This is a genomic window from Marinobacter goseongensis, from assembly GCF_023156235.1.
Lineage (GTDB): Bacteria > Pseudomonadota > Gammaproteobacteria > Pseudomonadales > Oleiphilaceae > Marinobacter > Marinobacter goseongensis.
Genome location: NZ_JAKZAI010000010.1, coordinates 1 through 54,675 on the forward strand (window position 1 = coordinate 1; position 54,675 = coordinate 54,675).

General features: G+C 57.1%; 60 protein-coding genes, 5 tRNA genes and 1 pseudogene (1 of these 66 only partly in view). 62 read left to right on the forward strand and 4 right to left on the reverse strand.

From position 1 onward, the window contains the following. Window positions 1-263 precede the first annotated feature (263 nt). The 53 genes from MLC70_RS10400 (at window position 264) to rplQ (ending at window position 40,057) form a co-directional block, all read left to right on the forward strand. Window positions 264-1,463 (forward strand): hypothetical protein, encoded by a 1,200-nt coding sequence (locus tag MLC70_RS10400; protein WP_248183635.1) that lies wholly within the window; start codon window positions 264-266, stop codon window positions 1,461-1,463. Beyond that, on the forward strand, window positions 1,463-2,545 hold the full coding sequence (locus MLC70_RS10405) for a hypothetical protein (protein ID WP_248183636.1): 1,083 nt from the start codon (window positions 1,463-1,465) through the stop codon (window positions 2,543-2,545). The genes MLC70_RS10400 and MLC70_RS10405 overlap by 1 nt, the downstream gene beginning before the upstream one ends. Then, window positions 2,542-3,093, forward strand: coding sequence for a DUF6160 family protein (locus MLC70_RS10410; protein WP_345799551.1), 552 nt, complete (start codon window positions 2,542-2,544; stop codon window positions 3,091-3,093). Before MLC70_RS10405 ends, MLC70_RS10410 begins: the two co-directional genes overlap by 4 nt. A 9-nt stretch (window positions 3,094-3,102) precedes the next feature. Beyond that, window positions 3,103-5,499, forward strand: a complete 2,397-nt coding sequence (locus MLC70_RS10415) for a DUF6160 family protein (RefSeq protein ID WP_248183638.1) — start codon at window positions 3,103-3,105, stop codon at window positions 5,497-5,499. Between the two features lie 120 nt (window positions 5,500-5,619). After that, window positions 5,620-6,588: a biotin--[acetyl-CoA-carboxylase] ligase gene (locus MLC70_RS10420; RefSeq protein ID WP_248183640.1), complete on the forward strand. Its 969-nt coding sequence runs from the start codon at window positions 5,620-5,622 to the stop codon at window positions 6,586-6,588. Continuing rightward, the gene (locus MLC70_RS10425; RefSeq protein WP_248183641.1) at window positions 6,585-7,319 is read left to right on the forward strand and encodes a type III pantothenate kinase; all 735 of its coding nucleotides are present in this window, start codon (window positions 6,585-6,587) and stop codon (window positions 7,317-7,319) included. Before MLC70_RS10420 ends, MLC70_RS10425 begins: the two co-directional genes overlap by 4 nt. Further along, window positions 7,316-8,023: a hypothetical protein gene (locus tag MLC70_RS10430; protein ID WP_248183642.1), complete on the forward strand. Its 708-nt coding sequence runs from the start codon at window positions 7,316-7,318 to the stop codon at window positions 8,021-8,023. The genes MLC70_RS10425 and MLC70_RS10430 overlap by 4 nt, the downstream gene beginning before the upstream one ends. 31 nt (window positions 8,024-8,054) lie before the next feature. Further along, window positions 8,055-8,130, forward strand: a tRNA-Thr gene (locus MLC70_RS10435). A 38-nt stretch (window positions 8,131-8,168) separates the two neighbouring features. Further along, window positions 8,169-8,253: transfer RNA gene (locus MLC70_RS10440), tRNA-Tyr, on the forward strand. Between the two features lie 10 nt (window positions 8,254-8,263). Beyond that, window positions 8,264-8,338 (forward strand) — tRNA-Gly (locus tag MLC70_RS10445). Window positions 8,339-8,354: 16 nt separating this feature from the next. Then, window positions 8,355-8,430, forward strand: a tRNA-Thr gene (locus MLC70_RS10450). 51 nt (window positions 8,431-8,481) lie between these two features. Next, entirely contained in the window at window positions 8,482-9,678 is a 1,197-nt protein-coding gene (gene tuf, locus MLC70_RS10455) for an elongation factor Tu (RefSeq protein ID WP_248183643.1), read from the forward strand. 42 nt (window positions 9,679-9,720) lie between these two features. Beyond that, a tRNA-Trp gene (locus MLC70_RS10460) sits at window positions 9,721-9,796 on the forward strand. Window positions 9,797-9,829: 33 nt separating this feature from the next. After that, the gene (gene secE, locus MLC70_RS10465) at window positions 9,830-10,198 is read left to right on the forward strand and encodes a preprotein translocase subunit SecE (protein ID WP_248183645.1); all 369 of its coding nucleotides are present in this window, start codon (window positions 9,830-9,832) and stop codon (window positions 10,196-10,198) included. Between the two features lie 12 nt (window positions 10,199-10,210). Next, entirely contained in the window at window positions 10,211-10,744 is a 534-nt protein-coding gene (gene nusG, locus MLC70_RS10470; RefSeq protein ID WP_248183646.1) for a transcription termination/antitermination protein NusG, read from the forward strand. Between the two features lie 118 nt (window positions 10,745-10,862). Further along, window positions 10,863-11,294, forward strand: coding sequence for a 50S ribosomal protein L11 (gene rplK / locus MLC70_RS10475; protein WP_012139849.1), 432 nt, complete (start codon window positions 10,863-10,865; stop codon window positions 11,292-11,294). Between the two features lies 1 nt (window position 11,295). Continuing rightward, a complete protein-coding gene (gene rplA / locus MLC70_RS10480; protein WP_248183647.1) occupies window positions 11,296-11,994 on the forward strand; it encodes a 50S ribosomal protein L1 in 699 nt (232 codons plus the stop codon). A gap of 211 nt (window positions 11,995-12,205) precedes the next feature. Next, a complete protein-coding gene (gene rplJ / locus MLC70_RS10485; RefSeq protein WP_248183648.1) occupies window positions 12,206-12,736 on the forward strand; it encodes a 50S ribosomal protein L10 in 531 nt (176 codons plus the stop codon). A gap of 40 nt (window positions 12,737-12,776) precedes the next feature. After that, complete coding sequence (gene rplL, locus MLC70_RS10490; RefSeq protein ID WP_213478402.1) at window positions 12,777-13,151, forward strand: 50S ribosomal protein L7/L12; 375 nt, start codon at window positions 12,777-12,779, stop codon at window positions 13,149-13,151. Window positions 13,152-13,393: 242 nt separating this feature from the next. Further along, window positions 13,394-17,470 carry a DNA-directed RNA polymerase subunit beta gene (gene rpoB, locus MLC70_RS10495; protein WP_248183649.1) on the forward strand — a complete coding sequence of 1,359 codons (4,077 nt, stop codon included), beginning with the start codon at window positions 13,394-13,396 and terminating at the stop codon, window positions 17,468-17,470. Between the two features lie 79 nt (window positions 17,471-17,549). Next, a complete protein-coding gene (rpoC, locus tag MLC70_RS10500; protein WP_248183651.1) occupies window positions 17,550-21,764 on the forward strand; it encodes a DNA-directed RNA polymerase subunit beta' in 4,215 nt (1,404 codons plus the stop codon). Window positions 21,765-21,930: 166 nt separating this feature from the next. Beyond that, the gene (rpsL, locus tag MLC70_RS10505) at window positions 21,931-22,305 is read left to right on the forward strand and encodes a 30S ribosomal protein S12 (protein ID WP_012139854.1); all 375 of its coding nucleotides are present in this window, start codon (window positions 21,931-21,933) and stop codon (window positions 22,303-22,305) included. A 113-nt stretch (window positions 22,306-22,418) separates the two neighbouring features. After that, the gene (gene rpsG / locus MLC70_RS10510) at window positions 22,419-22,889 is read left to right on the forward strand and encodes a 30S ribosomal protein S7 (RefSeq protein ID WP_048497735.1); all 471 of its coding nucleotides are present in this window, start codon (window positions 22,419-22,421) and stop codon (window positions 22,887-22,889) included. A gap of 18 nt (window positions 22,890-22,907) precedes the next feature. After that, window positions 22,908-25,013: an elongation factor G gene (fusA, locus tag MLC70_RS10515; RefSeq protein WP_248183652.1), complete on the forward strand. Its 2,106-nt coding sequence runs from the start codon at window positions 22,908-22,910 to the stop codon at window positions 25,011-25,013. Window positions 25,014-25,048: 35 nt separating this feature from the next. Continuing rightward, on the forward strand, window positions 25,049-26,245 hold the full coding sequence (tuf, locus tag MLC70_RS10520; RefSeq protein ID WP_248183643.1) for an elongation factor Tu: 1,197 nt from the start codon (window positions 25,049-25,051) through the stop codon (window positions 26,243-26,245). Between the two features lie 188 nt (window positions 26,246-26,433). Then, window positions 26,434-26,745 carry a 30S ribosomal protein S10 gene (gene rpsJ, locus MLC70_RS10525; protein ID WP_041341420.1) on the forward strand — a complete coding sequence of 104 codons (312 nt, stop codon included), beginning with the start codon at window positions 26,434-26,436 and terminating at the stop codon, window positions 26,743-26,745. A gap of 76 nt (window positions 26,746-26,821) precedes the next feature. Beyond that, complete coding sequence (rplC, locus tag MLC70_RS10530) at window positions 26,822-27,460, forward strand: 50S ribosomal protein L3 (RefSeq protein WP_248183653.1); 639 nt, start codon at window positions 26,822-26,824, stop codon at window positions 27,458-27,460. A gap of 11 nt (window positions 27,461-27,471) precedes the next feature. Continuing rightward, window positions 27,472-28,077 carry a 50S ribosomal protein L4 gene (gene rplD, locus MLC70_RS10535; protein WP_248183654.1) on the forward strand — a complete coding sequence of 202 codons (606 nt, stop codon included), beginning with the start codon at window positions 27,472-27,474 and terminating at the stop codon, window positions 28,075-28,077. After that, window positions 28,074-28,367 (forward strand): 50S ribosomal protein L23, encoded by a 294-nt coding sequence (gene rplW / locus MLC70_RS10540; RefSeq protein WP_248183655.1) that lies wholly within the window; start codon window positions 28,074-28,076, stop codon window positions 28,365-28,367. Before rplD ends, rplW begins: the two co-directional genes overlap by 4 nt. Window positions 28,368-28,384: 17 nt before the next feature. Continuing rightward, window positions 28,385-29,212, forward strand: a complete 828-nt coding sequence (rplB, locus tag MLC70_RS10545) for a 50S ribosomal protein L2 (RefSeq protein ID WP_213478390.1) — start codon at window positions 28,385-28,387, stop codon at window positions 29,210-29,212. Window positions 29,213-29,235: 23 nt separating this feature from the next. Continuing rightward, window positions 29,236-29,511, forward strand: coding sequence for a 30S ribosomal protein S19 (gene rpsS, locus MLC70_RS10550; protein ID WP_012139770.1), 276 nt, complete (start codon window positions 29,236-29,238; stop codon window positions 29,509-29,511). Between the two features lie 17 nt (window positions 29,512-29,528). Further along, complete coding sequence (gene rplV, locus MLC70_RS10555; RefSeq protein WP_008940674.1) at window positions 29,529-29,861, forward strand: 50S ribosomal protein L22; 333 nt, start codon at window positions 29,529-29,531, stop codon at window positions 29,859-29,861. A gap of 11 nt (window positions 29,862-29,872) precedes the next feature. Then, window positions 29,873-30,556 (forward strand): 30S ribosomal protein S3, encoded by a 684-nt coding sequence (rpsC, locus tag MLC70_RS10560; protein WP_048497743.1) that lies wholly within the window; start codon window positions 29,873-29,875, stop codon window positions 30,554-30,556. Between the two features lie 12 nt (window positions 30,557-30,568). Further along, window positions 30,569-30,982: a 50S ribosomal protein L16 gene (gene rplP / locus MLC70_RS10565; protein WP_048497744.1), complete on the forward strand. Its 414-nt coding sequence runs from the start codon at window positions 30,569-30,571 to the stop codon at window positions 30,980-30,982. Then, entirely contained in the window at window positions 30,982-31,173 is a 192-nt protein-coding gene (gene rpmC, locus MLC70_RS10570; RefSeq protein WP_248183822.1) for a 50S ribosomal protein L29, read from the forward strand. Before rplP ends, rpmC begins: the two co-directional genes overlap by 1 nt. Window position 31,174: 1 nt before the next feature. Beyond that, entirely contained in the window at window positions 31,175-31,441 is a 267-nt protein-coding gene (gene rpsQ / locus MLC70_RS10575) for a 30S ribosomal protein S17 (RefSeq protein ID WP_008174879.1), read from the forward strand. Window positions 31,442-31,459: 18 nt separating this feature from the next. Further along, a complete protein-coding gene (gene rplN / locus MLC70_RS10580; RefSeq protein WP_007154005.1) occupies window positions 31,460-31,828 on the forward strand; it encodes a 50S ribosomal protein L14 in 369 nt (122 codons plus the stop codon). A gap of 16 nt (window positions 31,829-31,844) precedes the next feature. Further along, window positions 31,845-32,165 carry a 50S ribosomal protein L24 gene (gene rplX, locus MLC70_RS10585; RefSeq protein ID WP_248183656.1) on the forward strand — a complete coding sequence of 107 codons (321 nt, stop codon included), beginning with the start codon at window positions 31,845-31,847 and terminating at the stop codon, window positions 32,163-32,165. A 15-nt stretch (window positions 32,166-32,180) separates the two neighbouring features. Continuing rightward, window positions 32,181-32,720: a 50S ribosomal protein L5 gene (gene rplE / locus MLC70_RS10590; RefSeq protein ID WP_012139778.1), complete on the forward strand. Its 540-nt coding sequence runs from the start codon at window positions 32,181-32,183 to the stop codon at window positions 32,718-32,720. A 12-nt stretch (window positions 32,721-32,732) separates the two neighbouring features. Continuing rightward, window positions 32,733-33,038 carry a 30S ribosomal protein S14 gene (gene rpsN, locus MLC70_RS10595; RefSeq protein ID WP_099615764.1) on the forward strand — a complete coding sequence of 102 codons (306 nt, stop codon included), beginning with the start codon at window positions 32,733-32,735 and terminating at the stop codon, window positions 33,036-33,038. Between the two features lie 88 nt (window positions 33,039-33,126). Beyond that, window positions 33,127-33,519 (forward strand): 30S ribosomal protein S8, encoded by a 393-nt coding sequence (gene rpsH, locus MLC70_RS10600; protein WP_248183657.1) that lies wholly within the window; start codon window positions 33,127-33,129, stop codon window positions 33,517-33,519. Window positions 33,520-33,528: 9 nt separating this feature from the next. Then, window positions 33,529-34,062 (forward strand): 50S ribosomal protein L6, encoded by a 534-nt coding sequence (rplF, locus tag MLC70_RS10605; RefSeq protein WP_248183659.1) that lies wholly within the window; start codon window positions 33,529-33,531, stop codon window positions 34,060-34,062. A 9-nt stretch (window positions 34,063-34,071) separates the two neighbouring features. Continuing rightward, a complete protein-coding gene (gene rplR, locus MLC70_RS10610) occupies window positions 34,072-34,419 on the forward strand; it encodes a 50S ribosomal protein L18 (RefSeq protein ID WP_213478382.1) in 348 nt (115 codons plus the stop codon). Window positions 34,420-34,431: 12 nt separating this feature from the next. Next, window positions 34,432-34,932 (forward strand): 30S ribosomal protein S5, encoded by a 501-nt coding sequence (rpsE, locus tag MLC70_RS10615; RefSeq protein ID WP_008174892.1) that lies wholly within the window; start codon window positions 34,432-34,434, stop codon window positions 34,930-34,932. 4 nt (window positions 34,933-34,936) lie between these two features. After that, entirely contained in the window at window positions 34,937-35,125 is a 189-nt protein-coding gene (rpmD, locus tag MLC70_RS10620; protein WP_012139786.1) for a 50S ribosomal protein L30, read from the forward strand. 1 nt (window position 35,126) lies between these two features. Then, complete coding sequence (gene rplO / locus MLC70_RS10625; protein WP_248183661.1) at window positions 35,127-35,561, forward strand: 50S ribosomal protein L15; 435 nt, start codon at window positions 35,127-35,129, stop codon at window positions 35,559-35,561. A 17-nt stretch (window positions 35,562-35,578) separates the two neighbouring features. Continuing rightward, window positions 35,579-36,901: a preprotein translocase subunit SecY gene (gene secY, locus MLC70_RS10630; RefSeq protein WP_248183662.1), complete on the forward strand. Its 1,323-nt coding sequence runs from the start codon at window positions 35,579-35,581 to the stop codon at window positions 36,899-36,901. A gap of 30 nt (window positions 36,902-36,931) precedes the next feature. Beyond that, on the forward strand, window positions 36,932-37,045 hold the full coding sequence (rpmJ, locus tag MLC70_RS10635) for a 50S ribosomal protein L36 (RefSeq protein WP_008174902.1): 114 nt from the start codon (window positions 36,932-36,934) through the stop codon (window positions 37,043-37,045). A 141-nt stretch (window positions 37,046-37,186) separates the two neighbouring features. Then, the gene (gene rpsM, locus MLC70_RS10640; RefSeq protein WP_048497755.1) at window positions 37,187-37,543 is read left to right on the forward strand and encodes a 30S ribosomal protein S13; all 357 of its coding nucleotides are present in this window, start codon (window positions 37,187-37,189) and stop codon (window positions 37,541-37,543) included. A gap of 13 nt (window positions 37,544-37,556) precedes the next feature. Further along, window positions 37,557-37,946 (forward strand): 30S ribosomal protein S11, encoded by a 390-nt coding sequence (gene rpsK, locus MLC70_RS10645; RefSeq protein WP_004580767.1) that lies wholly within the window; start codon window positions 37,557-37,559, stop codon window positions 37,944-37,946. A gap of 18 nt (window positions 37,947-37,964) precedes the next feature. Beyond that, complete coding sequence (rpsD, locus tag MLC70_RS10650) at window positions 37,965-38,585, forward strand: 30S ribosomal protein S4 (RefSeq protein WP_248183663.1); 621 nt, start codon at window positions 37,965-37,967, stop codon at window positions 38,583-38,585. A gap of 35 nt (window positions 38,586-38,620) precedes the next feature. Beyond that, a complete protein-coding gene (locus MLC70_RS10655) occupies window positions 38,621-39,625 on the forward strand; it encodes a DNA-directed RNA polymerase subunit alpha (protein ID WP_213478377.1) in 1,005 nt (334 codons plus the stop codon). Between the two features lie 33 nt (window positions 39,626-39,658). Next, window positions 39,659-40,057, forward strand: a complete 399-nt coding sequence (rplQ, locus tag MLC70_RS10660; protein ID WP_248183664.1) for a 50S ribosomal protein L17 — start codon at window positions 39,659-39,661, stop codon at window positions 40,055-40,057. 60 nt (window positions 40,058-40,117) lie between these two features. On the opposite strand, the gene uvrA is transcribed toward rplQ, so the two are convergent. Continuing rightward, window positions 40,118-42,940: an excinuclease ABC subunit UvrA gene (gene uvrA / locus MLC70_RS10665; RefSeq protein ID WP_248183665.1), complete on the reverse strand. Its 2,823-nt coding sequence runs from the start codon at window positions 42,938-42,940 to the stop codon at window positions 40,118-40,120. A 179-nt stretch (window positions 42,941-43,119) separates the two neighbouring features. Between uvrA and MLC70_RS10670 the strand changes: the two genes are divergently transcribed. Then, window positions 43,120-44,490 carry an MFS transporter gene (locus MLC70_RS10670; RefSeq protein ID WP_248183666.1) on the forward strand — a complete coding sequence of 457 codons (1,371 nt, stop codon included), beginning with the start codon at window positions 43,120-43,122 and terminating at the stop codon, window positions 44,488-44,490. 58 nt (window positions 44,491-44,548) lie between these two features. Then, window positions 44,549-45,079, forward strand: a complete 531-nt coding sequence (gene ssb / locus MLC70_RS10675; protein ID WP_282448424.1) for a single-stranded DNA-binding protein — start codon at window positions 44,549-44,551, stop codon at window positions 45,077-45,079. A gap of 80 nt (window positions 45,080-45,159) precedes the next feature. On the opposite strand, the pseudogene MLC70_RS10680 reads toward ssb, so the two are convergent. After that, window positions 45,160-45,477: pseudogene (locus MLC70_RS10680) on the reverse strand (helix-turn-helix domain-containing protein); the annotation flags it as partial. Window positions 45,478-45,517: 40 nt separating this feature from the next. Here MLC70_RS10680 and MLC70_RS10685 point away from each other — a divergent pair. Further along, window positions 45,518-47,197, forward strand: coding sequence for a DUF6701 domain-containing protein (locus MLC70_RS10685; RefSeq protein WP_248183668.1), 1,680 nt, complete (start codon window positions 45,518-45,520; stop codon window positions 47,195-47,197). A gap of 41 nt (window positions 47,198-47,238) precedes the next feature. Here the strand turns inward: MLC70_RS10685 and MLC70_RS10690 are convergent, their stop codons facing one another. Beyond that, the gene (locus MLC70_RS10690; RefSeq protein WP_248183670.1) at window positions 47,239-47,685 is read right to left on the reverse strand and encodes a plastocyanin/azurin family copper-binding protein; all 447 of its coding nucleotides are present in this window, start codon (window positions 47,683-47,685) and stop codon (window positions 47,239-47,241) included. Between the two features lie 179 nt (window positions 47,686-47,864). On the opposite strand from MLC70_RS10690, the gene MLC70_RS10695 reads away from it, so the two are divergent. From MLC70_RS10695 to MLC70_RS10720, 6 genes are all read left to right on the forward strand, one after another. Continuing rightward, window positions 47,865-48,611: a MotA/TolQ/ExbB proton channel family protein gene (locus tag MLC70_RS10695; RefSeq protein ID WP_248183672.1), complete on the forward strand. Its 747-nt coding sequence runs from the start codon at window positions 47,865-47,867 to the stop codon at window positions 48,609-48,611. After that, window positions 48,601-48,999 (forward strand): ExbD/TolR family protein, encoded by a 399-nt coding sequence (locus MLC70_RS10700; RefSeq protein ID WP_248183674.1) that lies wholly within the window; start codon window positions 48,601-48,603, stop codon window positions 48,997-48,999. The genes MLC70_RS10695 and MLC70_RS10700 overlap by 11 nt, the downstream gene beginning before the upstream one ends. Then, window positions 48,996-49,418 (forward strand): ExbD/TolR family protein, encoded by a 423-nt coding sequence (locus MLC70_RS10705; protein ID WP_248183676.1) that lies wholly within the window; start codon window positions 48,996-48,998, stop codon window positions 49,416-49,418. The genes MLC70_RS10700 and MLC70_RS10705 overlap by 4 nt, the downstream gene beginning before the upstream one ends. Beyond that, window positions 49,418-50,194 carry an energy transducer TonB gene (locus MLC70_RS10710; protein WP_248183826.1) on the forward strand — a complete coding sequence of 259 codons (777 nt, stop codon included), beginning with the start codon at window positions 49,418-49,420 and terminating at the stop codon, window positions 50,192-50,194. Before MLC70_RS10705 ends, MLC70_RS10710 begins: the two co-directional genes overlap by 1 nt. A 138-nt stretch (window positions 50,195-50,332) precedes the next feature. After that, window positions 50,333-52,453 (forward strand): TonB-dependent receptor family protein, encoded by a 2,121-nt coding sequence (locus MLC70_RS10715; RefSeq protein ID WP_248183678.1) that lies wholly within the window; start codon window positions 50,333-50,335, stop codon window positions 52,451-52,453. Window positions 52,454-52,637: 184 nt separating this feature from the next. Continuing rightward, entirely contained in the window at window positions 52,638-53,279 is a 642-nt protein-coding gene (locus MLC70_RS10720; protein ID WP_248183827.1) for a response regulator transcription factor, read from the forward strand. A 28-nt stretch (window positions 53,280-53,307) separates the two neighbouring features. Here the strand turns inward: MLC70_RS10720 and ntrC are convergent, their stop codons facing one another. Further along, window positions 53,308-54,675, reverse strand: the 3' portion of a protein-coding gene (gene ntrC, locus MLC70_RS10725; protein WP_248183680.1) for a nitrogen regulation protein NR(I). Its footprint extends 60 nt past the window's final position; 1,368 of the gene's 1,428 nt are visible here — the last part of the coding sequence; the start codon falls outside the window, past its right edge; the stop codon is at window positions 53,308-53,310.

Consider the following 54,675-nt stretch of genomic DNA (forward strand, 5'->3'; position numbering starts at 1 on the left):
TCGCCCATGTGAGAGTAGGTCATCGTCAGGCTCTTAATACCCAAACCCCAGCATCCTTGATGCTGGGGTTTTTTATTGCCTCAAAGAAATGCACCGAACGTTGTCATTCTATGACGCCGCGCACAGTGACATTGTGTAAACAAAGATAAACTTCTGTACACAAACTGGCCAAAACACGATAAGAGCCAGACTCAGAGACGCTCATCAGTCATCTTTTAATCCGCCGCACAAGATCAACAATGCGGCCGTCGTGAGATGTGGCTATGAGTCAAAAAATGTCATCGTTTGTGCTCCTGTCGGTACTGGCCTCGGGAGTATGTGCTGAGTTGCGCCCCATTTCGGAAGAAGCTATGTCCGAAGTGACCGGTCAGGCTTTTCTTTCCGTTGACCGGGATTATCATCCCGACCCCGCCAATACAACGTCGTACACCCGCATCAACCTGGGTATGGAGATCGACGTTCAGACCAATGTTGATGTGCTCGAGCTCGGTCGTTATGAGCGTGAAGGCGAGCGACCCGGTTCTTCGGACGTATTGATCGAAGACTTCGCCCTTGGCTACATCAATAATCAGGCGTACTTCGATAAAAACCCCAAGGCTGCCCGTCAGGTCAAGTCCGATGGTAGTCTCTACGATGAGGGGGAAATCGTGCCTTTCCAGATCATCGACCCATTTTTTGAGTTCGCTTTTGACGAGGTCACCAACGAAGTAGTCGGTGTCCGGCTCGGGTTTGGTGAAGCCATGGGTGTGTTGTCGGGCAGTATTCAGAGCCTTACCGGCAACGTGAATATCGACATTATCGATACCGGTCAGGGGCTACGGGAAGCGGAAAACAGCACCGGTGGTTTTTTCGACCAACTGGTTCAGCTGTTGACGCCTGTATTGGCCGGTGGCAGTCCGCTGATCACCAAGGCGCAACTGGTCCAGGGCCCCGATGCACCAAACGCCGGAGAGCTTGATCCGATAAGAGCGGAATTCGTGGGCGTGCCCAACGGGGAATCGTTCGTTCTGGAAGATGTCAACGGCGCCGTTGCGGGGATCATCGATTTCATTTCACCCACGCTCAGTTCCGAGCTGTACACCACCAATTGCTCCGGGTTCCTTTTCGGTTCCTGCGATGTGGTGGTGGTTGCCCGGGATTGCGAGGTGCTGGGTATTGAAGCCTGCTTTTCCCTGGACCAGTACAGCAGTTTCCCGGTGGGTGAGCTGGAAAGCGACGGCAGCGGGGGGCGTCGTATTGTTGCTCCGAAGACCGGCGCTTTCATTTCGTTTCAGACCAAAGACCTTGAATGGCTGACCGATGTGAAGAACACCAGCGCGACACCGGAGGATTTTATCCGCGCAACCTCCGGCGCGTTTTTCAATATCCCCAATGGCGCCGTCGAGGTCAACCTGGCGGAGGCGCTGAACGGCACGGTCCGTTACCGCACCGAGTACATCGACCGTGGTAAGGGGCTGTTCTGATGGCCGCCTTCGAGACAGTGAAGACGTTTGGTGGCCCAGGTCCGTTGGCCGTGGCCTTCGTGTCGGCGTTGATGTGTTCATCCCTTGCCCATACGGAGCTCCGGGGTCTGAGTGAGGCTGAGCTGTCTGATATCGAGGGGGCGGGCATTGGTGTCGTGCTGGAGGACTTCAAATTTTCCCACGGCACGGATCAGCCGGGGCCTGATGGAGAGCAGGCGCGGATCTTCCGGATCGGTGGCATCAAGAGCACGGATGGCCGCGACGTGGATATTACGGTCAACCACCTCTATATCTCTGGCAGTGGCAGCGACTACGGTCAGAATCTCAGTCCGGTGAACCTTGGTCGGCTGATCAACCCCTACCGCATCGATGTGGTGGACGGTAATGCCATCGGCGTGCCGGACAAGGCCGTTCTCGAATTCGCGGCTCCGGCGTTGGTGAATCCGGGGCAGGGTTATGACTGCCTGAGCTCCAGCGCGGTGACCGGTTCAGGTACCTGTGCCAGCCGGCCAAAAAGCGACGACTTCGTAGGTGAACGCCCGGACATTGGCCTGCAAATGAACCTTGCCGTGGGCGACGACCGCTCTGCAAACATCAATATCCACGCTGCCAGCGCCGTGATTGACGGCAGCTATCTGCGGCTGTGGGGCGATAACGAACGGCGCCAGATGGTCGGCCAGTTCAGGCTGAATTTCTACTCGCCGGAAGTGTCGATCAATGCCTGCGAGTTGGATGGCAGTGAGTGTGGTTCCCGTATTCTGCTCCGGGATTTTATTCTGGAGCTGGCCATCGGTAACGAACTCCAGCCGGTGTTCTTTGATGTAGACGGTACCGGTAATTTCGTCATTGAGGTGGCGTCAATCCGTCGGCCAGGGTTCGGAGAGATCGGAACTGACGGGCAGCGGGCGAGCAGTAATCCTGAAGCCTGGGATTTCTATGAGGATTACTACACCAATCCCGAGTACCGCAGCAATCTGTTCATCGGCAACTTCAGTGTCGGCGATCGGGATTTCGGCTCTGCGCGGGTGGAAGGCATGTTGATACAGCACCTGGAAATTCGGACGAGGGACCTGGCGCCATGATTGCCAAGAGGCTTTCTCAGCAGATCCTGGCGGCCTGTGGCGTTGTGCTGGTGTCCGCAGCCAGCGCCGAGATGACCCGTCTGGACGACCAGAGTCTGTCGGCTGTGTCGGGCCAGGGGGGTATCTACCTGTCCGGTGACATCAGTATTAACGAACTGGGTGGTCCCTTGGACAACAGCTATTTCGGTCGCTGTGAGGAGGCTAACAAAAAATGCGGCGCCCGCTTCGCCTATCAGCTTAAAGAAAACGGTGGCTGGATGGTACTCGACGACATCCGCGGAAATTTTGCCTTCGAAGGGCTGACATTGCGGGTCCGAATCATCGATTCCGGTTTCGGAGGCGATGGCGAATTGTTTGATCGGGATGTGCTGGAGCTGGGCCTACCGGACGTGGTCCGTTTCAACGATGTCCGCTTCAAGATCGCGGCCAGCAGTACGCCTCGCCCTACCGATCCGGGGTTTCAGCAAACCGACATCTTTTCGGTGCAGATGCGGGGCGACGTGATCATGGAAGGCAACTTGCTCGTGTTCCCCGAAGGCAATCCGTAGGAGATCAAAATGACTGACCGTTACCGGATCACCGGAGGCCTGGCGCTGGCTGGGTGGGCAGTGCTGCAGGCTGCGCCTGTCGTCGCCGATATGCAGCGCCTGGATGACAGCGTCTTGTCTGATATCAGTGGCCAGAGCGGTCTTACCCTGGAAATGGATCTGCAGATGACAGCGGACCGCTTGTCCTATTTCGACGACGGCGAAGGTATTCACCTTGAGGGGTTTCGGGTGGGTTCGGCAACCGATCCGGACGGCCAGGCTTTTCATCTGGTCAAGGTCGACATCCGTGACGATGCCGCACTGAATCTGGGTTATCTGGTGGAGGACCGGAGAATCGAGTTTGGTGACATTCGCCTTGCCGGTGCGCCGGGCCTCAGCATGGGCGGTTTGTTCTTCGATCACACACTGGCCGGCAGTCTGACCATCCGCCCCGGAGGCGCAATGGGTGGTGTCGGCTATACCTTTGATTCCGCGTATACCATGACCGGTGGCCGCCTCGGGTACCGCACCAATGGCAACGAAGTGTTTCTGGACGACATCACGCTCGATGTCGAGGCGTTGGGGGTCACCCTGGACGTGGTCGGCAGCGCGCTCGAGCTGGATGCGCCCCGGGTGACCGGTTCCTTTGCTGTGGGCGCTATTCGCTACAGCAACAATCCGCTCAACCACGGTAACAGCCGGGATGTCACCACCGGCGCGGAGCTGCCCAGCTACGGCGGCCTCAGTGGCGCATTCGATCTCAGCAGCCGCACCTCGCTCCGTAGTGGCGGGCGGCAGGGGCAGGGCTTGCGGATCGATCATGAGGCCACCATCAACAGTGCGCACTTCCTGTATGTGGATGACGGCAACGCGCTGGCGCTGCGGGATATCACCGGACACTACCGGATCGAGGATCTTCGTCTGGACGTTACCGACGACTGGCACGGCCGGTCCGCGCTCGGTCTCACGCTTGGTTCGGCCGACGGCGAGTTCAATATTGGTGCCGTGGAGCTGGGGGCCAGCGGGCGCAGCCTGGGTGCTGTCAATGTGAGTTTCCTTCTGGAGGACCAGGTGTTCAACGGGCGCAACTACACCAACGCCATCTACCTGCAGGGTGGTGGCCACCCTGACGCCGGTGAGCAAGGCCTGCGTCTGGCCACCGAATGGAGTTTGCGTCTTGCGGATCTCAGTTATGCCGAAGATGGCAACAGGGTGATCTTCAGTGGTTTGCAATCCTGGGGCCGGGGTGACGTGACGATCAATGTCACCAAGGACGAGGTGCGGAACGGCACGCGCTTTTTCGATGGCCTGCGTATCGGATTTGAGGGCATTGAAGCGGGATACCGGATCAACGGGCTCCGGGTCGGTGACGACGATGCGCCACTGCAGGGTGGCACCGAGTTGTTGCTGGCGCTGGGGTTTTACCCGGCGTATGACTTTACCCTGAATGGCCATGTCACTCTCGGGGCCGGAGGCGCCAGCGGTGACGGTATTACCATCAATTCCGATATCCGGATCCGTAACGGACGCGCGGCGTTGATTGCCGGCCCGTATGATGACGGTGCTGGCGAAATGCCCCAGAAGGGGGTATGGCTGACCGACCTGAGCTTTGACGCCCATATCCGGGATATGACCGTTGACGTGACGGAAGAGGGGCTGGCCATGGTCACAGCGGAAAGCTGGAGCACGATGGATGTGGGTAATCTTCGATTGGGGGACAAGCTCTCCGGTGCAAGCTTCGGCCGGTTCATTGCCCAGAAGTATGAGGCGGGGAGCAGTATGACGATCATGCCCGGAGGTGCCGGTGATGTGTGCGCCGGCGGCACCGGGGCAACTGCAGATGCCTGCAGCGCATCCGGTGGTATCTGGGAGCGCCGTGGCGAAGAAGGTGTGACCATCAAACTGAAGCAGATCCTCGCCCGCGCCGCGGATGAAAACCGGAAAAATTCCTTTGCCTGGGAAACCAACCGGCAGCTGGGTAGTGACGGGCGGCCGGTCAACGGAACCGGAACCCGGCTCGAGCTGAATGACATCTACACCAGTGACGGCGGTGACTTCGATAATGACGGGGTGGACGACAACACGTTCGGGATTCGTACCGATCTGTCAGTGGATGTGTACCAGACCAGAGTCGTTAAAAAGACGGATGGCCCCGATTCTCTCGGGGTGTCCGGCGCGCGGGGTGATGAGAAAATTATGGATGCCTCAGCCGCGGCCGGGTACCGTTACGAATCGGCACCCTCAGACGCCGATCTGGAAAACCGGCCACTGGGCTTTGCCGTTCGTGCGCAGAGCCGGTTCAAGGAGTTGTCCATCAACAACATTGACCTTGTGCACCCGGTTGGCGGCGCGCAAACAGTCGTTTATGGCGTCAAGATGCAGAATTTCGATATCAAGGCCAACCTGACTGCGACGCCTATCCCCTGAGCTCGCGTCAGGCCCTTCAGGTCGGCAGGGTGGTCCCGCTCGTGGCTGCCCCGCTTTGTCTTTTCTGTTCTCCTGTTGTTTAATCCCGCTCTGGTTCTTTCAACATTCAGGCGTTATCCCATGAAATCCCGAGCTCTGATAGGTCTATTGGCGGATGGCAAGGTGCATTCCGGGGAATCCCTTGCCTCCAGTCTCTGTATCAGTCGCACCGCGATCTGGAAGCAGGTCAAACGGGCGATCGAGGAGGGCTATGATATCGACACCATCCGGGGGAAGGGCTATCGGCTGACCACCCCTGTGGATCTGCTCGATCGTGAAGCGATCCTCAAAGAGATGCCCGAGTCGACACGGCGCCGTGTACAGCTGGATGTTCTCGATGAGGTGGATTCCACCAACGCCGAAGTCGTCCGGCTTCGCCCGGGCTCCGGCTCGGCCATCATTCCGGTCTGTATTGCGGATTTCCAGACGGCGGGCCGCGGACGTCGGGGGCGTGCCTGGCAAAGTCCGAGGGGCGAGAATCTCTATCTGAGCCTCGGTCTGACCTTCCGTGGTGGCTTTTCCATGCTGGATGGTCTGAGCCTGGTGCTCGGGGTAGCGGTCGCAGAGGCGCTGGAGGCCGCCGGAGTAGCGCAGGTGGGGCTCAAGTGGCCCAACGATCTGTTTCTTGGGCGCGGCAAAATCGCGGGCATACTCGTTGAGTTGCAGGGTGAGCTGGAGGAAGGGGTCGTTCAGGTTGTCGCCGGCATCGGTCTCAACGTGCACATGCGGCAGGCGGGAGCGGTAGATCAGGCGTGGGACAGTCTTTCAATTGCCGCGCCAGAGGGGCGGTGGTCCCGTAACGACCTCTCGTCCCGTCTCATCGCTTCCTTGATTTCGGCCGCCGATCAGTTTGCCGCGGAGGGCTTCGGAACTTTCCGCACACGGTGGCAGGCGCGGGATATCTTTGCCGATCAGTGGTTGTCGGCAAGTCAGGGCAACCTCTCCGGCCTGGGGCGGGGCATCGATGAGTCCGGAAATTACCTGCTGCAGACCGATCAGACGGTGGTACCGGTTCGTGCCGGAGAAATCAGCCTGCGGGTAGCCTCGTGAGGTTGCTGGTGGATGCCGGGAATACCCGGGTGAAATGGCAGTTGCGCAACGGCGACGCGATCGTGCGCCAGGGTGTCGGTGAATTAGGCCCGGCATTGTTTGATGATCTTGCCAGCCTGGATTCATCAATCAGCGGTGTTGCCGTATCCACGGTAGTGTCCGAGCAAAAGCGCAGTGAGCTGGCGCAAGTGCTGGCCCGTCATCTTGCGGTGCCGCCACAGTTCTACTGGGCTGAGGCCGAGCGTGACGGACTGGTTAACGCGTACGCCACTCCGGGCCGAATGGGAGCCGACCGTTGGCATGGCATGTACGGTGCCTGGAAAGACCTGGCCAGCGGTTTCGCTGTCATCGACGCCGGTAGTGCCGTCACCGTCGATTACGTCAACGACCGCGGCCAGCATCTGGGCGGCTATATCCTGCCGGGTCGCGGAATGATGCTGCGCAGCCTCAAGAACGACGCCGCCAGAATCGGCTTCGAGGACCATGAGGTCAGCGCCGGCGATCCCGGTGCGTCCACCACCGAGTGTGTACATCACGGCTTGTTTTGGCTGTGGCAGGCCATGGCCTCCCGGATTCACCGGGACTGCGACACCAACGGCATCAACACCATTCTGGTCACCGGCGGCGATGCGGCCGGCATTCAGGCCGCTGGCTTGCAGGGAGATCTGGCCGGGGATCTGGTGCTAGCGGGGCTTGCTGCCATTGATGCTGAGGAGCAGGCCGCCTCATGAAGTGGTTTGCGTTTCTGTTGGTGCTGGTCAACGTTGCCGTGTGGTATTCCGCGACATCGCCGGTCCCGGCCGGGGCTCCGCCGGTCCCCCTCGGCGAGGGAACCCTGCCGCGGGTATCGACACTGAAAACGGTCGGCGAGCCTGAACAGGCCGCCGTACCGGCGGACGCTGACCCATCGACGGAGCCGGTGGCGCTGGGCGCGCCGCCAGTGCCTGACATGTACTGTGCGCGAATTGGCTGGTTCGACAGCGAGGAGGATGCACGCGCAGCGGGTCAGGCATTGAGTCTTGACGGAAGCGACCCGGTCGTTGAGCGTCAGGAGCGGGAGCTGGCACCCCTGCACTGGGTGTTGATCCCGCCCCAGTCCCCGGAACTGGCCCGGGCGGAGTTCCGTGCGATCCAGCGGCGGGGCATTGATTCCTACCTGGTCACCGAAGGGGAGAACCGTTTCGCCATCTCCCTGGGCTTGTTCGAGTCCAGAACCTCCGCAATTTCCGTGCTGGAGGAAAAAAAGCGTCAGAATCTCAATGCAATACTGGCCATCTTCCCCCGAAATCAGATAAGCTACGCCCTCGTTTTTGAAGCCGGTCCACTTCAGGGTTCTGAGGCGGTCCGGGCGGCAGAATCGGATTATCAGAGGAATTTCGATCTAGTCGAAATCGGGCGCTGTGAAGGTGTTGCAACGCCAGATAAAAATCCGTAGTATACCGCCCTCGCTGACGAGGCGAATGTGAGCTGGCGTAGCTCAGTTGGTAGAGCAGCTGACTTGTAATCAGCAGGTCGGGGGTTCGATTCCGTCCGCCAGCTCCACTTAAGTTTTGCCGGATTCGCGTAAGCGGGTTCGACTCGGAGGGGTTCCCGAGTGGCCAAAGGGATCAGACTGTAAATCTGACGGCATCGCCTTCGCAGGTTCGAATCCTGCCCCCTCCACCACTAATTGCTCGCGGGCATCGTATAGTGGCTATTACCTCAGCCTTCCAAGCTGATGACGCGGGTTCGATTCCCGCTGCCCGCTCCAATTTGGTTTTTGAAATGCTCATGTAGCTCAGTCGGTAGAGCACATCCTTGGTAAGGATGAGGTCACCGGTTCAATTCCGGTCATGAGCTCCACTATTTGTCCGGTCAACGTTACGATCCAGGTTGATTAGGGAGATTGGTCGAATGTCTAAGTCTAAGTTTGAACGTAGTAAGCCGCACTTGAACGTGGGCACCATCGGTCACGTAGACCATGGTAAAACCACTCTGACCGCAGCCCTGACCCGTGTATGTCACGAAGTATGGGGCACCGGCGAGAGCCGTGCGTTCGACCAGATCGATAACGCACCGGAAGAGCGTGCGCGTGGTATCACCATCGCGACCTCTCACGTTGAGTACGATTCACCGACTCGCCACTACGCCCACGTAGACTGCCCGGGCCACGCTGACTATGTGAAGAACATGATCACTGGTGCGGCGCAGATGGACGGCGCGATTCTGGTGTGTTCCGCAGCTGACGGCCCCATGCCGCAGACTCGTGAGCACATCCTGCTGTCCCGTCAGGTAGGCGTTCCTTTCATCGTTGTGTTCCTGAACAAAGCGGACATGGTAGACGATGAAGAGCTGCTGGAGCTGGTTGAGATGGAAGTTCGTGATCTGCTGAGCCAGTACGACTTCCCGGGTGACGACACTCCGATCATCACCGGTTCTGCGCTGATGGCGCTGGAAGGCAAAGACGACAACGAAATGGGTACTACCGCTGTGAAGAAGCTGGTAGAAGCCCTGGACGACTACATCCCTGAGCCGGAGCGAGCTATCGATCAGCCGTTCCTGATGCCGATCGAGGACGTATTCTCCATCTCGGGTCGTGGTACTGTTGTGACCGGTCGTGTTGAGCGTGGTGTTGTAAAGGTTGGTGAAGAGATCGAGATTGTTGGTATCAAGGATACCGTCAAAACGACCTGCACCGGCGTTGAGATGTTCCGCAAGCTGCTGGACGAAGGTCGTGCCGGTGAGAACGTAGGTGTTCTGCTGCGTGGTACCAAGCGTGACGACGTTGAGCGTGGTCAGGTTTTGTGCAAGCCGGGAACCATCAAGCCGCACACCAAGTTCGAGTGTGAAGTGTACGTACTGTCCAAAGAAGAAGGCGGCCGTCATACTCCGTTCTTCAAGGGCTATCGTCCGCAGTTCTACTTCCGTACCACCGACGTAACCGGTTCTTGCGAACTGCCGGAAGGTGTGGAAATGGTAATGCCGGGTGACAACGTCAAGATGAGTGTTACCCTGATCGCTCCGATCGCCATGGAAGATGGTCTGCGCTTCGCGATTCGCGAAGGTGGCCGTACCGTTGGTGCCGGCGTGGTCTCCAAGATCATCGAGTAACCTTCGGGTTACTCTTTGTGTTGCGCTGAGTTGTTTCGGTGCAGGCCAGTAGCTCAATTGGCAGAGCAGCGGTCTCCAAAACCGCAGGTTGGGGGTTCGATTCCCTCCTGGCCTGCCATTTTTTAACATCCGGATACATAAGCTGATTCCTATGGAGTCAAAAGCCGTTCAGTCGACCAGCCGTTTCGATACTGTGAAGTGGCTGGTTGTTTTCGTTCTGATTGCCATCGGTGTGGTGGGAAATCAGTATTTTAATGCCGAGTCACTGCTGTATCGTGTTCTGGCTCTCGTGGCTCTTGCGTTGGTGGCGGCTTTCGTTGCGCTGCAGACTGACCGTGGCCGTCGCTTTGCGGCGCTGCTCAAGGAAGCACGTGTTGAGATCCGGAAGGTCGTATGGCCCACCAGGCCCGAGCTGATTCAGACCACCGTTATTGTGGTGGTGTTTGTATTGGTCGTGGCGCTGATGTTGTGGGGAATGGATTCGCTGATCAGCTTGCTGGTCGCCGGATTTATCGGTTAACAGGAGTGGGCAATGGCTAAGCGCTGGTACGTCGTTCATGCGTATTCTGGCTTCGAAAAGCACGTAATGCGCACTCTGAAAGAGCGCATTGCTCTTGAGGGCATGGAAGACAGCTTCGGTGAGATTCTGGTTCCGACCGAAGAAGTTGTCGAAATGCGTGATGGCAAAAAGCGTAAGAGCGAGCGCAAGTTCTATCCCGGTTATGTGCTTGTTCAGATGGATCTGGAGGACGCTACCTGGCACCTGGTGAAGAATACGCCCAGGGTGCTTGGTTTTATTGGCGGCACCAAGGACAAGCCTGCGCCGATCACTGAGCGTGAGGCCGAGGCCATTCTGCGCCGCGTTGAGAGCGGTGCGGACAAGCCCAAGCCCAAGACGTTGTTCGAGCCGGGTGAAGTGGTTCGTGTCGTTGAAGGCCCGTTTGCGGACTTCAACGGTGTGGTAGAAGAGGTCGACTACGACAAGAGTCGGGTCAAGGTTGCGGTTCTGATTTTCGGTCGTTCAACTCCGGTAGAGCTGGAGTTTGGACAGGTCGAGAAAGACTAGGTCGCAAACCGAGAGCTGAGAGCTCGCGCGCTTAGGCGACGCGGGCTTTTTGTGTCTGCTTTTGGCAGTTGTAAAAACCGGGGAGCCGAAAGGCGCTTGAACCCACAGGAGATTTATCATGGCAAAGAAGATCGAAGCGTACATCAAGCTTCAGGTTGCTGCCGGTAAGGCCAACCCGAGCCCCCCCGTTGGTCCTGCACTGGGTCAGCGCGGCGTAAATATCATGGAATTCTGCAAGGCGTTCAACGCCCAGACCCAGGACATGGAGCCGGGGCTGCCGATTCCTACGGTCATCACTGTTTACAGTGATCGCAGCTTCACCTTTATCACCAAGACTCCGCCTGCACCGGTTCTGCTGAAGAAGGCAGCTGGCATCAAGAGCGGTTCCGGTCGTCCGAACACCGATAAAGTCGGTACCGTGACCCGTGAGCAGCTCGAAGAGATTGCCAAAACCAAAGAGCCGGATCTCACTGCAGCCGATATGGATGCAGCGGTTCGTACCATTGCAGGAACAGCCCGCAGTATGGGCCTGAATGTGGAGGGCCTGTAAGATGGCAAAGCTGAGCAAGCGTCAGAAGCTTATTCGTGAAAAAGTTGATGCCACCCGTGCCTACTCTGTAGACGAAGCGGTTGCCCTGCTGGTCGAGTTGGGCCAGAGCGTCAAGTTCCAAGAATCCGTAGACGTTGCCGTCAACCTGGGCGTGGATGCACGTAAATCCGACCAGGTTGTTCGTAGCAGCACCGTACTTCCCCACGGCACTGGCAAGACCGTGCGTGTGGCGGTATTCACCCAGGGCGCTAACGCCGAGAAAGCGACTGCCGCCGGCGCTGACATCGTCGGTATGGATGACCTGGCTGACGAAGTGAAAAAAGGCAACATGGATTTTGACGTGGTCATCGCCACGCCGGACGCCATGCGTGTTGTTGGTCAGCTGGGCCAGATTCTCGGTCCCCGCGGCCTGATGCCGAACCCGAAAGTCGGTACCGTGACCCCGGACGTTGAGACTGCGGTCAAGAACGCCAAGGCGGGTCAGGTTCGGTACCGTACTGACAAGAACGGCATCATCCACGCGCCGCTGGGTAATGTTGAATTCTCTGCCGAGAACATCAAGGAAAACCTTGAAGCGCTCGTGGCAGATCTGAAAAAGGCCAAGCCGTCATCGGCGAAAGGTGTGTATCTCAAAAAGATCACCGTTTCGTCAACGATGGGTCCTGGTCTGACTATCGATCAGAGCGGTCTGAACATCTGATCCTCTGAGCGGTAGTTACTTTGTAGTCTGGGCGGAAGCCAAGGCTGTCAAAGACCGCAGGCCCCTGAGGTCATCTGGCCGAAAGGGTTAAAGCAACGCCTGCGCAGACGGTGTGAAGACGTTCTCTCTGAACCCAAACACCGTTAAGGCGCCCGCAAGGGCAATGATGGGTTTGCCGGGAATACCCCCGGCGAAATCGAGGAGAAATCCAGTGGCAATTAGACTCGAAGACAAGAAAGCGATCGTCGCTGAAGTCAACGAGACTGCCGGTGGTGCTCTGTCTGTGGTTCTGGCTGACTACCGTGGTGTGACCTCTGGTGACATGACGGCTCTTCGTGCCAAGGCTCGTGCCGAAAACGTGCGTCTGAAGGTTGTTCGTAACAACCTGGCAAAGATCGCGATTCGTGGCACCGAGTTCGAGTGCATTGATGAAGTTCTGGTTGGCCCGACCATTCTGGCATTCTCAATGGAAGATCCGGGAGCGGCTGCGCGCCTGCTGAAGGATTTTGCCAAAGAGAAAGAGGCATTTGAGATCAAAGGCCTGGCCGTCGGCGGTGAGCTGATGGGTGCAGACCAGATTGATCGCCTTGCCAAGCTGCCAACGCGTCACGAAGCGTTGACAATGCTGGCTGCTGTAACACAGGCACCGATCACCAAGCTGGCACGTACACTGAACGAAGTTCCTTCGAAAGTGACTCGTGCTGTAGCGGCAGTTCGCGACCAGAAGCAAGAAGCTGCTTGATTCTGTTGAACACCATTTTTTATATTTTTGGGAGAAAGTCATGGCTCTGTCTAACGAAGACATTTTGAACGCAATTGCAGAAATGAGCGTAATGGACGTTGTTGCGCTGGTTGAAGCAATGGAAGAGAAGTTCGGCGTATCTGCGGCTGCCGCCGTTGCCGCTGCTCCTGCAGCTGCTGCTGCCGGTGAAGCTGCTGAAGAGCAGACCGAATTCGACGTTGTTCTTACCGGTCCTGGTGAGAAGAAAGTAAACGTTATCAAGGCCGTTCGTGAACTGACTGGCCTGGGTCTGAAAGAAGCGAAAGAAATGGTTGACGGTGCTCCTTCTACCATCAAGGAAGCTGCGAGCAAAGCTGACGCTGAAGAAGCCAAGAAGAAGCTTGAGGAAGCAGGCGCTTCTGTTGAGCTTAAGTAAGAGTCGGCTGTTGATCGAAACCGTGCGCTGAGCACGGGTAGGCTGGTGGCTTTATGCCACCGGCCTTTTTCTGTTGTATATGCTATAGAGTCTGGTGTGCAATTACAGGTTGATGTCAGTTTCTATAACCTACAGCCAGAGTCTTGTTCAAGACGGCGCAGTATGCCGAGCAATTCGGCCCCGAAGCAGAACAATGGTTGCTTCTTGATACCAGGTATCAGGTCTAAAGCTGGGGAATGCAGATGACTTACTCCTACACTGAGAAAAAGCGGATTCGCAAAGATTTTAGTAAATTGCCTTCCGTGATGGACGTCCCCTATTTGCTGTCTATTCAGCTGGATTCGTTCCGGGACTTCCTCCAAATGGAAGCCGCACCTGAAGATCGCCGGGAAACCGGTCTTCACGCAGCATTCAAATCCGTATTCCCGATTGTCAGTTACTCTGGCAACGCCGCGCTCGAATACGTGAGTTACCGTATCGGTGAGCCGGTATTTGATGTCAAGGAATGCCAGCTTAGGGGCGTAACCTACGCAGCACCGCTGCGCGTTAAAGTCCGCCTTATCATTTACGATAAGGAATCGTCCAACAAGGCGATCAAGGACATCAAAGAGCAGGAAGTCTACATGGGCGAAATGCCCCTGATGACGGAGAACGGTACCTTTGTTATTAACGGTACCGAGCGAGTAATCGTCTCCCAGCTCCACCGTTCACCTGGTGTGTTCTTCGACCACGACAAGGGCAAGACCCACTCATCCGGCAAGCTGCTGTATTCGGCTCGGGTGATTCCTTACCGTGGCTCCTGGCTGGATTTCGAGTTCGATCCGAAGGACAGCGTGTTCGTTCGTATCGACCGTCGTCGGAAACTGCCAGCGTCCATTCTTTTGCGCGCGCTGGGATACACCTCCGAGCAGATGCTGGAGATGTTTTTCGAGACCAGTAAGTTCGCGGTTGGCGCCGAAGTGTGCAAGCTGGAGCTGGTTCCCAGCCGGCTGCGTGGTGACATCGCTACTTTCGATATCAAGGACGGCAAAGGCGAGCTGATCGTTGAAGAAGGCCGCCGGATCACTGCTCGTCACATCAAGCAGCTCGAAAAAGCCAAGATCAACGAACTGGAAGTGCCGACCGAATACCTGTACGGCCGCGTTCTGGCCCGGGACATGATCGACACCAAGTCCGGGGAAGTGCTGGTCGAGGCCAACAGTGAGCTGACGGAAGAGATCGTCACCAAGATCCTGGATTCCGGTGTTACCGAGATTGAAACTCTGTACACCAACGATCTGGACTGCGGACCGTTCATGTCCGACACCCTGCGCATTGATCCCACCCGCACTCCGCTGGAGGCGCTGGTGGAAATCTATCGCATGATGCGCCCGGGTGAGCCGCCAACGAAAGAATCTGCGGAGAACCTGTTCAACAACCTGTTCTTCTCCGAGGAGCGTTACGATCTGTCTGCGGTCGGTCGCATGAAGCTGAACCGTCGTCTGCGTCGCGAAGAAAGCACCGGCGAAGGTACGCTGACCCATGACGACATTATCGACGTCCTCAAAACGCTGATCGATATCCGTAATGGTCAGGGTCAGGTCGACGACATCGATAACCTGGGTAACCGTCGTGTCCGCTGTGTCGGCGAGATGGCAGAAAACCAGTTCCGTGTTGGACTGGTTCGGGTTGAGCGTGCTGTTCGTGAGCGTCTGAGTCTGGCCGAGAGCGAAGGCCTGATGCCGCAGGATCTGATCAACGCCAAGCCGGTTGCGGCGGCGGTGAAGGAATTCTTCGGTTCCAGCCAGCTGTCCCAGTTTATGGACCAGAACAACCCGCTGTCCGAGGTCACTCACAAGCGCCGCATTTCGGCTCTTGGGCCTGGCGGTCTGACCCGTGAGCGTGCCGGCTTCGAAGTCCGTGACGTGCACCCGACCCACTATGGCCGTGTATGCCCGATCGAGACGCCGGAAGGCCCGAACATTGGTTTGATCAACTCGCTGGCGACCTATGCCCGGTCCAATTCCTACGGCTTCCTTGAGAGCCCGTACCGGAAGGTGATCGACGGTCTGGTCACTGACGACGTGGTCTACCTGTCGGCGATTGAGGAAAGCAATTACATTATCGCCCAGGCCAGCGCGGCCATGGACGATAACAAGCGTCTGACTGACGAGCTGGTAACGGTTCGCCATCAGAACGAGTTTACGGTGACGCCGCCAGAAAACGTTAACTTTATGGACGTGTCGCCGCGCCAGGTTGTTTCGGTTGCGGCATCGCTGATTCCGTTCCTTGAGCACGACGACGCCAACCGCGCCCTGATGGGTTCGAACATGCAGCGTCAGGCGGTGCCTACCCTGCGATCACAGGTGCCGTTGGTCGGTACCGGTGTTGAGCGGACCGTGGCCCAGGACTCCGGCGTCTGTGTGACTGCTCGTCGTGGTGGTGTGATTGAAAGTGTCGATGCGGCCAGGGTGGTTGTGCGTGTTAATGACGCGGAAACCGAGGCCGGTGATGCTGGTGTGGATATCTACAACCTCACCAAGTACACCCGGTCGAACCAGAACACCTGTATCAACCAGCGTTCAATTGTGCGCCAGGGTGATACGGTCGCCCGTGGTGACGTTCTGGCTGACGGTCCGTCGGTGGATCTCGGTGAGCTGGCCCTTGGCCAGAACATGCGTATCGCCTTCATGCCGTGGAACGGTTACAACTTTGAGGACTCCATTCTCATCTCCGAGAAAGTGGTTCAGGAAGATCGCCTGACCACCATCCACATTCAGGAACTGACCTGTGTGGCTCGGGACACCAAGCTCGGCAGCGAAGAAATCACCGCAGATATTCCGAACGTTGGTGAGAGTGCGCTGTCCAAGCTGGATGAGTCCGGTATTGTCTACATCGGTGCCGAAGTGGGCCCCGGCGACATTCTGGTGGGCAAGGTAACGCCGAAAGGCGAAACCCAGCTGACACCGGAAGAGAAGCTGCTGCGTGCGATCTTCGGTGAAAAAGCGTCGGATGTGAAAGACACATCCTCCCGCGTGCCGACCGGCACCCGCGGAACGGTCATTGACGTACAAGTCTTTACCCGTGACGGTATCGAGAAGGATCAGCGCGCCCAGGCCATCGAGAAAGAGCAGCTGGATCAGTACCGTAAGGACCTCAAAGACGAGTACCGTATCGTCGAAGGTGCCACCTATGAGCGTCTGACCAATGCCCTGAACGGGCAGGAGGTGATCAGCGGTCCGGGACTGAAGAAAGGCGCCAAGCTGGACGAAAGCTATCTGGCCGAGCTGCCGAAGGCTGACTGGTTCAAGCTTCGCATGAAAGACGAAAGCCTGAACGAGCTGCTTGAGAAATCCGAGCAGGGTCTTGAAGATCGCAAGAAAGAGCACGAAGCGCGCTTTGATGACAAGAAAGGCAAGCTTCAGCAGGGCGATGACCTGGCTCCGGGCGTTCTCAAGATCGTCAAGGTTTACCTCGCGATCAAGCGTCGTATCCAGCCGGGTGACAAGATGGCCGGTCGTCATGGTAACAAGGGTGTTATCTCGGCGGTCATGCCGATTGAGGATATGCCTTACGACGACAACGGTACCACCGTGGATATCGTGCTGAACCCGCTGGGTGTTCCGTCGCGGATGAACGTTGGCCAGGTACTGGAGACCCATCTGGGTGCTGCAGCCAAGGGTCTGGGTGAGCGGATCAGCCAGATGCTGGATGAGCAGCGTAAGGTCGCTGAGTTGCGCAAGCTGCTGGACGAGATCTACAACCACTCTGACGAAGTCACCAAGGTGGATCTGGACTCGTTTACCGATAAGGAAATCCTGGATCTGGCTGGCAATCTTCGCTCCGGCGTACCCATGGCAACGCCGGTATTCGACGGTGCCAAGGAAGCCGAGGTGAAGCGCATGCTTGAGCTGGCTGGCCTGAACACCACGGGGCAGACCAAGTTGTACGATGGCCGCACCGGCGATGCATTTGATCGTCCGGTCACCGTTGGCTATATGTACATTCTCAAGCTGAACCACCTGATCGACGACAAGATGCACGCTCGTTCCACCGGTTCGTACAGCCTGGTTACCCAGCAGCCGCTGGGTGGTAAGGCGCAGTTCGGTGGTCAGCGCTTCGGTGAGATGGAAGTGTGGGCTCTGGAAGCCTACGGTGCGGCGTATACGCTGCAGGAAATGCTTACCGTCAAGTCTGATGATGTAAACGGTCGGACCAAGATGTACAAGAACATTGTCGATGGCGATCATCGCATGGAGCCGGGCATGCCCGAATCCTTCAACGTTCTTGTCAAGGAAATCCGCTCGCTGGGTATCGACATCGAGCTGGAATCCGACTGAGCCGAATTGTTTTTGGCAGCGTGAGCGGGTCGCCCTACGGGCGCCCGCCCGAGAATAACGCCATCCGGAGCTTTTACTGATGAAAGATTTGCTGAATCTTCTCAAGAGCCAGAATCAAAGCAAGGAATTTGATGCCATCCGTATCGGGCTGGCATCTCCCGACATGATTCGGTCATGGTCTTTTGGCGAAGTCAAAAAGCCTGAGACTATCAACTACCGTACCTTCAAGCCTGAGCGCGACGGTCTGTTCTGCGCCAAGATTTTTGGCCCGATCAAGGATTACGAATGCCTGTGCGGCAAGTACAAGCGCCTGAAGCATCGCGGTGTAATCTGTGAAAAGTGCGGCGTCGAAGTCGCGCTGGCCAGCGTGCGCCGTGAGCGCATGGGCCACATTGAACTGGCGAGCCCGGTGGCGCACATCTGGTTCCTCAAGTCGCTGCCGTCCCGTATCGGTCTGATGCTCGACATGACACTGCGCGATATCGAGCGGGTGTTGTATTTTGAGTCGTTCATTGTGATCGACCCGGGCATGACCACCCTCGAAAAGGGTCAGTTGCTGAACGACGAACAGTACTATGAGGCTCTGGAAGAGTTCGGTGACGAGTTCGACGCCCGCATGGGTGCCGAAGCGGTCAAAGAGCTTCTTGAAGGCATCGATCTGCAGGCCGAAGTGGATTCGCTGCGTGAAGAAATTCCGCAGACCAACTCGGAAACCAAGATCAAGAAATTCAGCAAGCGTCTGAAGATTCTTGAGGCTTTCCTGTACTCCGGCAACAAGCCGGGCGACATGGTGATGACCGTACTGCCGGTTCTGCCGCCAGATCTGCGTCCGCTGGTTCCGCTGGACGGTGGTCGCTTTGCCACCTCGGATCTGAACGATCTGTACCGTCGGGTGATCAACCGCAACAACCGTCTCAAGCGCCTGCTGGAGCTGAATGCCCCGGACATCATCGTGCGCAACGAGAAGCGCATGCTGCAGGAAGCTGTCGACGCGCTGCTGGACAACGGCCGTCGCGGTCGTGCCATCACCGGTACCAACAAGCGCCCGCTGAAGTCCCTGGCTGACATGATCAAGGGTAAGCAGGGTCGATTCCGTCAGAACCTGCTGGGTAAGCGGGTAGACTACTCCGGCCGTTCGGTCATCGTGGTCGGGCCTTACCTGCGCCTGCATCAGTGCGGTCTGCCCAAGAAGATGGCGCTGGAGCTGTTCAAGCCGTTTATTTTCTCCAAGCTGGAGCATCGCGGTCTGGCGACCACGATCAAGGCGGCCAAGAAGATGGTCGAGCGCGAGGAAGGCGTGGTCTGGGATATCCTGGACGAAGTCATTCGTGAGCACCCGATCATGCTGAACCGGGCGCCGACGCTGCACCGTCTCGGTATTCAGGCCTTCGAGCCGGTACTGATCGAAGGCAAGGCCATCCAGCTGCACCCGCTGGTGTGTGCGGCGTACAACGCCGACTTTGACGGTGACCAGATGGCGGTCCACGTGCCGCTGACCCTGGAAGCCCAGCTCGAAGCCCGTGCTTTGATGATGTCCACCAACAACGTGCTGTCGCCCGCCAACGGCGAGCCAATCATCGTGCCGTCCCAGGACGTGGTCCTGGGTCTGTACTACATGACCCGTGAGCGCAAGAGCGCCCTCGGTGAAGGCATGGTGTTTGCGGATGTCAAAGAGGCGCATCGTGCTTATGGCGCCGGCAAGGTGGATCTTCAGGCCATCGTCAAGGTGCGCGTGAAGGAAGTAACCATCCACGAGAGTGGCGAGCGCACCGAGGCGTACAAGATTGTCGACACCACGGTTGGCCGCGCGCTGCTGTTTGATATCGTGCCGGACGGTCTGTCGTTTGACCTGGTCAACAAGCCGATGGTCAAGAAGGCGATCTCCAACCTGATCAACACCTGCTACCGTGATGCCGGTCTGAAAGACACCGTGATCTTTGCGGATCAGCTGATGTACATGGGGTATCACTACGCCACGGTTTCCGGCATCTCTATCGGTTTCAACGATTTCGAGATCCCGCCGGAGAAGTACGAGCTGGTGGATGCTGCCTCGGACGAAGTGAAGGATATCGAAACCCAGTATGCGTCCGGTCTGCTGACTCAGGGCGAGAAGTACAACAAGGTTATCGACATCTGGTCCCGTGCCAACGACAAGGTCTCCAAAGCCATGATGGAGCGCCTGTCAAAAGAGCAGGTGATTGGTCCTGATGGCAAGCCGGTCAAGGGTGAGGACGGCGAATACGAGATGCAGGAGTCGTTCAACTCCGTGTACATGATGGCTGATTCCGGCGCCCGGGGTTCCGCGGCCCAGATTCGTCAGCTCGCCGGTATGCGTGGCCTGATGGCCAAGCCGGATGGCTCCATCATTGAAACGCCGATTACTGCGAACTTCCGTGAGGGTCTGAACGTACTCCAGTACTTCATCTCCACCCACGGTGCTCGTAAAGGTCTGGCGGATACCGCACTGAAGACCGCGAACTCCGGTTACCTGACCCGTCGTTTGGTTGACGTGTCCCAGGATCTGGTCGTGACCGAGGAAGACTGTGGTACCGACGAAGGCCTGCTGATGACGCCGCACATCGAAGGCGGCGACGTGGTTGTGCCGCTGGGCGATCGCGTGCTGGGTCGTGTAACGGCGCGTGCCGCCTTTACCCCGACCGACAAAGACAACGCCGTTGTTGAGTCCGGCACGTTGCTCGACGAGAAGACGGTCGAAACACTGGAGCGTGCCGGTGTCGATGAAGTCTGGGTGCGCTCCGCGATCACCTGTGAGACCCGCCACGGCATCTGTTCCAAGTGTTACGGCCGGGATCTGGCCCGTGGCCACCGAGTCAACGTGGGTGAGGCCGTCGGGGTTATCGCGGCCCAGTCCATCGGCGAGCCGGGTACCCAGCTCACCATGCGTACCTTCCACATTGGTGGTGCTGCCAGCCGGGCCTCTGCGGTGGACAACATTCAGGTCAAGCACGGTGGTACTGTCCGCCTGCACAACCTGAAGTCCATCGAGAAGACCGACGGTTCCCTGGTGGTCATCTCCCGCTCCTCTGCACTGGCTGTTGCCGATGATCAGGGTCGTGAGCGCGAGTGGTACAAGCTGCCATACGGTGCGGTGCTGTCCGTCAAGCACGGTGACGCGGTGGAAGCGGGTGTCGTGGTTGCCAAGTGGGATCCCCACACGCACCCGATCATCGCCGAAGCCAGTGGTACCGCGAAGTTCGTCAACATGGATCAGGGCATCACCGTCCGCACCCAGACTGACGAGCTGACCGGCCTGTCCACGATGGAAGTGATCGACTCCAAAGAGCGGCCGGCGGCCGGCAAGGACATCCGTCCTGCCATTCAGCTGTTGGACGCGAAGGGCGACGATGTCGAGCTGCCTGCTGGCGGCACAGCGATCTTCTTCCTGCCGGCTAACGCCCTGGTCACCATGGCAAACGGTGCAAACGTCGAGCTGGGTGATGTGGTTGCGCGTATTCCGCAGGAAAGCTCGAAGACCCGCGACATCACCGGTGGTCTGCCCCGTGTTGCCGACCTGTTCGAGGCGCGTCGTCCGAAAGAGTCGTCCATCCTGGCGGAGATCAGCGGCACGGTCTCCTTCGGTAAGGAAACCAAAGGCAAGAAGCGTCTGGTGATTACACCGAAAGATGCGGACGCCTATGAGGTTCTGATCCCGAAGCATCGCCAGATGAACGTGTTCGAAGGCGAAACGGTTGAGAAGGGTGAGGTGATTTCCGACGGTCCGTCCAACCCGCACGACATTCTGCGTCTGCTGGGCGTGGTCGAGCTGGCCAAGTACATCACCAACGAAATCCAGGACGTTTACCGTCTGCAGGGCGTTGTCATCAACGATAAACACATCGAAGTTATCGTTCGTCAGATGCTGCGTAAAGTGGAAATCAGCGATCCGGGTGATACCACGCTGCTGTCCGGTGACCAGGTAGAGATTACCCAGGTTCTGGAAGAAAACGAGAAGGCCAACACCGCAGACAAGGAGCCGGCACGGTTCGAGCGCCTGTTGTTGGGTATTACCAAGGCGTCCCTGGCAACCGAGTCGTTCATTTCGGCGGCATCGTTCCAGGAAACCACCCGGGTACTCACCGAAGGTGCCGTTACTGGCAAGCGCGATTACCTGCGGGGCCTGAAAGAAAACGTTGTGGTTGGTCGACTGATTCCTGCGGGTACCGGTCTGGCTTATCACAGCGCGCGTCGCCGCAAGCGTGACCTGGAAGAGCAGGGCGTGACTGCAGCCGATGTGGAAGAAGCTCTGAGCGCCGAACTCAACCGCGAAAGCTGAGTTGGGTGAGCACCACCCGCCGGTAGTTACCTATGCCGCGGGTGGTCAAAAAGAGATCAGTCATCTTGACTGTGCAGGGGCGCAGGCTTAAACTTGCGTCCCTTAAATTTTGCCCCCAGCTTCTGGGGGCAAGTTTCATTGATATGGTTTTTTGGAGTTTGCTTACATGGCAACGATTAATCAGTTGGTGCGTAAGCCTCGTAAGCGCAAGGTAGCCAAGAGCGATGTTCCTGCTCTCCAGGCTTGTCCTCAGCGCCGTGGTGTGTGCACTCGTGTATACACTACAACGCCGAAGAAGCCGAACTCAGCACTGCGTAAAGTGTGCCGTGTTCGTCTGACCAACGGCTTCGAGGTTTCCTCATACATTGGTGGTGAAGGTCACAACCTTCAGGAGCACAGTGTTGTGCTGATCCGTGGCGGTCGAGTAAAAGACCTTCCGGGTGTGCGCTATCACACTGTTCGCGGAACACTGGACACCCAGGGTGTACAGAACCGTAAGCAGGGCCGCTCCAAGTACGGTGCAAAACGACCCAAGTCCTGATGTCCCGAGCGGGTGTCTTTTATCGTTGCTTGTCAGAACGGTAAGAGTAAGGCTGAGTAGCTGATGCTATCTCAGGGGTTCCTGAAGACCTTTAATTAGATAAGGGCTTATCGATGCCTAGAAGAAGAGTTGCAGCAAAGCGGGAAATTATCCCGGATCCTAAATTCGGCAGTGCACGTCTTGCCAAGTTCATCAACCACGTGATGGAAAGCGGCAAGAAGTCAGTTGCAGAGCGCATTGTTTACGGCGCCCTGGACATCGTTGCCGAGAAATCGAAGGAAGAGCCGATCGACATGTTCGAGAAGGCCCTGGAGAACATCCAGCCGATGGTCGAGGTTAAATCCCGTCGTGTGGGTGGTGCTACTTACCAGGTACCTGTAGAAGTACGGCCTTCCCGTCAGAACGCGCTGGCGATGCGCTGGCTCGTAGAATATTCACGGAAGCGCGGTGAGAAGTCCATGGCTCAGCGTCTGGCAGGTGAGATTCTTGACGCCGCTGACAGCAAAGGCTCCGCTGTTAAGAAGCGTGAAGACGTACACCGCATGGCAGAAGCCAACAAGGCGTTCTCTCACTTCCGTTTCTAATCAGCCGAGGTTTATACAGTGGCACGCAAGACTCCTATCAAGCGTTACAGAAACATTGGTATTTGTGCGCACGTTGATGCGGGCAAAACCACAACCACCGAGCGGGTGCGGTTTTACACAGGTATCTCGCACAAGATCGGTGAGGTTCATGATGGTGCAGCTACCATGGACTGGATGGAGCAGGAGCAGGAGCGTGGTATTACCATCACCTCTGCTGCGACGACCTGTTTCTGGCAGGGCATGGACAAGCAGTATCCGGAGCACCGGATCAACATCATCGACACCCCGGGGCACGTTGACTTCACCATCGAAGTAGAGCGTTCACTGCGTGTTCTCGACGGCGCAGTTGTGGTGTTCTGTGGTTCCTCCGGTGTTGAGCCGCAGTCCGAGACGGTATGGCGTCAGGCCAACAAGTACGAAGTTCCCCGCATGGTGTTCGTCAACAAGATGGACCGTGCCGGTGCAAACTTCCTGCGGGTTGTTGACCAGATCAAGAACCGTCTGGGTGCGAACGCCGTTCCGATTCAGTTGCCGATCGGCGCTGAAGAGAACTTTGCCGGCATCATCGACCTGATTCGTAACAAGGCGATCTACTGGAACGAAGCCGATTCCGGTGCAACCTACGATGAAAAAGACGTGCCCGCGGAAATGGCTGATGAAGTCGCCATGTACCGTGAGCAGATGATGGAAGCGGCCGCCGAGGCCAATGAAGAGTTGATGGAGCGCTACCTCGACGAGGGCGAGCTGTCCAACGACGACATCAAGAAAGGGCTGCGTATGCGCACCCTCGCCAACGAAATCGTTGTGGCTACCTGTGGCTCTGCATTCAAGAACAAAGGTGTGCAGGCGGTTCTGGACTCGGTTATCGAATTCCTGCCGGCCCCGGACGAAGTCAAGGCCATTCGTGGTGAGATTGACGAAGACGGCACCGAAGAGACCCGTCAGGCTGACGACGATGCGCCGTTTTCTGCCCTGGCGTTCAAGATCGCGACTGACCCTTTCGTTGGTACTCTGACGTTCTTCCGGGTCTATTCCGGTAAGCTTGAGTCCGGCAACGCAGTATACAACTCGGTCAAGGGCAAGAAAGAGCGCGTCGGTCGTATGGTGCAGATGCACTCCAAGGATCGTCAGGAAATCAAGGAAGTGCTCGCCGGTGACATCGCTGCGGCGATCGGCCTCAAGAGCGTGACCACCGGTGATACCCTGTGTGACGAGAACCACAAGATCATTCTCGAGCGCATGGAATTCCCGGAGCCGGTTATCTCTGTCGCGGTAGAGCCGAAGTCCAAGGCGGACCAGGAAAAGATGGGTGTAGCCCTCGGCAAGCTGGCCCAGGAAGATCCTTCGTTCCGTGTTCGCACTGACGAAGAGTCCGGCCAGACCATCATCTCCGGGATGGGCGAGCTTCACCTTGATATCATCGTTGACCGCATGCGTCGCGAGTTCAAAGTTGAGGCCAACATCGGTAAGCCGCAGGTTGCTTACCGCGAGTGCATCCGCAAGCCGGTTGACGTGGAAGGCAAGTTTGTTCGCCAGTCTGGCGGTCGTGGTCAGTACGGTCACGTCAAGATCAAGCTTGAGCCGCTGCCGCTGGATGACGAAGATGGCGAAAACTTTATCTTTGTGAACGAGATTGTTGGTGGTGTGGTTCCGAAGGAATACATCCCGGCGGTTCAGCAGGGTATTTCCGAGCAGATGCAGAACGGCTGTCTGGCCGGTTATCCGCTGCTGCGCATCAAGGCAACCCTGTACGACGGCTCGTATCACGATGTTGACTCCAACGAGATGGCTTTCAAAATCGCCGGTTCCATGGCGATGAAGAAAGGTGCTCTGGAAGCCAATCCTGCGCTTCTCGAGCCGATCATGAGAGTTGAAGTCGTTAGCCCTGAGGATTACATGGGTGACGTCGTCGGTGATTTGAACCGTCGTCGCGGCCTGATTCAGGGAATGGATGAAGGCCCCGCGGGCAAAGTCATCCGTGCAGAAGTTCCGTTGTCGGAAATGTTCGGTTACGCCACCGACCTGCGTTCAGCAACTCAGGGTCGTGCGTCTTATGCGATGGAGTTCTCCCGTTACATGGAAGCTCCCTCGAACATTGCCGAAGCGATCATTAAAAAGGGTTGATCCCCAGGACTTAAGAAACAGGAAGAGGTGTAACCGTGTCTAAATCAAAATTTGAGCGTAGTAAGCCGCACTTGAACGTGGGCACCATCGGTCACGTAGACCATGGTAAAACCACTCTGACCGCAGCCCTGACCCGTGTATGTCACGAAGTATGGGGCACCGGCGAGAGCCGTGCGTTCGACCAGATCGATAACGCACCGGAAGAGCGTGCGCGTGGTATCACCATCGCGACCTCTCACGTTGAGTACGATTCACCGACTCGCCACTACGCCCACGTAGACTGCCCGGGCCACGCTGACTATGTGAAGAACATGATCACTGGTGCGGCGCAGATGGACGGCGCGATTCTGGTGTGTTCCGCAGCTGACGGCCCCATGCCGCAGACTCGTGAGCACATCCTGCTGTCCCGTCAGGTAGGCGTTCCTTTCATCGTTGTGTTCCTGAACAAAGCGGACATGGTAGACGATGAAGAGCTGCTGGAGCTGGTTGAGATGGAAGTTCGTGATCTGCTGAGCCAGTACGACTTCCCGGGTGACGACACTCCGATCATCACCGGTTCTGCGCTGATGGCGCTGGAAGGCAAAGACGACAACGAAATGGGTACTACCGCTGTGAAGAAGCTGGTAGAAGCCCTGGACGACTACATCCCTGAGCCGGAGCGAGCTATCGATCAGCCGTTCCTGATGCCGATCGAGGACGTATTCTCCATCTCGGGTCGTGGTACTGTTGTGACCGGTCGTGTTGAGCGTGGTGTTGTAAAGGTTGGTGAAGAGATCGAGATTGTTGGTATCAAGGATACCGTCAAAACGACCTGCACCGGCGTTGAGATGTTCCGCAAGCTGCTGGACGAAGGTCGTGCCGGTGAGAACGTAGGTGTTCTGCTGCGTGGTACCAAGCGTGACGACGTTGAGCGTGGTCAGGTTTTGTGCAAGCCGGGAACCATCAAGCCGCACACCAAGTTCGAGTGTGAAGTGTACGTACTGTCCAAAGAAGAAGGCGGCCGTCATACTCCGTTCTTCAAGGGCTATCGTCCGCAGTTCTACTTCCGTACCACCGACGTAACCGGTTCTTGCGAACTGCCGGAAGGTGTGGAAATGGTAATGCCGGGTGACAACGTCAAGATGAGTGTTACCCTGATCGCTCCGATCGCCATGGAAGATGGTCTGCGCTTCGCGATTCGCGAAGGTGGCCGTACCGTTGGTGCCGGCGTGGTCTCCAAGATCATCGAGTAAGTCGCTCGATTGGTCCAGGAAAAAGGGGCTGAAACTTCAGCCCCTTTTTCTGTTAAAGCCGCATATGTTACCCGACCGGGTCAATCTGCATGGCAGTTGACACGGTTGGGTATTATGCATACAATGCGGCTCCTTTTTTTGAAGGTCGGCTAGTCAAGTAGCTGCTACGAGTGGAGTTTGGGTGCATCATGCAAAGCCAAAAAATTCGAATCCGGTTGAAGGCGTTTGATTATCGTCTGATCGACCAGTCCACGCAGGAGATCGTCGATACCGCTAAGCGGACCGGCGCTCAAGTTCGTGGGCCTATCCCTCTGCCGACGCGGAAGGAAAAGTACACCATTCTGGTTTCCCCGCACGTCAATAAAGACGCGCGTGATCAGTATGAAATTCGTACTCATAAGCGTTTGCTCGACATTGTTGAGCCGACGGAAAAGACAGTAGATGCTTTGATGAAGTTGGACCTGGCAGCAGGTGTAGACGTTCAGATCAGCCTCGGTTAATACCGCCCGGTATTAATCTGTGTAACTGTCATAAGGCCATAGAGGGTGAGAGCCCCGTACACTTAAGAGGTGAAACATGGCAATTGGTGTTGTCGGTCGTAAGGCCGGTATGACCCGTATTTTTACGGAAGATGGGCAGGCGCTGCCCGTGACGGTAATCGAGGTTGAGCCCAACCGCATTACCCAACTTAAATCTCTTGAAAGCGATGGCTATCGTGCGGTTCAGGTAACCGTCGGTGCTCGTCGTTCCTCTCGTGTGACCAAGAGCGAAGCGGGCCACTATGCCAAAGCCGGTGTTGAAGCCGGGCGTGGTATGTGGGAATTCCGTCTGGCTGACGGCGAAGGTGAAGACCTCGTAGCCGGCGGCGAGATCACTGCTTCTGTCTTCGAAGACGGTCAGATTGTAGATGCCACTGGTCAGTCCAAGGGTAAAGGTTTCCAGGGCGGTGTTAAGCGCTGGAACTTCTCCATGCAGGACGCCACTCACGGTAACTCACTGTCGCATCGTGCTCCGGGTTCCATCGGTCAGAACCAGACTCCGGGTAAGGTGTTCAAGGGCAAGAAGATGGCGGGCCAAATGGGTAATGCGCAGGTCACTGTGCAGAACCTGAAGATTGTCCGTGTCGACGCCGAGCGCAACCTTCTGCTGGTAAGTGGTGCCGTCCCCGGCGCGACCGGCGGTAACGTTGTCATCAAGCCTGCAGTTAAAGCCTGAGGAGCGGTTCGATGGAATTGACTATTACAGGTAGCGGTAAAGGAATTTCTGTTTCCGATGCCGCATTTGCCAAAGATTTTAACGAGTCGCTGGTTCACCAGGTGGTTACTGCTTATATGGCAGCCGGCCGTCAGGGTACCAAGGCTCAGAAGACGCGTTCAGAAGTCAGTGGCGGTGGTAAGAAGCCGTGGCGTCAGAAGGGCACCGGTCGTGCCCGTGCCGGTACCATCCGTAGCCCGATCTGGCGCTCCGGTGGTGTGACCTTTGCTGCGAAGCCCCGTGATTTCGAGCAGAAGGTCAACCGTAAAATGTACCGCGCAGCGATGCGCTCCATTTTTTCCGAGCTGGTTCGCCAAGAGCGTCTGGTTGTGGTTGACGACATCAACGTCGACACACCCAAGACCAAGGCTTTTACTGCCAAGCTGAAGGATCTGGGCGTGAATAACGCACTGATTCTGTCTGACAGTGTTGAGCAGAACCTGCATCTGGCCTCCCGCAACATTCCGCACGTTGATGTGCGTGACGTTGCCGGTCTGGATCCGGTGAGCCTGGTAGCCTACGAGAAGGTCGTGGTGACTGTTCCCGCTCTGAAGAAGATCGAGGAGATGCTGGGATGAATCAGGAACGCATTTACAAGGTTCTTCTGGGACCGCACGTATCTGAAAAAGCTTCTCTGGTGGCCGAGCACGGCCAGGTAGTTTTCCGGGTTGCCCCGGACGCCACCAAGCCCGAGATCAAGAAAGCCGTTGAGCAACTGTTCAACGTCACCGTCGAAGGTGTTCAGGTTCTGAACCGTAAGGGTAAGCTCAAGCGTACCGTTCGCGGCTTCGGCAAGCGTACTGACATTCGTAAGGCTTATGTGAAGCTTGCGGAAGGTCAGGACATTGATTTTCTGGATGTGGAATAAGGTAAAGGGGTCGTAAAATGCCGATCGTCAAAACCAAGCCAACATCTGCCGGACGCCGTCACGTTGTAAAGCTTTACAACCCGGATCTGCACAAAGGGCGCCCATACGAGCCGTTGGTAGAAACAAAGAGTAAGTCTGGTGGCCGTAATAATGTGGGCCGCATTACTACTCGTCACATTGGTGGTGGCCACAAGCAGCACTACCGTGTTATCGATTTCAAACGGACCAAAGATGGTATCCCGGCGACTATTGAGCGCCTGGAATACGATCCTAACCGCTCTGCGCATATTGCGCTCCTGAAGTATGCCGATGGCGAGCGTCGTTACATCATCGCTCCCAAGGGTATGCAGATCGGAGATCCTGTGCGTTCCGGTATCGACGCGCCGATCAAGGTGGGTTCTACACTTCCGCTCCGGAACATTCCGGTCGGTTCTGTGATCCACTGCGTCGAACTCAAGCCTGGCAAAGGTGCTCAGCTGGCTCGCTCCGCGGGCGCATCCGTACAGCTGGTAGCGCGTGAAGGTGCATATGCCACCATCCGCCTGCGCTCAGGTGAAATGCGAAAGGTGCTTGTGGACTGCCGCGCGACGTTGGGTGAAGTATCCAACAGCGAGCACAGCCTCAAGCAGCTTGGTAAAGCGGGTGCATCACGTTGGCGCGGTAAACGTCCAACAGTACGTGGTGTTGCTATGAACCCAGTTGACCACCCACATGGTGGTGGTGAAGGGCGTACCTCTGGCGGGCGTCACCCGGTTACTCCGTGGGGTGTTCCGACCAAAGGGCATAAGACTCGTAAGAACAAGCGTACTGACAAGATGATAGTACGTCGTCGTTCAGCCAAGTAAACGACTACATAGAGGTAATTGCTGTGCCACGTTCTTTAAAGAAAGGTCCTTTTATAGACCTGCATCTGTTGAAGAAGGTCGAGGCAGCTCTGGAAGCGAACGACAAGCGTCCGATCAAGACCTGGTCCCGTCGTTCAACGATCTTCCCGGAGTTCGTAGGCTTGACCATTGCAGTCCACAACGGCAAGCAGCACGTGCCGGTTTATGTCACCGAAGATATGGTCGGGCATAAACTGGGTGAGTTCGCGGCAACGCGTACTTATCGTGGTCATGCGGCCGACAAGAAAGCTAAACGCTGATTGTGAGGGGAATAGAAATGGAAGTAGCGGCTAAGTACAAGGGCGCTCGCCTCTCAGCTCAGAAAGCGCGTCTTGTCGCTGACCAAGTACGCGGCAAAGCTGTTGAGGATGCCCTGAATATTCTGACTTTCAGCCCAAAAAAGGCAGCGGTTGTGATCAAGAAAGCTCTTGAGTCCGCCATTGCCAATGCTGAGCACAACGAAGGCCTGGACGTAGATGATCTGCGGGTTTCCACCGTTATGGTGGATGAAGGCCCGACGCTCAAGCGAATCAAAGCTCGAGCCAAGGGGCGCGCTGACCGGATTTTCAAGCGCACCTGCCATATCACCGTCAAGGTCGCCGACAAGTAGGAGATGCTCAGATGGGTCATAAAGTAAATCCAACCGGCATGCGCCTGGGTGTGATTAAAGAGCACAACTCAGTCTGGTATGCCGATAAAAAGGAATACGCAAAGAACCTGCTGAATGACATTCAGGTTCGCGAATTTCTCGACAAGCGTCTGGTTAAGGCGTCTGTCAGCAAGATTGTGATCGAGCGCCCTGCTCAGAACGCCCGTATCACGATCCATACAGCCCGTCCCGGTATCGTTATCGGTAAGAAGGGTGAAGATGTTGACCGTCTGCGTCGTGAAGTCAGCGACATGATGGGTGTGCCTGTGCACATCAACATCGAAGAAGTCCGCAAACCGGACCTGGATGCCCGCCTGGTAGCGCAAAACGTTGCCGGTCAGCTGGAGCGTCGTGTGATGTTCCGTCGTGCCATGAAGCGCGCGGTACAGAACGCCATGCGTCAAGGCGCCAAGGGTATCAAGATTCAGGTAGGCGGACGTCTCGGGGGTGCTGAAATCGCGCGTTCCGAGTGGTATCGCGAAGGTCGTGTACCTCTGCACACTCTGCGTGCAGATATTGATTACGCAACCTACGAAGCGCATACCACTTACGGCGTTATCGGCGTCAAGGTATGGATCTTCAAAGGTGAGATTCTTGGTGGTATGGAACAGGTCCGTGCTGACAAGAAAGCCTCTGGGAAGAAAGGTTCTAAGTAAAGGGGCACTCTTATGCTGCAACCAAAACGCACCAAATTTCGCAAGGTAATGAAAGGCCGTAACACCGGTCTTGCTCACCGCGCTAACAAGGTGAGCTTCGGTGAATACGGATTGAAGGCGACCAGCCGTGGGCGTATAACTGCGCGCCAGATTGAGGCAGCGCGTCGTACCATGACTCGCCGCATCAAGCGGGGCGGTAAGATCTGGATCCGGGTGTTCCCGGACAAGCCGATCACTGGTAAGCCGCTCGAAGTACGAATGGGTAAAGGTAAAGGTTCTGTCGAGTACTGGGTGGCTGAAATTCAGCCTGGCCGTATGCTCTATGAGATGGAAGGTGTTGCCGAAGATGTGGCACGCGAAGCCTTCACTCTCGCTGCAGCCAAGCTGCCGGTACAGACCACCTTTGTTACGAGGACGGTGATGTGATGAATGCAACAGAGCTGCGTGAAAAATCCGTCGAGGAGCTGAATGGCGAGTTGATCGATCTCCTGAAGGAGCAGTTCAACCTGCGCATGCGCAAGGCGACAGGTCAGCTGAATCAGTCTCACCTTCTCGGCAATGTGAAGCGCGACATCGCTCGCGTGAAAACAGTATTGAATGAAAAGGCAGGACAGTGACATGACCGAAGCTACCCAAACTGCCAGAACTCTGAGCGGCAAGGTCGTGAGCAACAAGATGGAGAAATCCATCGTTGTCCTGGTTGAGCGCCAGGTGAAGCACCCTCTGTACGGTAAGTACATGAAGCGCTCAACCAAGATTCATGCTCACGATGAGAGCAACCAGTGCAACATCGGTGACACCGTAACGATCCAGGAAACCCGTCCGGTCTCGAAGACCAAGAGCTGGGCCCTGGTGGAAGTTACCGAACGTGCATCCAAGGTGTAATTCGCCCGGAGAACAACCATGATTCAGACTCAAACAATGCTTGAAGTCGCGGATAACAGCGGTGCGCGTCAGGTGATGTGCATCAAGGTCCTGGGCGGTTCACACCGGCGTTATGCGAGCGTTGGGGATATCATCAAGGTGACCGTCAAGGAAGCCATCCCCCGCGGCAAGGTGAAGAAAGGCCAGGTCCTGAAGGCTGTTGTAGTACGTACCCGCAAGGGTGTGCGTCGTCCGGACGGGTCGCTGATCCGTTTTGACGGTAACGCGGCGGTACTTCTGAACAATCAGGACGCTCCCATTGGTACCCGTATCTTCGGACCGGTTACCCGTGAACTGCGTAACGAGAAGTTCATGAAGATTATCTCACTGGCACCCGAAGTACTTTAAGGACCAGAGGCCGGTTATGAAAAAGATCAAACGAGATGACGAAGTAATCGTCACCACGGGGAAAGATAAAGGCAAACGTGGTAAAGTTCTGAAAGTTCAGGACGATGGCCGAGTGATTGTTTCTGGCATCAACATGATGAAGAAGCACACCAAGCCGAACCCGATGCTGGGCACCCCAGGTGGCATCGTCGAGAAAGAAGCACCTATCCAGGCTTCCAACGTGGCTATTTTTAATCCGCAGACCGGCAAAGCCGATCGCGTAGGCTTCCTGACAAAGGAAGACGGCGCCAAGACGCGGATCTTTAAGTCCACGAAAGAAGCTGTCGATAACCAGTAAGCGGTGGTGGTTACGATGCTTAACATGAAAGAGCAGTACAGTAAGGAAGTGGTACCCGCCCTGCAGAAGGAGTTCGGCTACAAGAACATCATGCAGGTGCCGCGTATCGAAAAGATCACCCTGAACATGGGTGTCGGCGAAGCGGTTGGTGACAAGAAGCTGATTGAAAACGCAGTGGCGGATCTAGAGCGCCTGGCGGGTCAAAAAGTGGTTGTCACCAAGGCACGTAAATCCGTTGCGGGTTTCAAGATCCGTGAAGGTTGGCCTATCGGCTGTAAGGTTACTCTGCGCGGCGAGCGTATGTGGGACTTCTTTGATCGTCTGGTTCACATCGCGGTTCCCCGCGTTCGTGACTTCCGCGGTCTGAACCCCAAGTCGTTCGACGGTCGTGGTAACTACAGCATGGGTGTGCGTGAGCAGATCATTTTTCCGGAGATTGAGTACGACAAGGTCGACAAGATCCGTGGTCTGGACATCACCATTACCACCACTGCCGGTACCGACGACGAAGGTCGCGAACTGTTGAAAGCCTTCGGCTTTCCGTTCAAGAAATAAGGAACGAGTGTAATGGCTAAGGTTTCCATGAAGAACCGTGAGCTGAAGCGCGAGCAAACCGTTGCGAAATTCGCAGCGAAGCGTGCTGAGCTCAAGGCGATTATCAAGAACCCGAATACCAGCGATGAAGAGCGTTGGGACGCACAGATGAAGCTGCAACAGCTTCCTCGCGATGCTTCTCCTTCGCGTCTTCGTAATCGTTGCCAGGTGACTGGTCGTCCTCACGGCGTTCTGCGCAAGTTCGAGCTTTCACGGATCAAACTCCGTGAATACGGCATGCGCGGTGACGTACCGGGTCTGACCAAGGCAAGCTGGTAAGACAGGCATCCTGACTTCGGTCAGGTGCCCGTTGGTAAGCGGTGCGGCGCGCCGCTGCACAACTAAAAAGATCAGGAGCCTCATACCAATGAGTATGCAAGATACGCTTGCGGATATGTTTACGCGTATTCGTAATGCACAGATGGCACAAAAGGCCGACGTGGCCATGCCGTCTTCAAAGATGAAAATCTCCGTGGCCCAGGTCCTCAAGGACGAAGGTTACGTTGCAGATTTTTCCGTTTCAGCTGACGCGAAGCCCGAGCTGACGATTACTCTGAAGTATTTCGGCGGTAAGCCGGTTATCGAAGAGATCAAGCGGGTCAGTCGTCCGAGTCTGCGCCAGTACAAAGGCGCTGGGGAACTGCCGAAAGTATCCGGTGGTCTGGGAGTCGCGATTGTCTCAACGTCCAAGGGCGTTATGACAGACCGCGCCGCACGTGCTGCTGGCGTGGGTGGCGAAGTCATCTGCACCGTATTCTAGGAGAATCACATGTCCAGGGTTGCCAATAATCCTGTCGTGCTGCCTTCCGGTGTTGAGGTCAAGCTGAACGGACAGGAAATTAATGTGAAGGGCTCCAAGGGAGCGCTTCAAATCACCATTCACCAGGCGGTTGAAGTAAAGCAGGAAGAAGGTGTTCTTCGCTTTGCGGCCCGCGATGGTGCCAAACAGTCCCGCGCTCTTGCTGGTACTACCCGTGCACTGGTCAACAACATGGTTGCCGGTGTCTCGACAGGTTGGGAGCGTAAGCTCGCCCTGACGGGCGTAGGTTACCGTGCTCAGGCGCAAGGTAAGAAGCTCAACCTGACACTGGGTTTTTCTCACCCGGTCGAGTACGAGCTGCCCGAGGGGATTACCGCTGAAACTCCGTCCAATACGGAAGTTGTGATTCGCGGAATCGACAAGCAACAGGTTGGCCAGGTCGCTGCGGAAATCCGCGCATTCCGTCCGCCAGAGCCTTACAAAGGCAAAGGTGTTCGTTATGCGGATGAGCAGGTCAGACGCAAAGAAGCCAAGAAGAAATAAGGCGGGACTATGAGCGCGAATAACGAAAGATTGCGTCGCGCACGCAAAGTGCGCATGAAGATCCGTGAGCTGGGTACCAATCGTCTGTGTGTTCATCGCACACCGCGTCACATGTACGCCCAGGTTACGACTGCAGATGGCAGCAAAGTAATTGCCACTGCCTCCACGTTGGATAAGGAGCTGCGCCAGGGTGCAACCGGTAACGTGGACGCTGCCAAGAAGGTGGGTCAGTTGATTGCTGAGCGCGCCAAGGCGGCAGGTGTAGAGAGCGTTGCTTTTGACCGCTCCGGTTACCGTTATCACGGTCGCGTGCAGGCTCTGGCCGACGCCGCCCGTGAAGCTGGCTTGCAATTCTAAGAGGTGGAGAAGATGAGCGTTAACGAACAGAAGGCGCCTGAGCTCCAGGAGAAGCTGGTTCAGGTCAATCGCGTCGCTAAAGTTGTTAAAGGTGGCCGTATTTTCGCCTTCACCGCACTGACTGTAGTGGGTGATGGCAAAGGTCGCGTTGGTTTTGGTCGTGGCAAGGCGCGTGAAGTGCCGGTTGCGATCCAGAAGGCTATGGAAGCCGCGCGCAAGAACATGGTAGAGGTTCCGCTCGACGGCACGACTCTGCAATACCCGGTCAAGGCTCAGCATGGCGGCTCCAAGGTCTACATGCAGCCTGCTTCTGAAGGTACTGGTATCATCGCCGGCGGTGCGATGCGTGCAGTACTGGAAGTTGCCGGTGTGCAGAACGTACTGTCCAAGTGTTACGGGTCTACCAACCCGGTGAACGTGGTACGTTCCACCATCAAGGGTCTCCAGGCGACACAAGCGCCTGAGGATATTGCAGCCAAGCGCGGTAAAACCGTGGAAGAGATTCTGGGTTGAAGTCATGGCGAACGCAAAAACGATCAAAGTAACACTGACCCGCAGCCCAATCGGCTGTCAGCCCAAGCACAAGCTGTGCGTCAAGGGCCTGGGTCTCCGTAAAATCGGTCACACCGTGGAAGTGGAGGACACTCCGTCCATTCGCGGGATGATCAACCGGGTAGATTACCTGGTTCGGGTTGAGGAGAACTAAGATGCGTCTGAACGAACTTAGTCCAGAGCCCGGTTCACGTCCGGCCGCAAGGCGCGTAGGTCGTGGTATCGGTAGCGGTTTCGGTAAAACCGGTGGTCGCGGTCACAAGGGTCTGAAAGCCCGTTCAGGTGGCAGTGTAGCTCCTGGTTTCGAGGGCGGTCAGCAGCCGCTGGCCCGTCGTCTGCCGAAGTTTGGCTTCACGTCGCGTCAGCAGCGTTATGTTGCTGAGATCCGCCTGAACGAACTGGCAAAAGTTGAAGGCGACGTGGTCGATCTCGACGCCCTCAAGAAAGCCGACATCGTTCGGGATGAAATTCGCGAAGCCAAGGTGATTCTGTCCGGCGAACTGAGCCGTGCAGTGACCGTTAAAGGGCTGCGAGTGACCAAAGGCGCACGCGAGGCGATTACTGCCGCGGGTGGAAAAGTCGAAGACTAAGGCGAGTCGAGGACTAAATGGCCAAGACAGCATCATTGCCTGCGGGCGCGGGTAAAGGACTGGCAGAGCTGCGTTCGCGGCTCTGGTTTGTCTTCCTGGCATTGCTGGTGTACCGGATCGGTGCCCACATTCCGGTGCCGGGTATCAACCCAGACCGCCTGGCAGCATTGTTTGATCAGAATCAGGGCACGATCCTGAGTCTGTTCAACATGTTCTCCGGTGGTGCGCTTGAGCGCATGAGTATCTTTGCACTCGGTATCATGCCGTACATCTCTGCCTCGATCATCATGCAGCTCATGACAGCGGTCAGTCCGCATCTTGAGCAGCTGAAGAAAGAGGGTGAGGCTGGCCGTCGCAAGATCAGTCAGTACACGCGGTACGGTACGGTTGTCCTGGCTCTGGTTCAGGGCTTTGGTATTTCGGTCGGGTTGGCTTCGCAAGGCGTCACCTTCAACGACAGCTTCAGCTTCCACTTCGTGGCCGTTGTGTCTTTCGTGAGTGGTGCCGTGTTCATGATGTGGCTGGGTGAGCAGATCACCGAGCGCGGTGTCGGTAACGGTATTTCCCTGCTGATTTTTGCAGGGATCGTTGCCGGGCTGCCCGGCGCCATCGGCCAGACACTGGAGCAGGCACGGAACGGCGAGATGAGTCTGCTGGTCGTTCTCGGGATTGGTGTTCTGGCAATTGCTGTGGTGGGCTTCGTGGTCTTCATGGAGCGTGGCCAGCGTAGGCTGACCATCAACTACGCCAAGCGTCAGCAGGGCCGCCGGGTGTTTGCCCAGCAGTCCAGCCACCTGCCACTGAAGGTCAACATGGCCGGGGTTATTCCGCCGATCTTCGCATCGTCCATTCTGTTGTTCCCGGCTTCGCTCGGGCAGTGGTTTGGGCAAGGCGAGGGCATGGAATGGCTCAGCGATGTGTCCCAGGCGTTGGCGCCCAGTCAGCCTCTGTACATTATTCTGTTTGCGGCAGCAGTCGTGTTTTTCTGCTTCTTCTATACAGCACTGATGTACAACCCGAAAGAAGTTGCGGATAACCTCAAGCGCTCTGGAGCGTTTATTCCGGGCATCCGTCCAGGTGATCAGACTGCCAAGTATATTGATGGCGTACTGACCCGGCTGACGTTGTTCGGTGCAATGTACATTGCAGCAGTTTCCCTGTTCCCTCAGTTCCTGATGGTGGCCGGGAATGTTCCGTTCTATCTGGGCGGTACGTCTCTGCTGATTGTTGTAGTCGTGGTGATGGATTTCATGGCACAGGTGCAGTCACACCTGATGTCGCATCAGTATGAATCACTGATGAAGAAGTCCAATCTCAAGGGCTATGGTCGGAACGGTTAATCCCGTTCCCCTTGAAAACTGGAGTCGACAATGAAAGTACGCGCTTCGGTAAAGAAAATTTGCCGTAACTGCAAAGTAATTCGTCGCAATGGCTCAGTACGAGTCATTTGCTCGGAGCCTCGTCACAAGCAGCGTCAGGGTTAATCCTTACGGATTCAGCTCTGGCATTGTAGAGGGTACGATTAATGGCGCTTGACCTCGCATGGGGTCAAGCGCTATTATTTCGCGCCCTTTTATAGTGGCGGAAAATTCACACAGCAAAGCTTTGAACGCGGAGTAATTTGGATGGCACGTATAGCCGGTGTCAATATACCCGATCACAAACATGCTGTTATCTCGCTGACCTACATCTTCGGTGTTGGCAAGACAACAGCTCAAAAGCTTTGCGATGCAACCGGCGTCAAGCCGGACGTCAAGGTCAAGGACCTGAGCGACGAGCAACTTGAAGCACTTCGTACCGAAGTGGGCAAGGTGTCTGTCGAAGGCGATTTGCGTCGTGAAGTACAGATGAACATCAAGCGTTTGAAGGATCTCGGATGTCACCGTGGTCTGCGTCACCGTCATGGCCTTCCGGTCCGTGGCCAGCGCACCAAGACCAACGCACGCACCCGTAAAGGTCCTCGCAAACCTATTCGTAAGTAACAGGTAGGCAAACATGGCAAAGCCAGGTACACGTACCCGTAAAAAGGTGAAAAAGACGGTTGTTGATGGCGTCGCGCACATTCACGCGTCCTTCAACAACACTATCGTGACCATTTCTGACCGTCAGGGCAACGTCCTGTCCTGGGCTACCTCTGGTGGTTCCGGTTTTCGTGGGTCACGCAAGAGTACACCTTTTGCTGCGCAGGTAGCAGCTGAAAGAGCCGGTAATGCGGCTGCTGAATACGGCCTTAAAAACCTGGACGTAGAGGTTAAGGGTCCTGGGCCCGGACGTGAATCCGCTGTACGCGCGCTGAATGGCTGCGGGTACAAGATCACCAACATCACTGATGTGACGCCGATTCCCCATAACGGCTGTCGTCCGCCCAAAAAGCGCCGCGTCTAACACAGGAGACAGTGAATTATGGCTCGTTATATAGGCCCGAAGTGCAAGCTGTCTCGTCGTGAAGGGACAGATCTTTTTCTGAAGAGCGGTGTTCGCGCGCTCGATTCGAAGTGCAACATCGAGACTCCGCCGGGTATGCACGGCGCGCGTCGCGGTCGTCTGTCCGAGTACGGCGTACAGCTTCGTGAAAAGCAGAAAGTTCGTCGTATTTACGGTGTGCTCGAAAAGCAGTTCCGTAACTATTACAAAGAGGCGGCCCGCATCAAAGGTGCAACCGGTGAAAACCTGCTGCAACTGCTTGAAGCGCGTCTCGACAACGTTGTATACCGCATGGGTTTTGGTTCTACCCGTGCTGAATCCCGTCAGCTCGTTTCTCACAAAGCGATCCTGGTCAATGACAAGGTGGTGAACATTGCTTCCTACCAGGTCAAGCCGGGCGATGTTGTGAGCGTGCGTGAAAAGGCAAAAAACCAGCTCCGCGTTAAAGGCGCGCTGGACCTGTCTTCAGGCCGCGCACCGGTGAGCTGGGTAGAGGTCGACGCCAGCAAGATGTCAGGCGTTTACAAGTCAGTGCCCGAGCGTACTGAACTGCCGGCCGACATCAACGAGAACCTCATCGTCGAGCTTTACTCGAAGTAAAGCCCAGTTAGCAACGAGAGCAGATAGGGGCGTCTATGCAGCGTTCAGTACATGAGTTATTGACACCTCGTACCATTGACGTGAAGGAATCAAACGCCACGCGCGCCAAGGTGACCCTGGAGCCTCTGGAAAGAGGTTTCGGCCACACCCTGGGCAGTGCACTGCGTCGTATACTCTTGTCCTCAATGCCGGGCTGTGCGATTACCGAAGCACAGATCGACGGTGTTCTGCACGAGTACAGCGCAATCGAGGGTGTCCAGGAAGACGTCATTGAGATTCTTCTGAATCTCAAAGGCGTGGCGGTCAAGATGGGCGGTCGGGACGAAGCTGAGGTTACCCTCAGCAAGAAAGGTCCGGGCGTCGTCACAGCCGGAGATATCAAGCTGGATCATGATGTCGAGATCACCAACCCGGATCATGTGATCTGTCACCTGAGTGAAAACGGTGAAGTGAACATGCGTCTCAAGGTTGCCCGTGGTCGCGGCTATGAGCCTGCTGATCAGCGGGGTCTGGACGAGGACGAAACTCGCGCTATCGGACGCCTGCAGCTGGACGCAACCTTCAGTCCGGTTCGTCGTGTCGCTTACGCCGTGGAAAGTGCACGGGTAGAGCAGCGCACCGATCTGGACAAGCTGGTTATTGATCTGGAGACCAATGGCACTATCGATCCGGAAGAAGCGATTCGCCGGGCCGCGACCATTCTCCAGCAGCAACTGGCGGTGTTTGTTGATTTCGATCATGAGAAGGAACCGGAGCGCGTCGAGGAAGAGGAAGAAATTGATCCTATCCTGCTGCGTCCGGTCGATGATCTGGAACTGACAGTGCGTTCAGCTAACTGCTTGAAGGCTGAGAACATCTACTACATCGGCGATCTGATCCAGCGCACAGAAGTTGAGCTGCTGAAGACGCCTAACCTTGGTAAAAAGTCGCTGACCGAGATCAAGGACGTTCTTGCGTCCCGTGGTCTGTCACTGGGCATGCGTCTTGATAACTGGCCGCCGGCAAGCCTCCGTGGTGATGACCGGGTTCTGGGCGGTTAATCGCCGATTGGTTTAAGGTAAGGAATAAGAGCAATGCGTCATCGTAAGAGTGGTCGTAAGTTCAGCAGGACCAGTGCGCATCGCAAGGCCATGTTCCGTAACATGACTGCGTCACTGGTTGAACACGAGCTGATTAAGACAACGCTGCCGAAAGCTAAAGAGCTTCGTCGTGTAGCCGAGCCTTTGATCACGCTCTCTAAGAATGATTCGGTCGCGAATCGACGTCTGGCGTTTTCACGCCTGCGTAGCGATGCGGCGGTAGCCAAGCTGTTCAATGAGCTGGGCCCCCGTTACAACGAGCGTCCGGGTGGTTACCTTCGTATTCTGAAGTGCGGCTTCCGTGCTGGCGACAATGCCCCTATGGCATTCGTTGAGCTGGTTGGCCGTCCGCTGGATATCGAAGCGGAAGAAGTGGACGAAGGCGAAGAATAAGCTCTTCGCTGCCGCCACAAAAAAAGCCGGAGGGAAACCTCCGGCTTTTTTTATGTCTGTTTATTTTTCCAGCATGGGTTTGAGGTAGTGTCCGGTGTGGGAGGTTGCGCTTCCGGCGACGTGTTCAGGCGAGCCTTCGGCAATGATCTGGCCGCCACCCGATCCGCCTTCCGGGCCGAGGTCAATGATCCAGTCGGCAGTCTTGATCACGTCCAGATTGTGCTCGATCACCACAATGGTGTTGCCGTGGTCGCGCAGCCGCTGAAGCACGTTGAGCAACTGTTGAATATCATAGAAGTGCAGGCCGGTGGTGGGTTCATCGAGGATGTAGAGTGTCTTGCCGGTGTCCCGTTTGGACAGCTCTTTCGCCAGTTTGACCCGTTGGGCCTCGCCCCCGGACAGCGTAACCGCACTCTGCCCCAGGCGAATGTAGGACAGCCCCACATCGATGAGTGTCTGGAGCTTGCGAGCGATGAACGGCACCGGGTCGAAAAATTCCCGGCCTTCCTCAACCGTCATCTCGAGGACTTCGTGGATGCTCTTGCCCTTGTAGCGAACCTCCAGCGTTTCCCGGTTGTAGCGTTTACCCTTGCAGACGTCGCAGGGGACGTACACATCGGGCAGGAAATGCATTTCGACCTTGATCACACCGTCGCCCTGACAGGCCTCGCAGCGCCCGCCCTTGACGTTAAAGCTGAAGCGTCCGGGTTTATAGCCGCGGGAGCGGGCTTCCTGGGTGCCGGCAAAGAGCTCCCGAATGGGCGTGAACAGCCCGGTGTACGTGGCCGGGTTGGAGCGCGGGGTGCGACCGATGGGGCTCTGGTCGATGTCGATGACCTTGTCCAGATGGTCGAGCCCCTTGAGGCTGTCGTAAGGAGCGTGATTCAGGCTCGTCGCCTTGTTGAGTTTCGCCGCGGCGACGGGGTACAGCGTGCCGTTAATCAGGGTCGACTTGCCGGACCCTGATACGCCCGTCACGCAGGTCATCACACCCAGCGGAATGGTCAGAGTGACATTCTGCAAGTTGTTCCCGCTGGCGCCGGCCAGCACCAGCTGTTTGCCGTTTCCAACGTTGCGCTCAGCCGGAATGGCGATTTCTTTGGTGCCGTTCAGGTATTGTCCGGTCAGGGAGTCGGGGTTGTTGATGATCTGCTCTGGCGTCCCCTGTGCAATGATCTGGCCGCCATGAACGCCAGCGCCCGGGCCGATGTCGATGACATGGTCAGCGGCGCGAATGGCGTCTTCGTCGTGCTCGACCACGATCACTGTGTTGCCCAGGTCCCGGAGGTGGGTGAGGGTAGCCAGTAGGCGGTCGTTGTCGCGCTGATGGAGGCCGATGGAGGGTTCGTCCAGGATATACATCACGCCCACAAGGCCCGCTCCGATCTGGCTCGCCAGGCGGATTCGCTGGGCCTCACCGCCGGATAGCGTGTCGGCACTGCGTTCAAGTGTGAGGTACTCCAGTCCTACATTGACCAGGAACTGCAAACGTTGCCGTACCTCTTTCAGGATCTTCTCAGCGATTTCGCCCTTGCGGCCCGGTAGGGCGAGGGACTCGAAATAGCTGTGGGCCTCGCCTACCGGGAGATGAGTGACATCGGAGATGTTGTTCTCTTCAATGAACACATGCCGGGCACCGCGCCGCAGTCGTGAGCCGTGGCAGTCCTTGCACGGCTGAGTGCTCAGGTTCCGTGCCAGCTCTTCGCGCATGCTCTGGGAATCGGTTTCACGGTAGCGGCGTTCCAGGTTGGGCAGGATGCCCTCAAACGGATGTGCCTTTTCCATGCTGTGACCGCGGGAGTTCACATAGCGGAAGGGAATGTCGTCGGAGCCAGAACCGTATAGCAGAGTCTGCTTGAAGCTGTCCGGAAGATCGGCCCAGGGGGTTTCCATGTCGACGCCATAGTGCTCGGCAACACTGGTCAGCATCTGGAAATAATACACCGCCCGGCGGTCCCACCCTTTGATAGCGCCGGCGGCCAGGTTGGCCTCCGGATGCTGGACGATTTTCTCCGGGTCAAAGAACTGTTTGACGCCCAGGCCATCGCAGGTCGGGCAGGCGCCAGCGGGATTATTGAAGGAAAACAGGCGCGGTTCGAGTTCGCTCAGGGAATACCCGCACTGGGTGCAGGCATACCGTGCGGAGCAGGTGTGTTCCTCTCCGTCCCCGGTCATCGGGGCAACCAGGGCGATGCCGTCGGCCAGTTCGAGCGCAGTTTCGAAGCTCTCCGCCAGGCGCTGTTCCAGCCCAGGTTTTACCTTGAAGCGATCCACCACCACGTCGATCTGGTGTTTGCGCTTCTTGTCCAGTGCCGGTACGTCATCAATGTCATACACCGTGCCGTCGATACGCAAACGGATAAAGCCCTGGCTGCGCATGGTCTCGACAATCTGCAGGTGTTCACCTTTGCGATCCCGGATCACCGGCGCCAGAATCATCAGCCTGCTTTCATCCGGCATGGCCAGAACCTGATCAACCATCTGGCTGACGGTTTGTGCTTCCAGCGGCTGGTGGTGATCGGGGCAGCGAGGTTCACCGGCACGGGCGAATAGCAGGCGCAGGTAGTCGTAGATTTCGGTAATGGTGCCGACGGTGGAGCGCGGGTTGTGGGAGGTGGATTTCTGCTCAATAGAAATGGCCGGTGAGAGCCCCTCGATGTGATCTACGTCGGGCTTTTCCATCATCGAAAGAAACTGACGGGCGTAAGTGGAGAGCGACTCCACGTAACGGCGCTGCCCCTCCGCGTAAAGGGTGTCAAAAGCGAGGGATGACTTCCCCGAGCCGGACAGGCCGGTAATGACAATCAGCTTGTCCCTTGGTATATCCAGGTCAATGTTCTTCAGATTGTGGGTACGCGCACCTTTGATCTGGATATGATCCATAACACCTCGCTTCAAGAAAAACAGGGATTATACCGTGTTATCCGCCGCCCGGCGAAAGCCGTGACGGTAAGTAATGACAGGTCAAGCCACGGTGCCGTGACCTGCGTGGTTCTGATACAATACGCGGTCTCCGGAAAGGCGATGTCCCGCCAGAAACCGTTTTGAGGATAATCTCCCCCATGAATCCACTGGAAAGGCGATCCGTCGCAGCGCTGGCATCGGTGTATGCCATGCGGATGCTTGGCCTGTTCATGGTGATGCCGGTATTTGTCCTGCTGGGTGATGAGTTGCAGGGCGCGACGCCGGCTCTGATCGGCTTCGCCATCGGCGCCTACGGACTGAGTCAGGCTTTACTGCAGATACCTTTCGGCCTGCTGTCTGATCGGGTTGGCCGTAAACGCATGATTTATCTTGGTCTGGTTCTGTTTGCGGCCGGCAGCCTCGTAGCCGCGTCGACCGATTCCATATACGTTGTAATCGCCGGACGGATTCTTCAGGGCGCCGGCGCCATCGCCAGCGTGCTGATGGCGTTGCTGAGTGACCTGACGCGGGAAGAGGAGCGCACCAAAGCCATGGCTACGGTGGGTATCTCCATCGGGTTGTCGTTTTCTGTGTCGCTGGTGCTGGGCCCCCTGATCGGCTCGGCTTTCGGTTTGTCCGGGCTCTTTTATCTGACGGCCATGCTGGCGGTTGTCGCGATGTTCGTTGTCTGGCGGCTGGTGCCCACACCCCATCAGCACAAGGTCAGCGCCGATACCCACCCCGCGCGGGAAATGCTGTCCAGGGTGCTGGTGGATCGTCGGTTGCTGCGTCTGGATTTCGGAATTTTTGCGTTACACCTGGCATTGACGGCGATATTTCTGGTGTTTCCTTTGCTGCTTCAGGACCAGCTCGGGTTGGCGTCGTCCGACCATTGGTGGTTCTACCTGACGGTGATGGTGACCTCGTTTTTCGCGATGGTGCCGTTCATTATCCTTGGTGAGAAGCTGCGTAAGATGAAGCCGGTGCTCTGCGGTGCCATTGTGCTGCTTACCCTGTCAACGGCCGGGCTGGCCGAGGTGTCGGGCAGCTTGGTGGCGGCCTGGGGGGTGTTGTTCCTGTTTTTCATGGCGTTCAACCTGCTGGAGGCGTCATTGCCATCATTGATCAGCAAGGAGGCGCCAGCAGCCAGTAAGGGAACCGCCATGGGGGTGTATTCCACGTCCCAGTTCATGGGCGCGTTCGTGGGGGGCGCTGTCGGCGGGTTGCTGATGGAGGCGGCCGGCGTCAGCGGCGTCTTGTGGTTGATGGTTGGTGTTCTGGTATTGTGGTTACTGGTCGCCCTGACCATGCCGGCGCCGGGTTACACCACCAGTTTCGTGGTACAGTTGAAAGAAGTGGCGCAAAGCCAGTTTGATAGTATTGATGACGCCTTGATGGCGCTGCCCGGTGTTCAGGATGTAGTGATCCTTGAAGACGCGGGTACGGCCTATCTGAAGGTGGACCGTCAGCATTTTGATAAAGGGTTACTTGCGGACTTTCCATTTGTCCGGCAGGGTAACGGTTCTTGAAATTTGGAGGCCCGCATGGACGACGGGTTGTCCCTGAAAACAGAGTCAGGAGCAGATCATGGCACGAGGCGTAAACAAGGTCATTCTCATCGGTAACCTGGGACAGGACCCCGATACCCGTTATACCCCCAACGGCAATGCGGTGGTGAATCTTAACCTTGCAACCGACGAGAGTTACAAGGACAGGCAAACCGGTCAGATGGTGCCGAAAACCGAATGGCACCGGGTGGTGATGTTCGGCAAGATCGCCGAAGTGGCCGGTCAGTACCTGCGCAAGGGCTCCAAGGTCTACATTGAGGGCAAGCTGCAGACCCGTAAATGGCAGAATAAGGAAGGCCAGGACGTGTACACCACCGAAGTGGTGGTGGATATCAACGGCCAGATGCAGATGCTCGACAGCCGCGGCGCTGACGGCGGTGGGATGTCACAGGGTGCGCCTGCCGGCCGTCCTCAGCAGTCCAGCTACAATGCGCCGCCAGCCAATCAGGGTAACCAGCCCCCGCAGCAGCAGTCCGGTGGGTACAGCCAGCCGTCCCAGGGCAGCATGCCGGAGCCGGTGGATGATTTTGACGACGACATCCCGTTCTAGCGGAGACTACATCCAGGCCACCAACGTTACGCTTTGTCGTTCATATCTCTGAAGCCTCCCTGTAATGGGGGCTTCAGGTTTTAGTCCTCGCCATCATCGGGGTGATCCATCCCCAGCTCGTTAATTTTCCGAGTCAAGGTGTTGCGTCCCCAGCCCAGTAATATAGATGCGTCACGGCGCCGGCCCCCGGTGTGCTTCAGAGCGGTTTCAATCATGATCTTTTCAAATTCGGGTACCGCGGTATCCAGAATGCTTTTGCGGCCCCGCTTGAGCTCCTGTTCGGCCCAGTTTCGCAGGCCCTCCTGCCAGGTCTGACCGGTGGCCGGCGTCTCGGCCTGGTGGAGCAGTTCCGGCGGCAGGTCATCAATGTGAATCTCCCGCCTCCAGGCGGTCACGCTTTGTCAGGCTGGTGGTGGGGGGCTTTCGGCTGCCAATTGCGTGCTCGAGTTTTTCGATTCCGGGCTCGCGTTCGATGTGCCGGATCTGACATCCCACAAGCCTTCCGGACCCGTCGAAGTAAGGGCGGTGCGACGGGACGATGCAACCCAGGCCTGCGTGCCGGCATTCGAGAACGTGGAGCGGCCGGTTCAGTTCTGGTCTACCTATATCGATCCGGACGAAAACAACCGGCCCGTCAGCCGTGCGCTGTCCGTTGATGGGGAGGATGTGAGCGGTGACTCCGGCGCACCAACCACCATCAATCTGGACTTCGGGCCAGGGGGCATCGCGGAGATGGACGTGCGCTATCCGGATGCCGGGCGAATGCAGCTGGATGGGCGCTACCTGGGGTCCGCAGCCACTGAGGATGAGGGGCTGGTGATGCCTGGCTCGGATCAGTTTGTCAGCGTGCCGGCGGGGCTGTGCGTCCGCACTGACGGTGAGTGCGCGGCGGGGGACGCCTCGTGTCCGCCGTTTGCCAGGGCAGGTGAAGATTTTGACCTTTCCATCACTGCAGTGGGCTGGCAAAGCGATGGTGACAGTGATTTCTGCGTGGGTAATCCGGTGACGCCCAACTTTCGCTTGCTGGATGTTCCGCTGTCTTCGGCCGTAAATGCTCCCGCGGGGGGCGTAGATGGCGTCATTACGCCAACGAGCTACTCCCATACCCGGTCGGCGGATGCCACGGAAACAGTGAGTGCCAGGATTTCGGAAGTAGGTGTTTTCGAGTTTCAGGCAACACCGGTTGCGGGCGGGTATCAAGGGCAGACGGTGCCCCAGGGTATCAGTGCTCCGACAGGTCGCTTTTACCCCGATCGATTCGCGGTAACGGTCGACCCGGGTGAGCTGGCTGCAGAGTGCTCGGTGGCGGCGCCCTTCAGCTACACCGGGCAGGATATCGGGTGGTCCCTGGCGCCAATCCTCGAGATAGAGCCGTTGTCTGTGCAGGGAACCCGAACCCTGAACTACACCGAGCCCGGTTTCCAGCGGCTTTCGGCTTCAGATGTCGCCCGCACAACTCCAATGGCGGATACCACGGCACTGAACATTGAAGACGATCCGTTGTCGGTTACCGCAAACGCCGGTCCCGGCTCGCTGACCGAGGTTGAGCCGGGGCTGCTGCAGTTCAGTTACTCCACGGCAGACACCGTTCGCTACAATAAATTGCCGGAAGCCCGTGTAGCCCCCATTGAACCCGATCTTGAGTACATCGTCACGGATATAACAGATGCGGATGGCGTCACCGGTGAAAATGCGCCCTATGAGTTTACGCCCGCCGCTGATTTTGATGTGCGATATGGGCGGTTGACCATGGACAACGTGTATGGCCCCGAGAACATCCCGGAGCTGTTGATGGCCTTCCGGCTGGAGTACTGGAACGGGTCGCGGTTTGTGGTCAATACGGCAGACAGCTGTCCCCCCTGGACCACCGATGACATCACCAGCCCGGCGGAGCATCACACACTAGCGGCGGACTCCGGAACATTCAGTGGTGGTGAGGCGGGCCCGCTAAGCCTGCAGCCGGAGGGCTCCCAGGGCACGGACACCCTGACATGGGCTGTGGAAGAGTGGTTACAGGATGACGTTAATGAAGATGGCACCCTGGACGCGCCCTCCGCCCTGGCCACTTTCGGCGTCTACCGCGGCCACGACCGGGTGATCTACTGGCGTGAGCGGTAAGCGGAGCCGCTGCGTGCTTGGGCTTGAGCCCGGGAGTGACATCAGTAGATGTTTACACTCCCCGCCATGCCCGCCTCTTCGTGCCCGCTGACAGAGCAGACAAGGTCGTTGAATTCGCCCGTCTGGACTGGCACGAACCACCATTCTGCCCTGTGCCCGGGAAATACTTCTATCTCCTGTATCTGCCCCTTGATTTCAGCTGTCCGGTCGCCGTTGGGTGCATAGGTCTGGGCTTTTCTGGTGAACACGGACCGCGCAAGACCCACTGATGAAAAGTAATGGGGGTGCGGGCTGTTGTTGATCAGAACTAGTCTGTAGAGCTTGCCCGTCTCGAACTCGAGCTTCGATGGCTGGAACACCATTTCACCAGTTTCAGAGCCCAGGTTTACTTCTACCACGTTGGGTGTCTGCCGGGTCAGGTCGCCTCCGGCGTGCGCAGGAAGAGCCATAGTGAGGCATAGTGCGAAAAGAATGGTCAGACGTTTCATCGGCTAAATCTCCGGTGCAAGACAACCTTACGTTAGCAGCCGTGAATCCGGGACACCTACCGTCTTTCAGTACTAAGACCAAAGTTCTGCTTGCGCCGACGAAAGGGGCATTCAGGGCGCTCTCTGCTCGTGACAGGCTTTAGTCTGGGAAAAATCACCATAACCCTATAGGTTTTATGATGTCCGAATGGCTGAATCCGTTGATCGAGAGAGGCTTTCTATCGCAGGAAATGGCCGACCTGCTCGGTGTTGGTGGGCCCGTGGTGGCGATCCTGTTGGTATTCTCCTGTGTGGCGGTCAGCCTGATCGTAGCCAAGCTGCTGCAGTTGTTCCTGGCAACCTGGCGTACTGGCGGGAGGGTAGCGGAAAGCCTGGAGCTGTGGCGAGCAGGCGATGTTGAGGGTGCGCGGTCCAGGCTGCTGAGTAGCAGGCAGCCGGTGCCATCGATGGTGGTCAGAGCCATGGAAGCGGTGATCAGACATGGTGATGGGCCGTTGGTCCGCGAAGAAGTGTCGCGCCAGGCTTCGCAGCAGGTCGCATCCCTGAAAAGTTACCTGAAACCATTGGAAGTGATCGCTACCCTGAGTCCGTTGCTCGGTCTGTTGGGAACGGTGATGGGGATGATCCTGGCGTTCCAGCAAATGGAAGCGGCGGGCAACCAGGTGGACCCCTCGGTACTGTCAGGAGGCATCTGGCAGGCACTGCTCACCACGGCTGCGGGCCTGGTGGTAGCGATTCCGGTGGTTATGCTGCACAGCTTCCTTGAGCGCAAAAGCGAGCGTATCGTTGACCGGATGGAAGACTCACTGACCGCCGTATTTACCGGGCCTTTGATGGCCTCGGACTTGGGCGCCGCCGCAGCCGGCGAGCAGTTGCCCGAACATGATCATGCGGACCGTGGCGGGCGACGGGACCATGCAGCTTGATCGCCCCGCCAGGTCATCGAAAAAGCTCATCGGGCTCACGCCCCTGATCGACGTGGTGTTTATCCTGCTTTTGTTCTTCATGCTGACGTCTTCATTTATCCAATGGCAAAGCCTGGATCTCATGGTCGCTTCCGGTAACAAGGGCGAGGCATCAGACGAGCCACCGCTGATGCTGGGGGTGCACGGGGACGGAACGGTCTTCCTCGCGAATGAACCCCTTGCCAACCTTGCGGATGTTCAACTCCGTGAATTGCTGGTATCCAGAGACCGGGATGTAAATTTGACGCCGTCTGACGCGAGCTCCATACAGCAGGTAGTGACGCTATTGGAAAGGCTCGAAATGCTCGGGGCCCGAAGCGTATCGGTAAACACGCGGCCACTACCATGAAAATCAAGCGCCACAGCCCTTCTGCCAATACCGGAGACGATCACCTGATACCGCTGATCAACGTGGTATTTCTGATGCTGATTTTTTTCATGCTTGCGGGCCAGATACGGGCCTCAAACGGGCTGCCGTTGATGCCGCCGGAAGTGGCGTCGTCTCAAGCAGAGGTGCGCACAAGGTTTGTGCTGCTGCTTACCGAAGATAACCGGATGTATCTGAACGACCGGCCAGTGCAGGAGGGCCGGTTGAGCGAGATGTTCGCCGACCAGTTGGGCCGCCAGGGTGGAGGGGCGTCCGATTACGCCCTGACGATCAGGATTGACCAGTCGCTGACTGCCGCTGATTGGCGCCCCGTATTGGCATGGGCATCGGAAGCGGGGCTCGACTCGGTTCATCTCTCCACCCGGCGGACAGGCATGTGATGCTCAGGGGGCGCTACTTTCTGATTGGCGGGCTCTGCGCACTTATGCTCCATGCCTGGGCGTTCAGCGCACTGGAGAATGCGCTATATCAGAGTAAAGACATGGAGATAGCGCAAGAGGAAGGCGAGGGTGGCATCAGTGTGATGCTGGCGGCAGCGGATGTTCCGGTGCAGGGTGCCGAACCGGAAGCCGCAGAGCCGGAGCCTCCTGTTGCCGAGCGTGAGCCAGAACCCGCTCCTGAGTCCGCACCTGAACCAGACCCGTTACCCGAGCCCACGCCGGAGCCAGAACCTGAGCCCGCCCCGGAAGCGGAATCAGATCCAGAACCGGAGCCCCAGCCGGAGTCCGAACCGGAGCCACGTCCAGAACCCGCTGCGGAGACAGTCCCTGCTGCGGTCGCGAGGGCAGAGTCAGCCGAACCTGTCGAGTCCCATGCTTCCGAATCCACCCCTGCCCGGCAATCGGATTCCGGGGGGGTAGTGGCGGACGAGACGCACTACATGCAGACATTATTGAACCACCTGAACCGGTACAAGCGTTATCCGGATGTTGCCCGCCGGATGCGCCGGGAGGGGGTGGTAACCGTCACCTTCACGGTTGGTGAAACGGGGCAGGTGAGTGGCGTTCGAATTGCGCAGGGTAGCGGCTTTGCTCCCCTGGATGATGAAGTGAGGGCGATGCTGTCCCGTGCCATGCCTTTGCCCGAAATCCCTGCGCATATTGATAAAGACGCACTCACAATGACGCTTCCCGTTGCATTCTCACTGCAACGCTAGGCTAATTGCTCACGGAACGGGAAAAATTCCCGACCGAAAGTAGTCCTCTACAGAGCCCATCGTTCAGTTCAACCCGGCGCCCGCCCTCTCTAAGTTGTCTCAACACCAACAACAATATGTGTTGAGAGGAAAACAATGATGATTCTGATGAAACCGATCACCCGTGCTGTGCGATTGAGCCTGTTGGCTGCCTTGCCGGGAACGGTTATCGCTCAGCAAACAGACGACATGGTCTATCTGCCGGCGCTGGACGTCCGTAGCCTTGTTCCCACGTCGGTCGAGGGGATGCCGGGCGCTGCCAGCCTGCTGACTCGGGAACAGATCGATATTTACAAGCCTTATACCCTGCACGACGCACTGGATTTTGTGCCCGGCGTAAAGACTATCGACGATGATGCTCTGGGCCGCCGCTCGGGTATCGGTGTCCGGGGCGCACCATCAAGGCGGTCGCGCAAGGTGCTGCTGCTGGAAGATGGCACGCCGATCAACAACAGTGCCTATCTAGACTCAGGGGCCCACTACACGCCCCCTCTGGAGCGAATCGAACGTGCCGAAGTCTACAAGGGCGCCGGCCAGATCGTACATGGCCCACTGAATAATCACGGCATCATCAATTTCCAGAACCTCCAGCCCACGCTGGTGCCCGAAACCGTGATTGAAGTAGGTGCTGGCAGCCAGGACACCATTCAGCAGCACATCCACCATCGCCGCACCGAAGGCGACGTGGGCATGGTGTTTTCCTATACCGGCAAGCAGGCCGATGGCACCTTCGATGTGGAAGAGCATCAATACGATGACTTTTATACCGGGCTGGAATGGCAGGTGAATGAGCGTAACCAGCTCGCGGCCTCTGTGACTTACCTCCGGGAGCGAAGCGATGGCTATGATGAGAACAACCTGTCGCTGCAGGAATATCGCGAAGCTCCGCGAAACAAAAGCCGGTTCAATGAAGGTCGGGAAGACAACAACATCTCGGTCAATTACCTGAAGTATGATCTTACCCATAACCTGCAGGTAACAGACGACGTCAGCGTTTCGAGCAAGGTCTTTTTCACGGATCTGGATCGCCCCCGTTTCCAGACACGTGGCACGGCCCCGGCCGACGGTGGTGTTATGGAAGGCCGCGACCGCCGTTATGAAAACCTCGGCGTTGAAAGCCGGCTTGAATGGGCAAACATTGAGGCGCTTGGCCTGGACCACCGCATTCAGACGGGTGTTCGGTACGAGAACCACAACTTCGAAGACCGCCGCCCGGTCGGCCTTCCGGGCGAGAAGCTCGACGAGGGCAGTCGCGGCCGTCTGTTCGCTGTCTCTGGTGAAGATGGTTACACACGTGATGGGCGTCTTATCGAATATGATGCTGAAGCCATTTCCGGTTATGTCCAGAACAGCATGAGCTGGGGCGACTGGACTGTCACGCCCGGCTTGCGCTATGAAAACTTCAACCAGTACAAGGACACCGTATTCCGCCCGGGCAGCAGCGATGAGGGTGTCAGGGAAAAAGATTCTAACAGTCTGTTCCTGCCCGGTGTGAGTCTGCTGTACTCGGGGCTTGCGAACTCGGAGGTGTACGCCGGCATCCACCGCGGTTATGCGCCTGCTTCTGCTCGTTCTGATGACTTTCCGCTGACGCCCGAGACTGGCGTTAACAGCCAGCTCGGCTTGCGCACTACCGCTATCAAAGGTGTCAGCCTGGATGCCGCCGTGTTCCACAATCGTATCAAGGACACCCTGATCAGGGACGACGTGGATGCATTCGGTGACGCACTGTTCGTCAATTCGGCGGATTCTGAAGTCACCGGCGTGGATGTTGGTGCCCGGATCGACTCCTCGGCATTCTATGTCGCAGATTATAACCTGTTTGCGGAAGCCGCCCTGAACTACACGGATTCGCGTTTTACCACCGGCCCACTGGATGGCAACCGGGTACCGGAAGTTCCGACCCGTGCTGGCAGCTTTACGATTGGTGCGGACCACCTTTCAGGATGGCATCTGAGTGCTACTGTCAGTCATTTCGGATCTTTCTACAGTGACATTGAGAACACAAGGGAACTGACGGCAGACGGCGAAGCCGGCAAAGTACCCAGCCGCACCCTGTTCTCAGCGCGCGGAAGCTACAAGCTGCCGATAAACACGGACGCGACCCTGTGGGTTCAGGGCCGGAATCTGTCTGACAAGCTGTACATTTCGGATGTGCAGGACGGTATTCGTCCAGGTGCAGAGAGAACAGTTGTAGCGGGTGCAACAGTGAAGTTCTGATATGACTCCCGGTTAGTCATATTTGCTTGGCCGGGTTTTACTTCCTTTTCCCGGCATTTTTCTTCCTGGTTCGCTCCGGTTGGCTGTCATCCGGAGCGTTTTTGCGTGATGGTTCTGGCTCCGTTCCGCAGGGGGCTGTGGTAATCTGCGGACCAGGCTCTCAGCAATAGTAACCGTGACCGACATGAAAATTCTTATTACTGATGATCACGCAGTCGTTCGGCAGGGATACGCCAGCCTGCTTTCAATGGCCCTGGATCCGTGTGAGGTCATGGAAGCGGCTTCCGGTGAAGAGGCCGTTGAATGCGCACGCAACTCCAGGCCGGACCTGATCGTCATGGACGTTGGGCTGCCAGGGATCAGCGGTATAGAGGCGGCGGCCCGGATATTGGAGGAGCAGGCGAGCGCCAGAATACTCTTTTTCAGTATGTACAACGAAGTGCAGGTGGTGATGCGGGCGCTTCAGGTGGGTGCGATGGGTTACATCACCAAGTCCTGCGACACAGACACCCTGATCAAAGCCGTCCAGCGAGTGGCTGAAGGCGAAGTGTTTGTCGAGTACGACCTGGTCATGGGCTCGTCGTTTAAGGATCGTCGCCCGGAGTCATCGAAGTTGCAGAACCTTACCCGGCGGCAGTTCGAAGTTCTCTCAATGCTGGTCAGGGGGTTCAGTCATGATGAAATTGCTCAGGCACTGGTCATCGAGAAGAAGACCGTTGCCAATACAGTGGCTTCCATCAAAAGTTCGCTGGGCATCGAATCAATGGCAAAGCTGATTTTTTTTGGCATCGAGGCAGGTCTGGTTCAGATCTGCACCCGATCATAGCCTCAAGCCACAGGTTTCGAGACGATTTTCAGTCTTCCTCCCCCTCCGGATGGTCCATTCCCAACTCATTGATCTTCCGCGTTAACGTATTCCTCCCCCAGCCCAGCAAAATAGAGGCATCCCGTCGGCGACCGCCGGTATGCTTCAGGGCGGTCTCAATCATGATGCGCTCGAATTCCGGCACGGCGGTGTCCAGAATTCCCTTCCGCCCCCGCTTTAATTCCTGTTCCGCCCAGTTACGCAGGCCTTCCTGCCAGGTCTGGCCGGTGGCCGGTGCTTCCGCCTGCTGCATCAGCTCCGGCGGCAGGTCGTCGATGTGGACTTCGCGGCCACTGGCCATCACCGTCAGCCAGCGGCAGGTGTTTTCCAGCTGGCGGACATTGCCGGGCCAGGGCAGGGTGGTGAGGTATTCTTCCGCTTCCGGGCGTAGCAGTTTTGTTTCCACGGCCAGTTCCCGGGCTGCGCGCTTGAGGAAGTGCTCCATCAGCCGTGGGATGTCTTCGCGCCGTTCCGCCAGTTTTGGCAGGTGTACCCGGATCACGTTCAGACGGTGGAACAGGTCTTCCCGGAAGGTGCCGGCCTGGACCAGTTTCTCCAGGTCCTGGTGTGTTGCTGCAATAATGCGTACATCCACCTTGATGGGGGTGGTGCCGCCAACCCGGTAGAACTCGCCATCCGCCAGTACCCGCAACAGCCGGGTCTGGGTGTCGGCGGGCATATCGCCAATTTCGTCCAGGAACAGGGTGCCGCCATTGGACTGCTCGAAACGTCCCTGCCTGGCGGCAGCCGCGCCGGTAAACGCGCCTTTCTCATGGCCGAACAGCTCGGACTCGATCAGGTCCTTGGGAATGGCTGCCATGTTCAGCGCGATAAACGGGCGGCTGGCACGGGGGCTGTGGTTGTGCAGGGCCTGGGCCACCAGTTCCTTACCGGTGCCACTTTCGCCGTTAATCAGTACGGTGATGTTGGAAAGCGACAGGCGGCCAATGGCCCTGAACACCTCCTGCATGGCGGGTGCCTCGCCGATGATCTCGGTGTTACGTTGTGAGCTCTCTGCCTGGGGCTCTGACGTGGCCCGGCGCTCATGGCTGTGGGCCACAGCCCGCTTCACAAGCGCCACGGCGTCATCGACGTCAAAGGGCTTGGGCAGGTATTCAAAGGCGCCTGTCTGGTAACTGGTTACTGCACTCTCCAGATCGGAGTGGGCGGTCATGATGATGACCGGCAGGTCAGGGTGGACCTCAACGATCTGGGAGAGCAGGGTAATGCCATCCACACCGGGCATGCGGATGTCGCTGATGATGGCGTCGGGCTGCTCGTGCTCCAGCCGCATCATGATGCTCTCGCCACTGTCGAAAACCCGGGGTTGCATACCGGCCTGGTTAAGGGCGCGCTC

What these genes read in the sequence shown, in the direction of transcription:
- MLC70_RS10400 (WP_248183635.1), top strand. Translation starts at nt 264, where the DNA reads ATGAGTCAAAAAATGTCATCGTTTGTGCTCCTGTCGGTACTGGCCTCG.
- MLC70_RS10405 (WP_248183636.1), top strand. Translation starts at nt 1,463, where the DNA reads ATGGCCGCCTTCGAGACAGTGAAGACGTTTGGTGGCCCAGGTCCGTTG.
- MLC70_RS10410 (WP_345799551.1), top strand. Translation starts at nt 2,542, where the DNA reads ATGATTGCCAAGAGGCTTTCTCAGCAGATCCTGGCGGCCTGTGGCGTT.
- MLC70_RS10415 (WP_248183638.1), top strand. Translation starts at nt 3,103, where the DNA reads ATGACTGACCGTTACCGGATCACCGGAGGCCTGGCGCTGGCTGGGTGG.
- MLC70_RS10420 (WP_248183640.1), top strand. Translation starts at nt 5,620, where the DNA reads ATGAAATCCCGAGCTCTGATAGGTCTATTGGCGGATGGCAAGGTGCAT.
- MLC70_RS10430 (WP_248183642.1), top strand. Translation starts at nt 7,316, where the DNA reads ATGAAGTGGTTTGCGTTTCTGTTGGTGCTGGTCAACGTTGCCGTGTGG.
- tuf (WP_248183643.1), top strand. Translation starts at nt 8,482, where the DNA reads ATGTCTAAGTCTAAGTTTGAACGTAGTAAGCCGCACTTGAACGTGGGC.
- secE (WP_248183645.1), top strand. Translation starts at nt 9,830, where the DNA reads ATGGAGTCAAAAGCCGTTCAGTCGACCAGCCGTTTCGATACTGTGAAG.
- nusG (WP_248183646.1), top strand. Translation starts at nt 10,211, where the DNA reads ATGGCTAAGCGCTGGTACGTCGTTCATGCGTATTCTGGCTTCGAAAAG.
- rplK (WP_012139849.1), top strand. Translation starts at nt 10,863, where the DNA reads ATGGCAAAGAAGATCGAAGCGTACATCAAGCTTCAGGTTGCTGCCGGT.
- rplA (WP_248183647.1), top strand. Translation starts at nt 11,296, where the DNA reads ATGGCAAAGCTGAGCAAGCGTCAGAAGCTTATTCGTGAAAAAGTTGAT.
- rplL (WP_213478402.1), top strand. Translation starts at nt 12,777, where the DNA reads ATGGCTCTGTCTAACGAAGACATTTTGAACGCAATTGCAGAAATGAGC.
- rpoB (WP_248183649.1), top strand. Translation starts at nt 13,394, where the DNA reads ATGACTTACTCCTACACTGAGAAAAAGCGGATTCGCAAAGATTTTAGT.
- rpoC (WP_248183651.1), top strand. Translation starts at nt 17,550, where the DNA reads ATGAAAGATTTGCTGAATCTTCTCAAGAGCCAGAATCAAAGCAAGGAA.
- rpsL (WP_012139854.1), top strand. Translation starts at nt 21,931, where the DNA reads ATGGCAACGATTAATCAGTTGGTGCGTAAGCCTCGTAAGCGCAAGGTA.
- rpsG (WP_048497735.1), top strand. Translation starts at nt 22,419, where the DNA reads ATGCCTAGAAGAAGAGTTGCAGCAAAGCGGGAAATTATCCCGGATCCT.
- rpsJ (WP_041341420.1), top strand. Translation starts at nt 26,434, where the DNA reads ATGCAAAGCCAAAAAATTCGAATCCGGTTGAAGGCGTTTGATTATCGT.
- rplC (WP_248183653.1), top strand. Translation starts at nt 26,822, where the DNA reads ATGGCAATTGGTGTTGTCGGTCGTAAGGCCGGTATGACCCGTATTTTT.
- rplD (WP_248183654.1), top strand. Translation starts at nt 27,472, where the DNA reads ATGGAATTGACTATTACAGGTAGCGGTAAAGGAATTTCTGTTTCCGAT.
- rplW (WP_248183655.1), top strand. Translation starts at nt 28,074, where the DNA reads ATGAATCAGGAACGCATTTACAAGGTTCTTCTGGGACCGCACGTATCT.
- rplB (WP_213478390.1), top strand. Translation starts at nt 28,385, where the DNA reads ATGCCGATCGTCAAAACCAAGCCAACATCTGCCGGACGCCGTCACGTT.
- rplV (WP_008940674.1), top strand. Translation starts at nt 29,529, where the DNA reads ATGGAAGTAGCGGCTAAGTACAAGGGCGCTCGCCTCTCAGCTCAGAAA.
- rpsC (WP_048497743.1), top strand. Translation starts at nt 29,873, where the DNA reads ATGGGTCATAAAGTAAATCCAACCGGCATGCGCCTGGGTGTGATTAAA.
- rplP (WP_048497744.1), top strand. Translation starts at nt 30,569, where the DNA reads ATGCTGCAACCAAAACGCACCAAATTTCGCAAGGTAATGAAAGGCCGT.
- rpmC (WP_248183822.1), top strand. Translation starts at nt 30,982, where the DNA reads ATGAATGCAACAGAGCTGCGTGAAAAATCCGTCGAGGAGCTGAATGGC.
- rpsQ (WP_008174879.1), top strand. Translation starts at nt 31,175, where the DNA reads ATGACCGAAGCTACCCAAACTGCCAGAACTCTGAGCGGCAAGGTCGTG.
- rplN (WP_007154005.1), top strand. Translation starts at nt 31,460, where the DNA reads ATGATTCAGACTCAAACAATGCTTGAAGTCGCGGATAACAGCGGTGCG.
- rplX (WP_248183656.1), top strand. Translation starts at nt 31,845, where the DNA reads ATGAAAAAGATCAAACGAGATGACGAAGTAATCGTCACCACGGGGAAA.
- rplE (WP_012139778.1), top strand. Translation starts at nt 32,181, where the DNA reads ATGCTTAACATGAAAGAGCAGTACAGTAAGGAAGTGGTACCCGCCCTG.
- rpsN (WP_099615764.1), top strand. Translation starts at nt 32,733, where the DNA reads ATGGCTAAGGTTTCCATGAAGAACCGTGAGCTGAAGCGCGAGCAAACC.
- rpsH (WP_248183657.1), top strand. Translation starts at nt 33,127, where the DNA reads ATGAGTATGCAAGATACGCTTGCGGATATGTTTACGCGTATTCGTAAT.
- rplF (WP_248183659.1), top strand. Translation starts at nt 33,529, where the DNA reads ATGTCCAGGGTTGCCAATAATCCTGTCGTGCTGCCTTCCGGTGTTGAG.
- rplR (WP_213478382.1), top strand. Translation starts at nt 34,072, where the DNA reads ATGAGCGCGAATAACGAAAGATTGCGTCGCGCACGCAAAGTGCGCATG.
- rpsE (WP_008174892.1), top strand. Translation starts at nt 34,432, where the DNA reads ATGAGCGTTAACGAACAGAAGGCGCCTGAGCTCCAGGAGAAGCTGGTT.
- rpmD (WP_012139786.1), top strand. Translation starts at nt 34,937, where the DNA reads ATGGCGAACGCAAAAACGATCAAAGTAACACTGACCCGCAGCCCAATC.
- rplO (WP_248183661.1), top strand. Translation starts at nt 35,127, where the DNA reads ATGCGTCTGAACGAACTTAGTCCAGAGCCCGGTTCACGTCCGGCCGCA.
- secY (WP_248183662.1), top strand. Translation starts at nt 35,579, where the DNA reads ATGGCCAAGACAGCATCATTGCCTGCGGGCGCGGGTAAAGGACTGGCA.
- rpmJ (WP_008174902.1), top strand. Translation starts at nt 36,932, where the DNA reads ATGAAAGTACGCGCTTCGGTAAAGAAAATTTGCCGTAACTGCAAAGTA.
- rpsM (WP_048497755.1), top strand. Translation starts at nt 37,187, where the DNA reads ATGGCACGTATAGCCGGTGTCAATATACCCGATCACAAACATGCTGTT.
- rpsK (WP_004580767.1), top strand. Translation starts at nt 37,557, where the DNA reads ATGGCAAAGCCAGGTACACGTACCCGTAAAAAGGTGAAAAAGACGGTT.
- rpsD (WP_248183663.1), top strand. Translation starts at nt 37,965, where the DNA reads ATGGCTCGTTATATAGGCCCGAAGTGCAAGCTGTCTCGTCGTGAAGGG.
- MLC70_RS10655 (WP_213478377.1), top strand. Translation starts at nt 38,621, where the DNA reads ATGCAGCGTTCAGTACATGAGTTATTGACACCTCGTACCATTGACGTG.
- rplQ (WP_248183664.1), top strand. Translation starts at nt 39,659, where the DNA reads ATGCGTCATCGTAAGAGTGGTCGTAAGTTCAGCAGGACCAGTGCGCAT.
- uvrA (WP_248183665.1), bottom strand. Translation starts at nt 42,940, where the DNA reads ATGGATCATATCCAGATCAAAGGTGCGCGTACCCACAATCTGAAGAAC.
- MLC70_RS10670 (WP_248183666.1), top strand. Translation starts at nt 43,120, where the DNA reads ATGAATCCACTGGAAAGGCGATCCGTCGCAGCGCTGGCATCGGTGTAT.
- ssb (WP_282448424.1), top strand. Translation starts at nt 44,549, where the DNA reads ATGGCACGAGGCGTAAACAAGGTCATTCTCATCGGTAACCTGGGACAG.
- MLC70_RS10690 (WP_248183670.1), bottom strand. Translation starts at nt 47,685, where the DNA reads ATGAAACGTCTGACCATTCTTTTCGCACTATGCCTCACTATGGCTCTT.
- MLC70_RS10695 (WP_248183672.1), top strand. Translation starts at nt 47,865, where the DNA reads ATGTCCGAATGGCTGAATCCGTTGATCGAGAGAGGCTTTCTATCGCAG.
- MLC70_RS10700 (WP_248183674.1), top strand. Translation starts at nt 48,601, where the DNA reads ATGCAGCTTGATCGCCCCGCCAGGTCATCGAAAAAGCTCATCGGGCTC.
- MLC70_RS10705 (WP_248183676.1), top strand. Translation starts at nt 48,996, where the DNA reads ATGAAAATCAAGCGCCACAGCCCTTCTGCCAATACCGGAGACGATCAC.
- MLC70_RS10710 (WP_248183826.1), top strand. Translation starts at nt 49,418, where the DNA reads ATGCTCAGGGGGCGCTACTTTCTGATTGGCGGGCTCTGCGCACTTATG.
- MLC70_RS10715 (WP_248183678.1), top strand. Translation starts at nt 50,333, where the DNA reads ATGATTCTGATGAAACCGATCACCCGTGCTGTGCGATTGAGCCTGTTG.
- MLC70_RS10720 (WP_248183827.1), top strand. Translation starts at nt 52,638, where the DNA reads ATGAAAATTCTTATTACTGATGATCACGCAGTCGTTCGGCAGGGATAC.